We start from the raw sequence: 57671 nt of genomic DNA on the forward strand, positions 1-57671 counted from the left end.
GCCCGTAATTTCAAACTATTAATCAGGTTTACACCTGTCATGAATTTCTCATTGTGAATATTCCAACCCACTGCCATGGAAGGGAAGAGTCCGTATTTGGAAGTATTCGCACCAAATACAGAAGACCCGTCACGTCTGGCTGTTAGTGTTAGTAAATAGCGGCTGTCATAGGAATAATTGATCCGGCCCATCTGGGAAAGGTTGGATTTTCCATCCTGAAAAGAGCCGGCTGTTTGTGTAGCTCCGGCACCCAGATTGTAAAAAGACAACTGATCGTTTATAAATCCGGTAGCAGAAGCACTGTTCGAGTAATACAATTTTTCCTGTGCACTGTACAAGGCGGTCAGATCCAGATGATGCTGTTCCCAATCACGGGAATAGGAGAGTATATTTTCAATAATCCAGTATTTGGATTCTGAATTGAACGCATTTGCTGTACCCAACTGATTATTGATACTTCTACCTTCATAACCACCTGTTCTGGATGTATTGTACGTATAGGATGCATTGATCCGATATTTTAATCCTTTTACAAAACCCGGACTAACTTCCGCATACGCATTACCGGTAAGGTTATTATTTCGTTCAATGCGATCAGTGGTAGTGCCCAATAAGGGATTCAGATAAAGCAATTCCGGACTCATGGGGAAAAGCGTATACTGGCCATTGGCGTCAAATAGTTGACCATACGGACTCATATTCGTTGCCAGGTAAAAATTTGCTCTTCCACCATCCGTATTGTTATTATTGAAAAAGAAAGAGGTACCTGCTGTTAACCAGTCGGTAATCCGCACATCCAGATTGGAACGGAGGTTGATCCGCTGGTACTGGTAACCAACCACTGCACCTTTTTGTTTCAGGTATTCCCCGGAGATATAATATTTGGCATCTTTGGTTCCACCGGAAATACTAAGATTATGATCAGTTAGCCTTCCGGTTTGAGATACGGCATCCACCCAATCAGTGGTTTTACCAGCATAGTAATTATTCCGTTCGAAAAGGTTTGGTAAAATACTGGTATCGCTCAATCCATTCTGTGCTTTGTAATCGGCCCATTTTTGAACATAGCGCTCGGGACTGCTGGGATTCAAGGTCTTGATAATATTTTCAACACCGGTGTACACATTGTAATTGATCATTGGCTTTCCTGTTGCCCCACGTTTGGTTGTGATCAGGATTACACCATTCGATCCTCTTACCCCATAAATAGCAACAGCCGATGCGTCTTTCAGAATTTCCATCGATGCGATATCATTCGCATTAATATCATTGGTGCTTGCATCCGGTGCCAGCGGAATTCCATCCAGAACAATCAACGGTGAATTATTGGCGGTTATTGAATTGATCCCCCTCACCTGTACATTGGCTGCACGCCCTGGAACTTGTGATGGAGTACTCACATTTACACCAGCAACAGCACCCTGAATAGCCTGCATCACATTGGTAACAGGTAGTTGGGAAAAACGGCTTTTAGGAACAGAAGCTACTGCACCGGTGATATCGGAGCGTTTTTGGGTACCGTATCCAACTACAATCACCTCATTCATCCTCGCAGATGTTTCATCCGTTTGCAGGGTGATATTGAGTTGCTCCTGGGTTCCGACATCAATGGTCTGGCTGGCAAATCCAATAGAAGAAAATGTGATTTTTGCATTTTCAGGTACCGTAATTTCATATTCACCGGCTGCATTAGTGGAGGTTCCGGTGGCTTTTCCGGATACCGTTATACTAACCCCCGCAAGCGGAATTCCCTTTTCGTCGGTTACTTTACCCCGAAGCCGGATATCCTGCTGGACCAGGTCAACGGGCGAAATAACCACCAATGACTCTCCTACCAGCTTGAATTTCAAGCCGGTATTGAGTAAAATTTTCTCCAGTATATCTTTAACCGGAGTGTCTTTTTCTGCCAATGAAAGTGTTTTGCCTTCCGGCAGCATTCCTTCGCTGTACAGAAATCGCAAATTTCCTTTTCGTTCCAGGATGTTCAAAGTCTGTTTAAAGGAAGCATTTCGTACTTCAATACTTACTTTGGTGTTTTGCGAGAACACGTTAGCAGAGACTTTCAGGCAGGCAAGGAACATAAAAATGAATGTCCATTTGCACATAAGCAATAGTGTTTTGGTAAAACCCGGGTAAGGCGGGTAACCGGTTAACGGTTTTTTCATAAATTCACATCATTAGGTTAAACAATCTGGTTAGTGCAGGCATGCCTGCGTTAATCGATTGAACTTCAAACGGGGAAAGGTTCCAGCTTTTCCCGTTCTTTTTTCAACCGATGGTATACTTAAGGGATTAAGTAGCGGTGTAGTGTGCTGATACTTTTTAAGGGTTATTCAATTAATACCAATCGTTCTTCATTTATCCGGTAGCGAAAAGGCTCAATCAATTGCAAGGCTTCCAAGGCTGCTTCCAATGGCTCCTCTTTAAATATGCCGGTAAATCTTCTTTTTCTGAGCTTATCCGTTCGAATCTCTATTGTTATATTGTACCATCTTTCCAGCCTGGGAACCATTTCTTCAAACAATTCATTTTTAAAAACAAGCATATCGTTTGTCCATGATGTTTCCTGAACAACTGCAACTTCTCCAATAGCTACTTCTTTTATATCCTCCAATATAAGCTTTCTGTCAAATGCTTTAGATTGAAGGGTTCGTCCCGGTTCCTTGGTTTGCTTATTTTCAACAATTGATACTTTTTCAGATGGACGTAATACAATTTTCTGAGCTGGCCTATCCCTAACCGTTAGTTCCACCAGTCCGCGTATAAGCGCAGTTTCGGTTATACTGTCTTTCGGGTATGCCTTCACGTTGAATGCGGTACCAAGTACCCTGATACTTACTTTATCGGTAGTTATAATAAAAGGGCGATCTTTATTGTGTGCCACATCAAAATATGCCTCTCCGGAAAGTTTAACCATTCTTTGCTTCCCTTCGTTCATGTTTTCATCATAACTGAGATGCGTATCACTGTTGAGCCAAACCAGGGTACTGTCTGGTAATGTGATTTTTTTTCTTGCCCCTTTCGCTGTTTCAATTCTTGTAGTACTTGCAATAATCTGTTGATCAGTGCCATTGGATGGGGAATCCTGCCAAAACAGAAAAACAGTGAATCCAGTCAGAATTGCTGCGGCAGCCCAGTAATACAGCTTCCTGTTGCGATCTGCCGGAGCGATAACATATTCCATTTCAACTGCATCCGCTGTTTCCGCAAGCTCCGCCTTTGTAAAATCATCCAGAAAGCGGATTCTATGCGCTTCAAATGCCAACTCAGCTGCCTGATCATCCTCTGATTCAGTAGAGTTTTGCCATACATACTGTAACAATTCCTCCTGATAGGAAATATCCGGAAACATTGCCTGAAGAATTTCAAGTTCTTCCAGTTCTTCCTCACTGGCTTCTCCCGCCATCTTACGGGTCAATAATTGTATTATTCTTTGTTCACTCATGAAGAAGTCCTTGCTGATCCTATTGAAATGACAACAAGAAAAACCAAACTCCCTATAGGCTTGAATACTTTTTTTTAGCGGGTGCTAAGGCCATATTTTAGTTGTACGGCGGAGGTAATTTTCCGTATGGCTGTTACCAATTGGGCATCCACTGTTTTCACGGAAATATCCAGAATGCGGGCCACTTCACTGTAACTGAAGCCATCTTCTTTTACCAGCCGGAATACCAGCCTGCACTTAGGAGGCAGTTCCAGTATCGCAGCTTCCAGCTTTCGTTTCATTTCTCTGGTTACAAAAACCTCATCCGGATTAATTGCAGGTAATGAAACGTCAACATCAATTTGATCCAGACTCAATGATTGGAGACGACGTTCTTTTTTTAAGAAATTGATAGAGAAGTTCCTTGTAATCGTAAAGAGCCATGCCTTCAGGTTCTGTATTTCAAGAATTCCGGCACGTGATCGCCATAGTGTAATAAGCACATCATTGGCAATTTCCTCCGCCCATTGAGGATTTCTTACAATAGACTGTGAAAATTTCCGAATATCCGGATAAAAATGAAGAAATAAACTACGATAGGCAGCTTCGTCTTGCTGTACAGCAACGCGATAGATTAATTGTTGAATATCTGCAACAGGTGTTGGCATAAGCAAGCAGTCGTGACGCAGGAACTAAAATAGTCAATCGGGTTGAATAAACCAAAATATGTGTATTTATGACATTTATTTTAATTTCCACACACGCACATAATCCACTTCCATTCGTCTCGGAAAACTTGTGCCAGATGGATCTCCCCCATTCATTCCTCCAAGAGCAAGGTTCAGCAACATGTAATGGGGTTGTTTAAAGGGATGAAATTCAAATCCGTCCTTATTTTTTAATAATAACAAAGGGGCCTTAATCAGCTGCTGATTATCTACATAGAGTGTTATGTTTTTTTCATCCCAATCCATTCGCCAGGTATGGAATTGAGCGGCCCATTTTTTTCCTCCCAAACTATCAGTAAGGCGGATGGAAGAAAACCATTCCGGTTTTTTGTCAGCACCCAAACAGGCAATGTTGGCCAATAGCTTGCCTTTATAGTATTCCATGATATCAATTTCCCCATTCGCGGGCCAGGGTTTGCTGATACCCAGCGTCCACCAGGCAGGCCATAAGCCGGCACTAATATCGATCCGGGCACGCATTTCAAATCGACCATATAACCAATCTGCTTTAGCTTTTGTAATCAGACAGCTTGAAGTATAATTTATCTCTTTCCGATTTTTCCGCCAGTCATTACTACCTTCTTCATAATTGGGATTCGGTTTTGTTTCCCGATTGGCTTCTATTACCAGCAACCCGTTTTCGCAACGTGCATTCTCCGGTTGGTACCATTGTAATTCATTATTACGTACGAAGCCATATTCATAGCCCCATTTTGTGCTATCAGGAAAACCTGTCGTATTGAATTCATCCGACCAAACAAGCTCGTACTTTTTATAAACAGGTGGTGGTGCAGGCTCAAAACGGATTATTTTTTCCAACCCGTTCCGGAAACGAATCCGAATATTGGAGCCCTTTTCTTCTGCCTTAATTGATTCAACAGGAATCAATTCATCCGGCGTCCAATCTTCCCCGGATTTTTTCCACAACAGTAGTGTTGCGTAAATGACCGGACTTTGTTTGAGGCGGAAATAGTTTCTGGCATTTAGTACCGTGCTTTCTTTTGCTTCCGGATGAACGTTTCGGGTATCTACTGCTGTAATTGAATCCCAGCCGCTCAATGGGATCATTGCCAGCTGATAGTTCCCATTATCAATAATTTTCACCTCAAACCCATGGATTCGACGGGTGGAATTTTTAATTTTTCCATTTATGGCTGGTAATGCATAATGTCCCAGCCGGATTTCAGCAGCAGTTGTACTCAGATTCCGGTCAACCCTCAGAATCCCATTGGGTAATGGCATATCTGCCAGTTGCATTCGAATGGAGGAATCGGTTTCCAGAACCACATCGCGATAATATACTTCCTCCTCAAATTTTTTAAATCTGAATAGCCGGAATGGCTCCCACTGCTGCCGGGCATTTTTAACTATATAATTCATGGCAACAACACCACTCACGCTATCTGCCTGCCAGGGGAAAGCACTGTTATAGGATAATCGATTGTAGTTTTCACTGGCGCGAAAAGGCTCCCGGGCATTAATCGCCTTCACATGGCACCAGGATCTGATCTCTGATGCACCAATACCTGTGTAATCAGTAATCAGGATATTGGAGCCGGGCTGAAATTTATTAACCACCTGTTGGGATTTAAGTTCCTTTTCCCAGGGCCCTTCATTTTCAATGGATGTCCAGAATGGATTGTCAGCTGGCACGAGTAGTCCCAGAAATGCCTTGCCCATCCAATAAGCACTCCCCCGGCAACTATAGGGTTGAACTGCAGGTTCAAATGCTCCATAAAATCCCAATGTTGGTACATGATCTTCCAAAAAATCAGGATGTTGCAAAAACTGCAACAATACGCCGGATGCAATCCGGCGCATCCAGCCATAATTTGTACCCGGCTCCTGAACTAATCCCATCAGGGGAAAGGGAATAACCGAGCCCAGCCGATATGACATACTTCGGCCCCAAAGGATCATTTTACCATCCCGGCTAAACAGGTAAGGATAATTATCCTGAACATCTTTAAAATTGTTGATGAACTGCTGTGCGTAGACAGGGTAATATTGGTTGCCAAATAGATGAGCCCAAAGCGGGCCGTACATCTGAAACGCCCACATACTGTAATAATCATAGGCAGGAGCATCGTTATACCAGCCATATCCCCGATAATGATCCAGCGATTTTTGCAGGTACTCTTCCATCAGGTTTTCGTTAATCGAATACCCTCTTGATTTGAAAAAGCTAAATATAAAAATGTTGAAGAATTTCCAGTTGGACGCAACAGTTGGGCCGTCGGCATAACTCAGCATCAGGTTAGCCAGTGCATCCTGTTGCGGCTTCGTAAGAGGATCCCAAAGCTGTTCAGGGGCAGCGAACAAGGAAACGGAAATAGCACCCAATTCCACCAGCGTTTGAGTTGGCCAGTTTATTTCCTTTGTTCTTGGTTTTATGTAAGCCTCACTGGACGGATTGAGTAATCCCAGCAGATGGTAGCGGTAATATTCAGCAATATTGATATTCCGGATTCTAAGCTCAGGTTCTTCTTTCAAGAGGGAGGCTGCAAAAAAAAGTGTTCGGGATAAACCTTCGAGTTTCTCTGTAACATGTTGTGCAGCTTCTCTTGGGTAAGATTTGCCGGCCTGTTTCGGAAAAACCATTGGATCTTCCAGTTTACTGATATGGTGAAAAGCACCATCCAGTAAATAAAGAGCAGCGTCTTTCCAATGCTGCCGTGTCATACCAGTATGCGGACTCCGGTTATAATCCGGATTTTGGAGGTTAAAAACAGTTTGAGCGCTGAGATGTTGCACTATAAAGGAAAACAATAGGAATAAATAGGTACGCATCTTATCAACGGTTTAGGTATCGGTATTGCTCACACGCTGCAAGTAGAAATGCTCCTACACCAAAACCAGCGGTTGAGTTTTTATCGACTATTTGTCCGGGTATGGCCCGCTCTCCAATCGGTTGTACATAACCCACACGGCCATCAGACTGCAGGGCTGTTTGGGTAAGGTAGTTCCAGGATTTGGTTACAACGGGTGCATACGTTGTTGCATCGAGATAGCCATTATTGATCCCCCATAAAAATCCATAAGTAAAAAAGGCTGTTCCACTGGTTTCTGGTCCGGGTGCATGTTCCGGGTCCAATAAACTCCGGGTCCAGTAACCTTCCGGCTGCTGGCAATCTTTAATAGCAAGCGCCATTTTTTTGTAGATTCGGATATACGCTTCCCGATGGGGGTCGTTGGACGGTAAATCTTTCAGCACTTTTGCGAATCCGGCAAAAACCCACCCATCACCTCTCGCCCAGAAATCTTTTTTTCCACTTGAAGTTTTATGTTTGGGGAATACATATTTGGCATCGCGGAAATATAATCCGGATGTTGAATCATACATAATACTATTCGCGTAACTCAAATATTCGTGGAGTTTATCCAGGTATTGCCGGTTTCCCGTTATTGAATATAGTTTTGTCATAACCGGCATCACCATATATAGACCGTCTGCCCACCACCAATAATCATTTTGGGCGGTGCTCATCTGGTATTCCATTACTTCTTTTGTACGGGCTATTTTCTTTTCATCTTTTTCCAGTTTATAGAGGTCAATATAGGTTTGAAAGCAGATCTGCCAATCGCCGAAGAGCACATACTCATCTTTTTCACCATAACTATACCTCCATTCTGCTTTATTGGCTGACCTGGCACCCTTCCATTCATTGTGTTCAGCCCATGCAGTCGAATAATTGCGATAGTTTTCGTTTTTTGTCAGAAAATAAGCTTCCATATTACCCGTATGATAAGCCGCAATATCCCAGAATGCCCATTGCTGGGGAGGATGGTTAGATTGCCAATAACTGTTCACTTTATGAATGATCTCCAAAACTTGCTTTTCCACTACGGAGCTTCCGATTTTTTTCGAAGAACTGCATGCATTTAGCAGTATTGAAAAAATCAGGAAGACGAGTATGTGATTTCTATTCATTGAACTAGTTGATTTAATTATTTAAATACCCTTTTCCATTCCAACACATTAACCAGGGTTGGTTTGACACTGGCGACGCCTTCTCCATCCACCTGGGTAACTTCCTGAACAAAGAGATGTAAAACCTGTTGGTTTTTCCACAATTCTGTGTCATAGGAAGGCTCCCAGGATCCCGCCGAAAACCTGGTTAAGTCTCTTAAATGCCATTTTTGCTTTTTAAGATTAGTACAGATTGCGGCAGACACCCGGTTGCCTCTCTCTTCATCCCGGAACAGAAGTACCACGGCCGTTTTTTTACCAATTTGACCGGCGATTAGTTGTGGTCGGGATATTGGAATACGTTTACTGCCCATGCCACTCAGACTGAAGGGCGTTTTTCTGAAACCGAGATTTTGAATCTGCCATTGGGTGCCTGAATTATATACCAGCTGATACTGAGGTATTGAATCTGATGGAGCTCGCCAGTAGGTTGCGATAAAAGGGTGCCCATCGTCATCGGCAACCATGGAAGTTTGATTGATAAGCTCACTGTTTTGAGGAACGTAGGCAGCAATTTCAGCAGTTCCTGCAGTTATTGGCAGTCTATATTTTTCACCGGTTGATTTTTCCCAGGTTTTACCACCGTCTTTGGATTGTGCATAACAGAGATCGTGATTGGATGCTACATCCGGACTCTCCCGCCAAACCCAGGAAAGGTGAATGGTCCCTTTGGAATCCAGGCATGCCTGCCAATAGGCATTTCGTTGCATTTCACCGTCAATCAGATTGGAATGCAGTTGCTGCCAGCTTTTGATTGCGCTATTGTACCGATTGATCACAAGATTCCCCTTGCCTGAACCACCATTTCTGTAAAAAAACAGCAGGTCACCATCCGGCAGTCGGTAAAATTCCGGATAGGAAACTGCAGCTTCCTCCAGTCCGGTCATGGCTTGTTTTACCCCAAGTTCCAGAGAACCCGGAGCAACTGATCTTGTGTATCTAAGTGGATTATTATGGTGATCCCAAGCCACATGTAGGTAGCCATCGCCATCAACCATGATACTGATGCTATTATGGGCATCCCTGGCATTCCCTTTAAATCCGGTTTTCTTTACCTGCCAGCTGCTGGTATTAAGGGCACGTTTACCAAGTATCAAATCTGCATCGGGACTATAATATGCAATGAATTGAGTATCTCTGTAAGTAACCAGCGAGTTTTTCCGAAATACAGCAGCATTAACAGAATTATTAGCCCAGCCCGAATCCACCTGAATGATTTTTAAAGCAGCACTGGGGACTGTTTTATGACTGCATCCTATAAGGCCGACATATAGCAGTAAAATGAAAAATAAATAGCGCATACTGATCAATAAAGCACAATTTAATCCGGAACCTTATGGGTGATGGGGTACAAAATCATATTTATAATCGAATGATAAGATCTGAACAATTTAGAAATTCCGGATTTTTATGCGATACACATACGATCAGCATTTTATCTTTTATTCTTAGCAATAAATTATGAACCCATTTTTCGGTATCTGCATCCAATGCCGCTGTTGCTTCATCCAATAAAAGAATCGAAGGCTGTCTGTATAAAGCGCGGGCTAATCCTATCAACTGCTTCTGCCCCCCTGAAACAATCAAACCGCCTTCACCAAGATTGGTATTTAACCCCTGCGGAAATGTTTTGAAAAAACCTTCCAGGCCATACTTATTTAAAATTGTCAGAATTTTTTCGGGACAACTATATGCTTCCTCGAATGCAATATTTTCTATAATTGTACCAGCAAGCAATGTTATTTCCTGAGGCACCATGGCTACCAGATTCATCCAGGAAGAGAAGGATAGATTACGCAAATTAAATTCATTATTTATTCGGATTACTCCATCATATTCCTCGTTCAGTTTGCAGATAATATTCAAAAGAGTTGTTTTTCCACTGCCATTTTCACCAATAATGGATATTAGTCCGGTTGCCGGAAAAACAAAATTCATCTCGGCTTCTTTTAATTTTGTCTGATGTATAGCAGGACGAACATGCTCAAAACAAATCGAGGAATAAGAATTAATTTCAATTTCCTGAGTTCTGGCATTCGCATGAGCCAACTGAAATTCAATCAACCGATTGAATGCTATGGAAGCTTCTTTTAATGGTACGGAAAATGCCGCCAGATTTGTCAAAATAGGAAATAATAAAGAAACAAATCCAATAACTGATACAAATTCACCGGTTGATAAATTTCCTGAAATAGCTGAAAGAGCTGCCATATAAATAACAAGCAGCATAACCGGCACAATAACAATTCCCGAATATAATCCCAAACTGGAAATAGCCGAGCCATACTTCTTTTGTGCGTCCTGAAACTGTGCCTGATTAGAAATCATCAGGCTATTTGCCAATTCCTCCTTTTTAAATAATTTATATACTCGAATGGAGGAGATTATGGATATAAATTGTTGTTCGAACCAGGTATTTCTTCTTATAAGGTTTAATTGTAAACTGCTTAATTTATTCGCACGCTGAGCCATCCAAATGATATAAAAAGGACATACCAGTATCATAATCAATCCAATCTTCCATTCATACAAAAACAATAGAACGAAAACTACGCCCAAAAAAAATACATCTATTATGACATTGCTAAAAACGGCAAAGACAACCTGTTGAATTTTTTGAGCATCCCGAAATCGAACGGTAAAATCACCTATCTGATGTTTATCAAAGTAAGTTGTCGGTAACAGCAAAAGCCGGGAGCAAAACCAGGCAAACAGTCGTCTATTAAATAATGCAGTTTGCCGCAAAATAAATTCCATTCGAATTCTTGTTAGCATTTCCTTTCCCAATAAAATAGAAAGAAGTAGAATAAATGCAGTTCTCATTTGCTGAATGGCCTTATCCGGAATATAAGAATCTACAATCCGCTGAACCAACAGCGTTAGCAGGCCATTCGTTGCAGCAATCAAAGCCCCAAATACCAGAATTACGATAAAGGGAAAGAGCAGATCATCTACCATTTCATAGATCCAGCGTAGTTTATGTTTATTGGTAAGTCGAAATGGTATACTATGTTTCCTTGGATAAATATGGATACAAACTCCTGAGTCCCAAAATTTTTTGAGCTGATTTTCCGTAATAATTGACTCGCCGTTAGCGGGATCCATGATTTTATAGTTCCTTCGGGTTTTATTTCTTATGACTTCCGAAAGCACCACATAGTGGGGCAAGCCAGTTTCATTTTTTACCAATAGGACAAGCGGGATTTTGGAAAGGTCCAATTCCTGCAGCTGATTTACCCTGTACCCTTCTGATTGGAATCCTAGTTTACCAGCGCCTTCTTTTAAGCCTCTTAATGTAGTGCCGGTCAGCTGAGTGCCACATAGCTCCCGGGCAAGTTCAACAGGTATTAATCCACCATAGAAAGCAACAATGCTGGTCAAACATGCTGCACCGCAATCATTTGTGCTTTCCTGCCTGACAATCGGATATCTTCTATTTTTTTTCATGCTGGATCATTTGCAGAATGGCTTCTTTGCCTCTATATCCGGTAATCCGGGTTTCTAATTTCCCATTCCGATAAAAAAAATAAGACGGTGTAGAGGGATATCCTAATTGGGCAAACCAGATTTTATGCCGATCATTCAAAAATGTAAACCTATCCAATTTCCCAGCTTTAATTAATTCGCTAAATCCGTATCCGGTACTTTTATCATTAATTGAAATAAGAATGAGATTGGTTCTTTGTAGGTTAAAACTTATCTGTGCAAGATCGCCGACTGCTTTCCTGCAATGTTCGCAACCAGGATCCACCACTATTACTAAACTATTTGCATATCTGTTTTTATCCGGTTCCGGCTTTGACCAGCCCGCACCTAATAAAATAGGAAGATCCCGAATCAATAGCTGTCTTGCATATAGATTATATACAAGAAGGGTTATTCCAAATACAACAAGAAGGAACACCACAATAATTTTAGTTTTTTTCATATGGATGGTATATATAATTGTTGAATAAAACTTACCAACAGGATCCAGGTAATCAAAAAGCTTCCATAAGAATATAGGATAAAACGCATGCCATGTTCAAATTTTACCTGCAATTTCTGCGAGACAAGAAATCCAAGCAACAACATATAAACCACTTCAAACATGTTTATAGACATAAAGGAAAAATGAAGGGGATGATTTTTTTCAAGTGGAAAAATTGCAGCAATTGACAGAGATGTATAATTTGCAATATCATCAAGCGTATGTACCTCTTTAAAAAATACCAGTACGATAGTCCGCAACAATGAAGCCAGTATGAATATGAGCTCGGAAGAAAGCACAATGTAGAAAACTGCTTTAAAATCCAGTTTACGATCCGAGAATATTAGCGTAGCATGAATTATCAAACTTATAAACAGGAGCTTCCCAGCCATAGCCACTGGTATTAAAAAATAAGAAACAGTCCTGCTCTTCGAAAATATCTCAGTTAATTGTCCTTCATTTTCATTTCCTGCCAATTTATTTGTTGCAAATAAAACTTCCTCAGTTATGATATACTGATTGGAAAAAAACAATAAAGACAGGTAAATAATGACTTCAACAGTAAAAATCAGCCATAGATTTATACTGCTCTCCCTTTGCAGGGAGCCGCTAATCCTTTTCATGGTAAAAATATTAATTGATCATGATCCCATTTTCAAGCAATATGGTATCTGTAATTAATCCATCAAGAAGTAGTGGATCATGACAGGTGATTAAAATAGTTGTTCCCTTTTCGAAATGGGATTTCAAATGCTGTTTTAATGAAACTTGTGCGGATTGATCCAGATACGCAAATGGTTCATCCAGAACAAGTAGGGTTGGACTACCCATCATGGCAGCAATTATCCCAACCCGAACCTGATTGCCTGATGAAAGATCCCTTATATAGGTTTTATTATTTAGCATTTCTGGTGTACACAAGTCAGAAAAATACTGATTCAAATAATTTTCAGGTGAAACAAACGATATCTTTCGAATTTTTGCCATTAAATCAAAATATTCGATCGCTGAGAGAAATCCTGGAAGATAGGAGCTTCCAAGGTATACACCGGTAAAGTGCTTCCATGATTCATCTTTGCTTACATCTTTCCCCTCTATTCGGATAATTCCATTTTGCCGGGGGTAGAGGTCAAGCATTGTTTTTAATAAACTTGATTTCCCTGAGCCATTATTCCCAGCAAGATGAGTAATGGATTTATTTTTTACCCGCAAAAAGTCAATTTGCAGCATAAAACGATGTCCAAGTTTGAGTTTCAGATTGGTGCATTCCATCATACAGAATCAGTTAATAAGATTAAGTTTATACTGCCAGTTTTTACTTCGGGAAAGCTGAAGAAGTTTAATTGGTAAAAAAAGCAATGCAATTATTCCCACTACCATAAAGTAAATATTAATCCATGCAGAACCTGAATAGTAAATCTGTAAACCATAAACCACCAGTGGTACACCAAGCAAGAAGAATTCAGAGAGATAATTATAAATAGTGACGCCCGTAAAATTGGCAAACATACCCGCTTTATTTGGATCAATTTTGCGAGCCCCGGCAGTACCTTTAAGTAGTGCGGCTAATGGAATAGTTGGTAACAAATAGAAACAGAATGCCAAAACAAATGGAAGATAACTGGTATTCCAAAAATAGATCAATGGGACTATGCTGCTTATCAATGTCATGAAAATTATTAACAATACCCTTGCACCAAAATAGGCCAGCCAATTTATAGGAGATAGAAAATAAGTTGGCAGAAAATAAAGCTGCCAGGAATAGAACAGTAGTGAGTAAGTCAGGGGCAATACTGCAACCATTGTCATAATCATCAGGTACTTTACTATCTCCAAATCAATATTATTCAGATAAAAAAATATGCAACCGTAAAATAAACAGGCCAGGAAACCCAGAAAAAGCTTTCTTGTCCGCGCATTGCGCAGAAAAAATTTAATCTCTGTTATTAATAAAATCTTTAACTGCATGGCCAGGACATTTTTTCAAATAACAAATATTGGCGGATGTATTGGTAAAATTTAAAAATTATCACACTCAAAAAAAACCACATTAAAAGCACATTAAACCAGAAAAACAGACTTCCCCAATGATCAGACTGTATTTCCTTAAGACTGAGATGACTGGCATATAGGATACCTGATGGAAGTATAAGTAAGAACCATCTAAATACCTGATGATTTACATGCATTCCTTTGAACCAGACAAATGAATAATGACCAACCAGTATGGCACCCAGATGAAGAAATCCAACACTCCAAACCAAAAAAGGATCGAACATAGTCCAGTTAAAATAATAAATGAATATTAGTAAAATCGAGATGATATTAATCCACTCCAGCAAAGACCTAAAAAGAATATACCATGCCAATAGTTTTTTTGTTATTCCCATATGTAACAACTGAAATATAGGGAGATAATTAACTCTGGTGAAAACAAATCGCATAATCATATCAACCAGAAAAATTACACAAGAGCCAAACAACCAGCTTTTTAATCCGGAGTGATTCTTTTGAAAAAAACGAACCAAAACAAAAACCATAAAACTCTGATTTGCCAGAACAAATATTGGAAGGATTAAAGAGAGTAGTCTGTTTCCAGGGGGTTCTCTTAGTACTTTTTGAATGAATTCGAGTTTTAGAAGTTTAACCATATAGGAACAATTTGAGATTAAAAAAGTGAAACAGGTTTCCCTGTTTCACTCATTTTTAAATTATTCTACAGGATTTGAGTGTACTATACAAACCCTTCACATACCCTAAGCCAACTCCTGCAAATGCAAGCGCGCTTCCACCTGTAGCAATAACACCTGCAATTCCAATTGCAGTTCCCACTACTGTAAGTGCAGCAGTTATTCCACAATCCACATCACTGTATCCTCCCTGAAATGAAGCCATTTCACTTTCATTCAACTTCTGCATAATTTTAAAATTTTAAAATGAAGACCACATTAACGCAGCAGCCTATACGCGTTCCGGCAAAGTCTATTCGTAGCTACTGAATAGTCAATCCACACATATCTGTCGATTGCCTGTATAAAAGTAAAAAAGAGATTACTAAATTTATACCCGTGTTTTAACGGTATTTTGGAGATATCTGTCTACTTAAAATGATTCTGCAGAAAATGGAGGGCATTTGAATAAAATAGGCCATCAACCAGTTGTTCAATATCGACTTCTTTCTTTGCAATTCCGGATTCTTTCCAAATTTTCCTGCCTCTTTTTAAGCGGCGATAAATCTCGTATTGAAATTCAGGCATTTCTGTTGCGTTGTTACAACAATCGATCGGGTTGATAAGTCCATCAAAATCAGATCCAATACAGATCTGACCAATCGCTTTATTAAATGGGATTCCGGCCTGTTTTACAATATGCAGAAAATGTATTAATTGATTAAGGAAATAGGAATAATGTATTTCGCTCGTAATAGGTTCCTGCGCCTGTATTTCTTCTCCAGTCTGGGCAGATTCCGGATCACGGATAATGGGAACATTGGAGGGATCGGTATATGGTTGAAAAAATGCCAGAGCTTCTTCTGCTGAAATATATTCATGATCTGTAGGAAATATATTCCATTGATAGCCGATTATTTCTGCCGGATAACCAAGAATTCGCTGATCAAGTGATAGTCCAATTAATCCTCCCGATCGTAGAATATCAATCACTTCTTCATCATATAAATTAATGCTGCTGTGATTGAATGCCGAATTGGAAAGATGTCCTCTTCGTTTTACATGCCTGATTTCCCAGACACCCATCCGTTCAACTGGTTTTTCATACAATTGTGCATATCTGTTTCGGCTACTGATTCCCGTGAAAGCTGCATGCGTACATATTAATGGAATTCCGGGATAGGAATATTTATGCAATTCAATCAATTGTTGTCGGGCAACAAAACTTAGGTGTTTAAGATCAGTTAGGATATTTTGTTTGTATAATTCTTTTACAATTCTTTTGCCTGCCTGCGTTATACCATTCCCTTTCGGATAAAACAGTTCATCTTTAATAAACTGGATTCCAAAGGCATGAGTAAAAAAGGGCATAGCCTGCATATGAGCCAGGTTGATTGCGAAAATTTTTGTCTTATACCTTTGTTGAAAATCAGCCAGGTTCCTGAATAGGCTTTCTTCCGCATCCGGCGCATCCGGATCATCCATAAGGCAATGTATTCCTTCAATCATACAGATTCCATGCACGATGTTAGTTGCATCAGGTTGGTATTCATTGATAGAATTGATAAACCTGAATCGGGCTTTTCCACCTTCACTATCGGAATGTTTCAGAAGGGAATCTATGTTTTTACATAACCAGGAGTAATAAGAAGGGGTATCTCGAATTGAAATTAGCACAGCCGGGTCAAGTGGATTTATTCTTCCATTACTGGCTACTTTTCTTTCAAGTACTCCCCGCGCAATATTTTTTTCGATTGAATACAATACTATTCCAGCGAGGTTTACTCCTGCTTGCTGCAGTTGACTCAGATTTGCCTGAGAGTTAAGCGTATGGTTGAACAGGCTATTGATGCCGATCTGCGTTTCCTGTCCAAATAGTTTACCGATTTTAAGTTTTGCTTCGATTTTACTCCAGGGACTAAGCCTTGCCTCTTCCGGCGCCAGCAGTTCCTTAAGAGAGGGGTGAATATGAAAATCAAAAATCGGCATACCCAAAGATAGGTGTCAGACAGGTGTTAGAACAGTGTTCTAACACCTGTCTGACACCTAATAACGGAAGCGGGCAACAAATCCACCCTGGGCGCGTAGAGAAATTGTAATGCTATTTGTTGAAGAATAACGACCACCACTTTCAATCAGAGAAGTCGCTGAAGAAGGGTCATCCCGTAACAATTTACCTGAATACTCACCCTGCCCAAGAAAATCCAACGGCACAATAAGATTTGCTATCGGCTTTTCTGTTACCGCAACCAGGTACCAATCGCTCCCTTTTCTCCTGGCCATAACTACGACATCTCCAATAGCACTCGGTTCAAGCACCCGGGTTTCATCCCATTCTACCGGTAGGCCCGTTATAAATTCCTGCTGACCAGAGGCCACAATATCCGTCGGGCTTGCAGATAAACACAGAATAGGTGAAGAAAAAAGAAGCGTCGTGGCAATCTGAAAACACCAACTCGCACCAGCCGTCATATCCCGATGATATTTCTGCCGCCAACTGGTATCCAGAGGATTATCCCGACTCAAAATCAACGGAGTATAATCACCCGGACCAACCAGTAAGCGAGTAAATGGCAATACAACAGCCCGCCTGGAATTGGGCCCGTATTCATTTCCCTGAATCCCTTCCCGCGACATTTCATTGGGAAATTGATGCTGCAATCCGGTAGGCTTATTGGCTCCGTGAAAATTTACCATGATCTTATAGCTTGCAGCTTCTTTCAAGGCATCCCGATAAAACCGATTGATTTCCTGGCCCTCATGATTGAAGAAATCAATTTTTACTCCCACAACGCCAACCTCAGCACATCTTCTAAAAAAAGTCTGCATTTTATGAGGCGTATTTATACCCTCAATCCCTTTAAAATCAGGGTAGGCTTTCCATAACCAAACCTTTACTCCCTGTTCAGCAGAATATCTAACCAGATCTTTCATCATGGCCCAACTATCCTTTTCTCCATCCTTCCAGTTGTTCCATCCATCATCTACGAGATTATATGGAATCCCCAATTCACCCGCCCATTTGGAAAATTGTTTCATATCCTCATACCCTACTACATATTTGCTGGCAACATTATAATCAGTTAACCAGCTCCAAACGGAAAGTCCCGGTTTGATCCAGTCAGAAGCCCTTTTAAATAACCCCGGATCAGGGCGAGACGACAAATTTGCCATCAGGTCATTGTTTACCAATTCATTCAAACTACCCGTCATGAGTAACCGCCAGGGACTTTGAACAAGTCCCACCCGGCGGGTATTACCACTAAGCCGGGTTTCAAAACTTCGTCCTCCTTTTGCTGCCAGTGCCATCCCGGCATAATCCTCCAGATCCACTTCCGTCAAAGCTGCATATAATCCATTTCCATAATCAATTACAAGGGGTGGTCCAATAAGCTTTCCAGCTTTCACAGAATCTGAAACCTGCATATGGTACATTCCTTCATAATACTTTATGTCTTCCTGCATCCATAAGCGAGTAGATGAAGGAAATCGAAACCTGGTTTTCTCATCAATACTGACACTATCTGCAACAGTAAAGCGATATCTATAGGCCAAACCATCGTTGTAGATCCGAACCACTAAATCAAATGGTTTTCTGCCTCTTCTTTCCACCCTGTAGGTCTGTTCCCGATACCAGTTGAGCCCCTCAGAATGCGTGCCTCGTGTTTTAAAAGCAGTTCTATAAGTTTTATCACTTCTTTTTTTAACCCTGCTGATAAAAGAACCAAATCCTTCCCCATCAATTATAAAATTGATGGTTGCTTCTTCCAGCACCAATCTGCCGGATTTACTAACAGAATAATAAAGTCCACCCTCCTTTGTAATCAGTGAAAACTGAACCGTTCCATCCGGTGATCGACCTTCCATTACCGGAATCGCCATCGCCATAAAACGCAGCAATAAAAAGCTCAACAACAATCCTATTCTATGTTGCATATCTGTTCATTAATTAGTAAAGAAAAATTCAATCAACCCACCTGCTTTCAAATCCAATTTCATTGTACTATTAACCAGTTCAGGCAGTACTTTTTTTTGGCCGATTACTTCTAACCGAATAGGTTTTTCACGTCGCCATTTCAGATAAAACACCTGATCAACCCCAGCCTTTAAGCTGGCTTTTATTAACTTTCCATTTTTCCAGGTTGCCCCCACTATTCCGCCACCCCGCACACATAAACCATCGAACTCGCCAGTTTTCCAAGTTTTCGGCAATGCTGGCAAAAATTCGATGTATCCATCCTGGCTCTGCACAAGCATTTCTGCTGTTCCTGCACAGGCCGACTGATTGCCATCCAATATGAAAATATTGGAATTGGCACCAGCAATACCGGCAACAGAAAAGGTCAATAAGGCGTCACTGGTAAATTGTTTCAGCATCAGATAAAGACTATTCAGAGCAAGATCACCTTCCTGTAAGCGTGCATAAAAATTGATCATATTCCCCCTGCTCCATTCTACATCTTCCCAGTTTGGAGCAGCCATTCTTTTTTCCATTGTTATTTTGCAGGCGTTGGCCAGTTCAGGTGTTCGATCAATCCCGATCTGTGCATATGGATACAATCCCAATAAATGCGTCGTGTGCCTGTGATTGGGAATCGCTTCTTCATAATCCTCCAACCATTCCTGCAATCCTCCGTTTTTTCCAATTTTCAATGGTGGTAACTGCGCCATTGCTTTTTCAAGCTGATGGACGAAATCAGCATCAATCTGTAAAATCAGGGCAGCTTGTCTGCATGCCTGAAATAATTCCAATACTAAAACCCGATCACAGGTCGGCATCATGGAAAGAGAAAGTGTGCTCCCGGCAAACCTGAAAGCATTTTCAGGAGAAGTGGTTGGTCCTGTCATCAAATAACCTGTACTGACATCCATTACCATATAATCAAGAAAGAAAATTGCATTGTCTTTTAGCAATGGATAAGCGGTGTCGGCCAAAAACTTCAAATCCCGGCTAAACTGATACTGTTCCCACAAATGAAGGACAATCCAGGTGCTGGCAGTTGGAAATAGACCCCAACCCGGCCACTCACCAGGAGCCGTATAACCCCAAACATTGCAAACAGTATGCGCTACCCAACCTTCGGAACCATAAACTTTCCTGGCAGTTTTTTGTCCATAGATTTGCAGGTATTTGATAAAATTAAACAGTGGCTCGTGGCATTCTGCCAGATTGGTAACATTGGCTGCCCAGTAATTTTGCTGCGTATTGATGTCCAGATGATAGTCACAGGTCCAGGGCATATTCGCAGCCAGATTATCGTTCCAAAGCCCCTGTAAATTAGCAGGCAAAGGAGAATTTTCTCTAGAGCAGGCGATCAGCAAATACCGGTTAAACTGGAAAAACAGGGAATAAAAACCAGGATCGGCTTGCTCTTTTTTAACCCAGTCAAGCCGTTCATTGGTGGGTAACAGCCCTGTCTGCGATTGTCCTTCCAGGGTAAATCTTACCCGCCCAAACAACTGCTGATAGTCGATGATATGATCTGCCAAAATACGCCGCCCTCCTTTTTTATCTGCTATCCTCAGATTATTCTGGACCGTAGCTGCCGGATTAGCCTGCTTGTAATTGGTTTGTATATCGATATAAAGTAAAATCTCACTGGCTCCTTTTATCTGCAAAGATTGTGATACGATTTCTACCCGTCCTCCCTGCTGTTTCACTCTGATAGCACCGGCGAATTCCACCCCCCCGTCACTAAATCGGGGAAATGCTTTCACTTTCAATGTTGATTTGGCTTTCCCTTTAAATGCAAGCTCCTCTTTTGATACACTAAAACTAACGGGGCTTAGGCAATCTAATTTTATTCCAACTGAAAGCTGTTTAGCTTTGCTGGCCCTCAATCGGATCACTAACACCTGATCCGGATTGGAACAGAAGTATTCCCTGCTAAAATGAACTCCCTGAAATGAATAATCTACCAAAGCAACTGCATTTTCCAGATTTAAGCAGCGACGATAATCTGAAACAAGAGAAAAATCATGACCAAAATCGAGCAACAGATCACCCAATGGAATATGGGTACCGAAACTATTCGGTTTTCCGGAGAGATATTTATAAGCAAGCGTATTTCCCTCCTGGATTTTGCCTTCAAAGAAAAGCTGGCGTATTTCAGCCAGCTTTTCTTTTCCACAGGCAATCTCCTGATCCGGATCAGGTTGTCCGGCCCAAAGTGTGATTTCATTCAATGCAATACGTTCAGCTGAAGTACCTCCAAATACCATAGCTCCAAGGCGGCCATTTCCAATAGGAACTGATTGCATCCATTCTTCAGCTGCCTGTTTAAACCAAAGTTCCAGTTCAGAATTTCGAGCAGTAATCCATTGGTTCGCTTTTATTTCCTTTGCATGCATTGCCGGAGCAAGTGTAAGTCCCGCTGCCGTTATTCCTGCCGCCTTTACAAACTCTCTCCTGTTAGATATATTTCTAGCTCTCATTCGTATCCGGGGTTTTGAACCAGCTTTCCATTGGAACGCTGTATTTCATTAAAAGGAATTGGAAACCAATACATTTTATCATTCCAGCGACGGTTGATATCAACAAGAAAATCATATTCATATTCCATAACCGATCCATTACGGTAAACATCTACCCCCATAGCTGGTTTATTCAGCGCCTCCGGACCAATTTTCCATCGCCGGATATCAGCTAAGCGATGATCCTCTACAATTAACTCAACCCTTCTTTCCCTTCTATACCGTTGTACCAATTCCTCACCTGATGCTGTAATGGGAAGTAAGTCAACTTTTTGTCGGATTCGATTAATGGCAACCCGGGCAGCCTCTTCATTACCTAGTGCGATTTCACATTCTGCATAATTCAGGTAGAATTCAGATTTTCTAAAATAGATCCAGGGATTTGTTTGACGGTTGTTTCCGAAATTATATGCACCTAATCCTTCTACTGTATATTTCTTGAAATTGTATCCTGTAGCTGATGCGCCATCCGGGTAAAATTTAGCACCCCTCGATTCGCGACCATTTAAGTCGGGATTATTCGGATCATTTCGATCTCGATAATATTCAAGCGGCCGAACTGCTTTAGCAGAATAGGGATCAAAAAACAATGTGCCATTGAAAAGAAAATTAGCATAAAAACGAGGATCCCGATTTTCGTATGGTTGCTGGGGATTATATCCTGATCCCGCTTCAAGCGGCAATTTACCATTCACCAATTCATATTGATCTATCAGATCCTGGGTTGGAACATGCGGACAATAGGAATCAAATCCATTTGGCCAAAACATGGAATTACTTCCGTTATTCCCGTTTTGCGGATTTGTTGGGGTAAAATAGCGTGCAAAAATTATCTCAGATTGATTACGTCCATTAAACGTATTTACATAATCTTCTGCAGTTCCTCTGTCGATAATATCAAAACCGGGAAGTTCTATTACAGCTTTATTGGCATCCCTTGCAGCAATCCATTTTGCCTGATCATTAGATGGATTAAAAAGCGGACTTGCAGCATATAACAGCGTGCGGGCTTTCAGTGCCATAGCAGCTTCTTTGCTGGCTTTTCCTCTGGGTGTAGCATTGAAGGCCGGTAAAATAGAAATTACCGCATCACATTCGGATACGATAAATGAAACTGTTTCATCAATCGTATTCCTGGCAACTTCAAAAGCAGGTGCATCCAACGCAAATGTGCTGGTAATGATTGGAACACCGCCATAAGTTTTCAACAATTCTGCATATTTGAATGCGCGGATAAAACGCATTTCAGCCTCCAGTCGCAACAACACATTCTGTGGAATCGGACTATTAACCAACTGCTCTGTAAAAAGATTTACCCGGCGGATCAGGGCATAGGAATTGGCCCATAATCCGCGGGTGATATTTTCACCATTATCGCGATTGATTTCCGAGGAAGTATAGGCCTGGTGTTCTCCACTGTATTTGGAATAGGAATTATCTGTCATTCCTTCCGTAAGCGTATAATCACTCGAAAAGGAGTGGCCTATTCCAACATAAGTACCATTTACAAAAAGATTTAAAGTTGCTTCATCTTTAAAAACACTTTCGTCACTAAATGCATCAAGTGGTGCTATGTCCAGAATTTTACTGCAGGAAAGACCCATTAGGGTTAGAAAAAGATAAAGAACGAGCCGGAAAGACTGGTTGGTTCTATATATATATTTGTTCATGACTGAATTTGATTAGGTTAAAAACTAAGAAGCAGACCAAAGCTGAGAATCTTTGTTTGCGGGAACTGCCATCCAAACTGGTTTACACTTTCAGGATCACCCAAACCATCTTTTTTCAATTTGTCGAAAGTGAGCAAATTGTACCCATTGACAAATACCCGTGCTGATTCGAAACCAACTCTGTTCAACATTGATTTTGGAATGGAATATCCAAGCTCGATAGTTTTGAGTCGCAGAAAAGAAACATCTCTTACAAACAAATCGTTTCCGGAATTGGACCGTCCTATACGGGGAAGATCTGCCTCCGTATTTTCAGGCGTCCAGGCGTTTTTAAGATAATAGGCCGGTGCATTATTATCCGGGCCAAAAATGTAATTAAAGAATTGAACAGCTCTGGCCTGTCCCATGAATTGGGCACTAAAATCAAATCCTTTCCATTCCGCTCCCAGGTTAAAACCATATTGAATTTGTGGCGTAGCATTACGTTCGAGCGGAAAGCGGTCATCGCTGTTTAATCTTCCATCTTTATTGACATCCTCATAAATCAGATCTCCGATTCGTTTGCCATCAAGTCCTGGAAATTTAGTCAGGTCTTCAGCATTCCTGTATACACCAATTACCTTGTAAAGTAGTTGTGTTCCAATTGGTCTGCCTGTCATACCCTGATAATCTTCCGCAGGTGGAACTTCATCATAGAAAACGATTTTATTTTTTGCAAATGTGAAGTTTCCACCGATCGTCCATTTTAATTCACCAATTCTATTGGAATAGGAAACCTGTCCGTCAAATCCGGCATTGTCAACAATACCAATATTTTCATTTGGTACCTGAAGGCCGGTGTATGTTGGAATAGAGGCATTTCTACGTGCAAGAATATCTGTTGTTCGACTTCTGAAATAATCAATGGTGAAAGAAAGTTTATTATTAAAAAGGCCAAGATCAATACCAATATCCGTACTTCTTTTTTTCTCCCAGGTTATATTGGGGTTAGCTGCCACTCTGGGATTAAGGGAAGTTACATCCTGTCCGCCAAATACATATCCGGAACCAAATCCAAACAGATTCAGGTATTGGTACTGAGCCACCCGGTCATTACCCAGTATACCATAGGAAGCACGTAGTTTAAGGTGATTAATCGCTCTGATTTCCTGCATGAATTTTTCGCGGGAAATGACCCAGCCAACGGAACCTCCCGGGAATTGGCCAAAACGCTTACCCGGCGGAAATATCTGAGATCCGTTAATGCCCATATAGAGTTGTGCCAGGTATTTATTATCGTAGGAATAAGAAACACGCCCAAGATAATTCTGGCGGGCTCCCTGGGTTGCGCTGCCATCGTTGCTCTGGTTATCTTTGATGGGCGAACCGGCAAAAAGTTGATCGATAACTGGAGAAACAAAACCAACTCTGGAGGCACCCAGATAATCGGATTTGGTTTGGTTCTGTTCATAGGAAACAAATGCATCTACATGGTGTTTACCAAAACTGCGAATGTAGTTGATCTTTCCATTCAGTGTCACAGATTGGTTTCTTGTATTATTACTGGATAAGGAAGGTCCATTTGGACGTACACGCGGAACAGGAGCACCGTTTTCTTCCACATAATAGGTCCAGGGTTGTTGCCATACCTTGTTGAAGCTTTGGAAATAATCAAATGCAGCGAATCCATCCAATGACAAACCGGGTACACCGGGAATTTTATACGCAGCTTTCAGTGTTGCGGCTATCACATTATTTTCAGTCCGATTATAGGAAGCGGATTGCATCATGGCTAGTGGGTTGTTATTGCCACGTCCGGGTGCCGGATAATCGCCGAATATTGTTGCAGGCAACAATGGACTTCCAAGAACAGCCTGACCGAAAATATCGCTTTCTCCAATACCCGGAAAATTGCGTTGTTCGCGTCTTCCGGCCAAATCAAAACCAACTGTAAAGTTGGGAGAGATGGTAGCATCAATATTGGAACGAAAATTATACTGCTGATACTTTGATTTATCGTCGTTTTTCAGAATAGTCCCCTGCGAACCTAATCCTACAGAAAGGAAATAACGCACAGCATCATTACCGCCGCTTACATTGAGGCTTTGGCGATTTTGTGAGAATTTGTTTTTATAAACTGCTTTTAACCAGTCGGTACTGGGCAATGTTCCGTTTTCATACGCTTGAACCTGGTCGGGTGAATAGGTTGGAGTGCGTCCATTCTGAAGATCAAGATCATTTAACCCTTTTACATAAGTAGCAGCATCGGATAAGTCAAGGAAGCGGGTTGGACTAGCGAAACCATGATTGAGGGAATACCTGACCAATGGTTTGCCTTTACTACCTCTTTTGGTTGTTATCAGGATTACACCATTGGCAGATTGCGCCCCATAAATAGCCGCAGATGCATCTTTGAGAACAGTAATTGTTTCAATTTCGTTAGGATCGAGCCTTGATATGCCATCGCGATTAGCAACCCCATCCACCACAATTAGTGCCGCAGTATTGCCGATTGTACTGATTCCTCTTATAAAAACGGAAGCTTCGTCGGAACCGGGTCTTGAACTTCGTTGGTTTACAATCAAACCAGGTACTCGACCGGCCAGTGAGTTGGAAACAGAAAATGATTGAGATTGTATAATTTCTTCATTGGAAACCTGAGATACGGCTGTAGTGAGGGCTTTTTTCTTTTGGGTACCATATCCCACCACATACACTTCTTCTATACTGTTAAGTTTGGGTTTTATAGTAAAATTGAAACTTCCCCCTGTGCGAATGGGTGTTTCAATTGTTTCGTATCCAACATAACTTATGATCAGCACACCTCCTTTATCTGGCAACTGAAGGGAGAACTGTCCATTTTCATTGGTAGTTGTACCAATTTCAGTTCCTTTTACAGAAACCGAAACACCCGCCAGTCCTTTATTATTTTCATCCAAAATGGTTCCATTGATTGGAATTGGAGGAGCTGGCAATTCTTCATTGATCCTAATTGTCTCATTAGGAAGCTCCTTAAGTTTGATTACAATGGTTTTTCCGACTATGGAATAGGTCAGGGGTTTATTTATGAAACAGAGATCCAATGCTGTTTCCAAAGTGGCATTTGTTACCTGAACCGAAACAGAACCAGCCTGTTTGATCCAATTTTCGTCGAAGAAAAAAACATAGCCCGTCTGTTTTTTGATCGTTTTAAAGATCCTGGTGATAGGCACATCTTTTTCATTCAGCGTAACTTTTTGAGCATACCCGTTGGCTGAAACCTGCAGACAGGCAGCCAATAGCAGGAGGGTAGTCAGCTTCATAATAACCAGCGTTTTGATTAATTTTTCCCGTCCTCCAAATCGACGGGAAAACAGACAAGTTTGCATACTTTTACTTGAGTTTTGGGTTAAACAATTTCAGTTCCGAGAAAAATTGAAGTCATGGGTAACCCAACTTACCGCCGCTCTGACTCTCACCTCAGAGCGGTTTTTTTTAGTTACCCATCAGCTGGTTAGCCAAACCAGGTTATTTTACGGCTGTACAATAATGGTTTTTTTGTCGATTGTAAAATTTATGCTGGATTCCTCCAATATTTTTAATACTTGTGACAGATTTGTATTTCGGGATATTTCCCCACCGAAACTTCGTTTTGGAATGGTTCCTTTATAAACGATTTCTACATCATACCACCGGGCTATTTGTCTCATAATCGATTCTAAATCTGAATTGGCAAATGAAAAAAATCCGTTTTTCCAGGCCATGACCTGTTCGGTATCCACGTCTTTTTTGATTTTAATTGGCGTTGTTTCTCCCTTACTGATTTGAGCTTGTTGACCCGGTTGAAGCATAGCCTGTAGCTGGTATTTCCTTATTTTAACTGAGCCTTCAAGAAGAGTTGTCTGAATGGTCTTTTCATTATTGTAGGATTGGATATTAAAACTTGTACCCAGCACTTCCACCGAAGCTCCATTGGCGATATCTACGATAAATGGTTTTGTTTGATCTTTTTTTATTTCAAAATACACTTCACCGGTAATACTAACCTTTCGGTGATCTTTATGAAAAGCGGCGGGAAAGCTGATGGAACTGGCAGCATTGAGCCAAACAAGACTTCCATCGGGCAATTGAAGTTTATACTGACCACCATGTGGCGTACTTAGGGTATTTATACCTGTTAGTTCATCCGAACCTGCATTGAGAGGTGAATAGATAACATGGTCATTCTTTTTGATGATAGCTGTATTCCCCTGTCTGGCAAGCTGACCATTTACCGCTGAGTCGAGCAGAATGGTTTGACCATTACCCAATTGCAGGTACGCCATATTACTTCCGGGTTTGATATCAGAAACTGGTTCAGCGGTTTGAGCAACTATCTTATCGGATTTTTTTGGCAGTAACCAGACAGTACTGCCTACACCAATAACCAAAACGACAGAAGCTGCAATTTTCAGCCATTGATTTTTCCAGATTTTACGGGGTTGTTCTGAATTTGATTTGATATCAGTTAACAGACGGCTTATCATGTGTTGACTGAGTTTTTGGGATACAGTCTGCTTATCAGTTTGTTTGTCGATGACCTTCTGGATTTCCGGAGTTTGCAATAACTCTTCGAATGCTGGCTGGTTTTCTTTGATCCACTGGATAAGCAGGGGTAATTGGTAGGATGGCAATTCATTCTCAATGAATTGGATCAGCCAATCGCTATAAGGAGCATATTTAGCAGGTGTTGAAGGCATAGGCAATGGCAGCAATCAGAAGGCTACCATAGTAGGACGGGAAAATTCAAATTCGGGGGGTGCTTAATCGAAATATTTTTTTAAAAGCAGCAGCAATGTGACCAGATCGGTTCGTTTATGCAGGAATCCGCGAAGAGATGACAGGGCATTGGCCATATGTTCCTTTACAGTTTGAGGTGAAATACCCAGCTCTTCGGCAACCTGATTATAAGTTTTTCCCTGTCGTCGGCATAGTTCAAACACTTTTCTTCTTTGTGGGGATAAGGTACTGAGCGCTTCTTCCGCCAGGGCGTCCAGTTTTTGTAGCTCCTGTTTTGAATTGGGAGAGTGTTCAAGTTCCTGTTCATACTGATACAGCAGGTTTTCCTGTAATTTTCGATCTTTTGCTAGCTGGCGATAAAAATCGATCACTTTATTATGACAGGACCGGAGGAGATAGGACTTAAATTGATGTTGAATGGAAATTTTGCTTCGATCTTCCCAAAGTTTCATGAATACGTCATGTAAAATATCCTCTGTTATTGTTGGAATTTTTACCTGAGAAAATACATATCCATAAGCCTGTTGATGGTATCTGTTATAAAGCTCAGCGAATGCCACTTGCTCTCCCTCCTGCATTGCAAGCAATACCGTTTGATCGGTATGGGACTCGTAGGGGTTCATGTGGCAGTTGTTCGGTTAATCGCAGTTAAAGATGAAAGGTAACATTTAATCGAGGTTTCTGCTTCCTGAAAAATAACATTTCTCACCTGTTAGGTGTCAGACAGGTGTTAGAACACTATCCTAACACCTATCTGACACGTATTCGGTTTGCAGTATATGTAATGACTGACTCACGCGACCGAAATTCGTATTTCAGAACAACTCCAGGCACCGCCGAAAACATGGGCTCTGCTATTTTGTAAGCATCATGCCCTAGCTGATTGGTATAATAAACCACCATTCGCTGATTATTTTCTCCTACCAACACAGCTCGTTTGCACTTATATCCCGCAATCGTCTGTGTTTGGGCTTCTTTCTGAAAATCCGCACCTTCCCAGGAACTGAAGGATTTTCGCCACTCGGCCAGCGAAATAGAATAAGAATTCTGATCTTTTGAAGACTCTTTAATAATGATGCCTGAATAATTTCCATTCCTCTTATAAAACCAGGCCGATTCCGTGCGCAACAAACTAACCTGACGTACCCTTATTGTATCACTATTAATAAAAACAACTTTAGATGAGCCATTAAATAATTCTGCAGTTGACTTATTCCTTTTTTTGGACTGAATCTGTACCTCATATGAAATTACCAGTGAACTGCAGGTGTCGCAGGACGGGAGCATATCAACCTGTCCCATAAATAGTAGCAGCACCTTCAATATCGTTAACATAATCCGTATTTATTTTTTGTCTCCATCAATAAAGGATGCCAGATCAACCGGGTTTAATGGATTGGAAATTCGTAAGTCTGAAAATTGTTCACGCTCTTTTTCGCGAAGCCCTTCCAATTTTCGAAGAATCCGTTTGGCTCTTCGTTTCAATTCACCCTGACGATTCTGTTGCATACTCAAACGGATCAGTCTTGCGGTATATGGACTTATTCGAATGATGGAGAATTCATCGATAGAAATAAAATCAGCTGCACTATCATCAACCGGATTCTGTTCACTCAACTTATACATTACATAGCTGTATAAAATATCTGATTCAAACAGGGTAGCCGGAATAGAATTGATTGTAATGTTTTTTATGGGTCCAACTGAATGCTTTCTGTTTATAGGCTTTTTAACGGAATCCAGTGTCTGAACAGAATCTGTGAATTCGTTTACAGAGGAAATAATTGGAGTTGCTGTGTATTGCTTGGAATCTTTTGATATCGGCTTTCTTTCGGTAATAAAAAATATAAACAACGCAGCTGACAGAGAAGAAACCAGCAGCACCCGTGCTAAGTTCTTTTTTATCCGTCCCGATGAAGCTGAAACTGCAAATTTATTTTGAATGTTGTTTGTAACATAATCCGGTGGAAGAATTTCAATATCAATTAACCGGGAAAACTCGAAGGTTTCTTTGTCATCATAAGATCCCATGCTGTGTTTTATATTGAATTCATTCAAAATCCGATCCGACAGGTCGGTTGGAGCTTCCAGCCAAAACTCCCTTAACTGATAAAACCGTTGGTCACTTGGTCCCATTTTGAAATTGAATGGTTTTTTTCATTAATTGTCTGGCTCTGAACAATTGCGATCTGCTGCCCTCTTCGGTAATTGAAAGTATTTCTGCTATCTCCTTGTGGCTATACCCTTCTACCAACGATAAGTTAATGATCGTTCTCGCAAAATCAGGCAATTGTTGAATCACTTTAAACAAATCATCCAGTGAAAGTTTATCATAAATTGAATCACTGATGGCTACATTCAGGTCGGCTTCAATTGGAATTACTGGAATGATTTTTTTCTTGATATTGTCGATACATATGCCAATAAATACCTTTCTTGCCCAACCCTCGAAGGATCCATCACCTCTGAAATAGGATAAATTATTGATCAATTTGATAAACCCATCCTGGTACCAGTCATTGGCATCGGTTTTGTTTCCGGCATATCGCAAACAGATACTATACATTTTTCCGGATATGGCTTCATATAATTGCTTGAAAGCTTCTTCATCACCACCGGCAGCCGCCTTAGCCAGATCGGTAAAGTTAAGTTTATTACGTTGGTTTCTTTCCATCCAGGGAATTGAAATTATTTATTTAGGGATCTGGTCTTCAACAACCCAGGCAGGATTTAACAGCAAGAATTTACGATAGGATTTAGAGCCATTTACTGAAACGGGTGCAAAGGTGCTGCTATTCAGAAAAAGAAAAAAATGGTTTTCTTAAAACGTGCAATGCCGAAAATTCGTCCTGGTGGAATCAAGGATTATTTTATTCGATGGTAAAACGAATCTACATCAATTACCGTCTTATTTCGGTAAGAGCACCAAACATGAATCAGGCAACAGGCAACCAGACAGAATTACTTATAAGAAAAGATTTTTCCAGTTATTTGGAACTTTATGAAGAACACAATGAAAATCTGCTCATCTATGCATTTCTTGTATTAAGAGATGAAACCAGAGCTAAAATTGCAGTGCGAACTGCGTTTGTGAAGCTATGGCAACAACCGGATAGATTCCTGCAGGATCGCACTGCATATTCCGTACTTTTTAGTGAAGTAAAAGTGATGACCTATTTATTGAAGTCGACAGAAAGTTAAAAGAACGAAATTATCGGAACATCAATCAGTCTGATAAAAATTCAACAAGTCATCTCCTCCGGGTAATTGTATTTTTTTAATGTACTTCATCCCAATTTTTTCAAGCACCCGGATGGATGCTAAATTATCATTGGTTGTAATACCGCATAACTGTTTTATACCAAGCTGGCTTGTTGCGTATTGTTTTGTTGCAAGAGCAGCTTCAGAAATATATCCTTTGCCTTCGAAGGCGGGTAATAAAGCAAACCCAATATCCGGAAATGGTAGAGTTTCCCGATTAATTATACCACATAATCCAATTATGGTATCATCTGGTAATTCAACCCGATAAAGTCCGTACCCATTTATTTCATAGCTTTTTAACGGCCCATTTATCAGATAATCTTTAGCTTCTTCCAAAGAATAGACATTCCTGTCACCGATATATTTTAACCATCCGGGTGTATTAAGCAACTCCAGTATGAATGGGGCATCCTTTATCTGAAGCGGAAGTAGTTTGAGTCGATCTGTATTTATCATTTTGGCAAAAAGTACACCATGAAAAAATCAGTACCAAATTGAGATTTTACTGTAAACTGGAACCAGTCCGTTAACAATAAAAGTGTAAGCATAACCACAGTTTGTTTGAACACTGTTCTAACACCTGTCTGACACTTAAAGGGTTAACTCCACCCTGCCACCGGCTTTTGAACGCAGGGTTAACCAGCCGGCATCCGACAGGTCGGCATCACAGGATTTCTGTTGTTTGATTTTCCAGTTACCGGCACCTAGTTTTACTCTTGCCTCTCCATCTTTTTCCGCCCTTACGATAAGTCTTACCAGCTTGCCGCCGGATCGTTCGGCATCTACCAAAAACGCTCCCCGAGCCCGAAAACCGCTGAAACTGCAGGTTAACCACTCCTCCGGAACTGCAGGAAAAAGCTCAATAAAACCGGCCTGACTTTGCAATAACATATCCTGTAACCCGGCTGCATAAGCGAAATTTCCTTCCAGTGTAAACGGACGATACGTAAAACTCGAATACCCCTTCCCGCTTTGATCCCCATTCACATGAAAGCTATTGATCGAACAAAAAGCGGTAGCAAACGTTTTTAACGCATCCGCAGCCCCCTTCCCATCCTTTGCCCAGGCCTTCAAATTTGCCAGCCATGAATAGGAGTATCCACACCACTGATCAGGTCCAACCCGATCCAGATCTGCAATCGTCTGGCGGATCAGCTGCTGTGCTGCAGTTCCATCCTCCCATTTTATCAATCCCAGCGGATGAATCGCCAACAAGTGAGAAAAATGACGATGGCTTTTAGTATAGGGTAATGTCCGGGAAAACTGCAGCCCCTTTTCAGTAGTGACTGCATAATCAGGGAAACTTCGCCCAATGGAATCCCAATGCTCTGCTGCTGCCCCATATTCAGCCGATCCGGATTCAATTTTTTGTAGTTCACCCGCCATGCCAGCAGCAGTTTTTATGGCAAACTTCATTAATGCCAGATCATAATTGCTGGTTTGCCGGAACCAGGCGGAAAGAGCATTATCATTGATCTCCGGACTTGAACTGATGGGCAGATGACGCTCTCCTTTTTCATTGATTACCGTAATCGCTTCGATAAATCGGGCAACATCCCTAAGCCATGGATAAGCACGGGAACGAAGAAATTCAATATCCCTTCCATATTCCCACTGCAGATAATAATGATGGGCCAGCCATGCACTAACAGTAGGGGATAAACTATATTGAATCCATCCTCCCATTTCAGTTCCATCCAGTGTTGTTACACCGGGAACCGCCAATCCATCCACCCCAAAGTACAGTTTGGTATAGCGTTGAAAATTTGTTTTGTTTTCATCCAGATGATTGAGGTAACCCATTGCTTCATCCAGGTGATTCGCTGTGTAAGATGGCCAATAACTTAATTGCGTATTCAGATCATGGTGATAATCACCTTTCCATGGTGGAATCCTTCCATTGTCTGCCGTCCATACCGCCTGCAAAGAAATTGGTGGTGCGTTTTCGCGGGCTGCGGATCCGAATTTGTACTGTTCCAAATACCATTGTTTCTCTATAACTGTGTCGGGTACCCGAAGCATGGACCTGGACCAGAAATTTTTCCACCAGTTCAGATGAGTTTCCAGGGCCTTTACATAACCAGCTTTTAATAAAGAATCAGCCAATTGGAACGGGGTTGATCCCTTCTCCGGTTCGCTTCGATAGCCTTTCTGTTTACTGTCGGGATGAACCGTCTCAATTGCCCACACCCCTTCCATTCCCCGTCTTCCCTTCCGCTTCCAAGTCACATAAATTCGATAGCGAAATCCACCCCAGCCTTCCTGCTCGTACAGGACACTGTTTTGTTTTTTTGACACAACACCCTGCGGATAACCCAGGCGCGCTAAATCATCCCCTCCTACAGGGTCGCCTGCATTCGAAACTGCTCCCTGGTAGCGGGGAGCCACTAATTCAGGTTCAAAATCTGGTCCAACATGTTCAAATTGGAAATAACCAACCGGTAATCTGGCATGCACAAAACTCCTCAACTTCGCACCGGATGCCCATTTAATAGTGGATTCCGCTCGCACTATATCCAACTCTGCCGAATTTGAAACACCGAGTGCAGTAGTACTAAATTCCAATGCTCCACCTGGAATTTTGGTGGGTGCCGGCTCCCGGTCATACGGGTGATCAAAATATTTCTGCACAGGCGCATAATCCTGTTGCACTACCTGCTCAAAAACCCATTGGTAGCTGAACTCTTTGCGATGCAACCCTTTCATCGGTCGCTGATCCCAGAGATCGGCCCGGTCCAGTGAAATGCGCAAGCGATCCTCTTTCTGCCAGATTAAGGCCCCAATCAGACCATTTCCCAAAGGAATCGCTTCATCCCACCTCCGATTAAGAGAATCAAATTTCAGGTTATGTTGTTTTCCTGGTTGGGCCTGAGCAGCCATGACAACCAAAACCTGCGCTGCCATCAACCATAACAACTGTACATTTTTACGCATCTGCAATCGATTAAATAATACCAAATCTATTTCCATTCCTGCCTGTCGTTTACCTCAATTTTATCCTTTTAGACGTCAGACAGGTGTTAGAACGCTGTTCTAACACCTGTCTGACGTCTAAAAGCCGTAACTTAAGCACGCAAAATCATTCCTGAATTATGTCAAGCCAACAGAGAAACTCACGGCGACGTTTCCTGCGAAACGCAGTCGGAACCATTGCCGCTTTTACAATCGTTCCCCGTCATGTATTAGGACGCGGATATTTAGCACCAAGTGACACCCTCACCAAAGGGGTTATCGGAGTAGGCGCCATGGGGCGTGGTCATTTTGAATATGCCGGAACCCGCACCGTCGCCGTTTGCGATGTAGATACCCGCCATATCCAGCTTGCACTGCAAGCACTGGGAGGCGGAAACGGTGTTAAAACCTTTCGTGATTACCGCGAACTCATCAACCTGCCGGAAGTAGATATTGTACATATCGCCACGCCGCCGCACTGGCATGGTATCATGGCAGCCGATGCAGCCAAGGCCGGAAAAGATATTTGGTGTGAAAAGCCAATGACCCGCACCATCGGTGAAGGAAAACGGGTGGTGGAAGCCGTGCAACAACACGGCCGGATTTTCCGACTCAATACCTGGTTCCGGTTCAGCGACAATTTCTACGGAATGAATACCACCGTAAAACCAATCAAAAAACTGGTGGACTCCGGACTCCTCGGATGGCCCCTCAAAGTAACCGTCAGTCGCCATACCGGATTCGACTGGAAATTTTACTGGGTTGGGAAAACCGATCTGCCGGTTGAACCGGTTCCACAGGAACTGGATTATGAAATGTGGCTGGGTCCCGCACCATTTAAACCTTATAGCTCACATCGTGTTCATACCACTTTCCGCGGATACTGGGATTATGATGGAGGCGGCCTGGGTGATATGGGTCAACACTACCTCGATCCCATTCAATATTTCCTGGGAAAGGACAACGACTCTCCCATTCACGTATCAGTAGATGCCCCTCAACAACACGACGACGCTGTTGGAATATGGAATAAGATTACCTATACCTATGCAGATGGTTGCCAGATTATACTGGATGGCGATGGCTCTATGACAGATGCCGCCTATATCGAAGGTCCAAAAGGAAAACTCTACAAAGGATTTCAGTGTACCATACCGGATATTGAACGCAAACTGGCAGAATTCCCAGATCCTTCACCAGTTATCACAGATTTTGTGGAAGCTGTAAAAGACCGCAAAAAATTTGCCCTTAACGAAGAAAATGGTCATCGCTCCTGTACGATAATTAATATGGGGAAAATAGCCTTGCAACTTGGAAGATCCTTATCGTTCGATCCTCTTCAACAGGTTTTTCTCAATGATGAGGGAGCGAACCGTTTACTCAATCCGCCTATGCGCGGACCCTGGTCAATCTAATTCATTCATTCCGACAAGATCAATATGAAATATACCGTTCTTTCCTTATTACTGGCTGGTTCGCTAACGCATGCGACCACCAATGTACTAGCTCAATCCGATCAGAACAGAACAATTCCAACCAAAATTGCTGACCTCCTGGCAAAAGCACCTGCTGCTGATTCAGCAGAACTTATTGCCAATGCGATGTCGGTGGCAGACCTTGGCGAAAGTGGTCTGATCGAATTAATAAAACAACTCAATGGAGGAGGTGATAAAAGCCGTCAGCACTTTGCATTATCCGGATTCAGCTTCTATGCCACCCAAACTGGTAGGGAAAACTGGCGTTCCATGGCTACTAACGCATACGGACAAGCGCTCTCACAGGTTAATGACCCTGTTACAAAACAATTTCTGGTTACACAATTGGAACTTGTTGGTAAAAATGATGCTATTCCCTTCCTGCAGCCATTACTGACTGATGATCAGCTTGTGGATGCAGCCAGCCGGGCACTGGCCATCATACATACGGAGGAATCACTGGCAACTTTAAGCGAAGCATTAAATACGGCAGAGGGAAAAAGCAAACTGGCGCTGGTTCAGGCACTCGGACATGCTAACTACCAACCCGCTGCTCCGGCTATTCTTGCTATTGCAAAGGAAGCAGACGGACCACTGAAAAATGCAGCCTATTATACACTTGCTTCCATTGGCACTCCGGCAGCTGAAACAATGCTGGCTACAGCTGCCAAACAGGCAGGCTATCGTTTTGAAAATAGTGAAGCAACTGCTGCCTATCTGCAATTATTGGGATCGCAAACCAGCAACAAAGCAGGGGCTGTTAAAAAAGCAACCGCTTTAATGAACAGTTTACAACAACCTAATCAGATTTCAACCAGAATTGCCTTATTAAATCTGATCAGTAGACTTCAGGGAGATGCTGCAATTCCAACCCTGATGGCAGCTTTAAAAGATAAAAATATTCAATTTAGACAGGCAGCATTACAATTTGCCGCACCCAATTTAAGTAATGAAACAGCGGCATCCTGGTTAAAAAATGCCGCCAGTCTTTCGCCGGTTGCTAAAGCAGAATTGGTAAATGCTTTTGCGGCAAAGGATATTAAAGCTGCAACACCTCTGGCCCTGCAACTGCTTGAATCGAAAGATGCAACTATCCGAAAAAGCATTATGAATTCCGCTGTTCAATTAGCCGGGGATAAAGTATTGCCTATCCTGGGAGTTTATTTGAAAACAGCGTCCAGTGAAGAAGCAGCAGCCATCTCAAAAGCCATGCTGATCGCAAGTCCCAATGCAGCAGTCGAAACTGCTGCAGCTGTACTTCCTTCAGCAAATGCTGCAGGAAAGATTGCCGCCATGCAGATTTTGGGTGAAAGAGCCGCATCAGCAAAGGTACCCTTGGTACTGCCCTATTTGAGTAGTGAAGACAAAACAATTAAAGAAACTGCAGCCCGCTCACTGACGCAGATGGTTATTCCGGAACAACTCGAAAGTCTGTTCCCTTTATTGGCAAACGGACCTTCAGATGCAGATCTTAAAAACAGGCAGGATATCGTAATCAGTGCTTTAAGCGGGATCAAAAATCCAACCTTACTTACTAAACAATTATTGAATGTATACCGTTCCCTGCCTGCCGAAAAACAATCCAACTATTATAGGGTAATGGCTTCTCTTGGAGGCGATAGCTTTCAACAGGAGGTATTGGGTGGATTTAAAACTGCCAATGCAGCATCCCGACTAAAAATGGTATCAGCTCTTGGTGGCTGGAAAAATGGGGAAGCATTGAATTCAGTTTTCAAACTGAGTTCCGAAAATCAATCACCCGATCTTAACAGTGCTTTGGTTTCAGCTTTTATTCAGCAGGTAAGGAACAGTAATCAATCTGGAGAGAACAAATACCTGATGATTCGTGAACTTCTTCCAAAAGCAGATAAACGTCATCAAACAACACTGATTAATGAATTAGGTAAAATAAGCACCTATCCCTCTTTGTTATATACTGCCAGTTTTTTAAATGACGCATCACTTAAAAATGCCGCGGCCAATGCGGTTATGAATGCATGTTTGAATAACCCGCAGTTAAAGGGTGCAAAGGTTCACCAAATTTTAGAGAACGCTATTACGGCCGTATCTGGAAATGAAAGCGACTATCTCAAAGCTGCAGTAAAGAAACATCTTGCGAGCCTTCCGAAGGAAGGAGATTTTCAACCTCTTTTCAATGGGCATGATTTGAGCGGATGGAAAGGTCTGGTAGGCAATCCCATCTCCCGTTCAAAAATGGATTCTCAGACATTGGCTCGTGAACAGGAAAAAGCTGATATAAAAATGCGGGAGGGCTGGTCTGTAAAAGATGGATTGCTTGTTTTCAATGGACATGGAGATAACCTTTGCACAAATAAAAATTACCGCGATTTTGAACTATTTGTAGATTGGAAAATTACCAAAGACGGTGATGCCGGAATTTATCTCAGAGGTACCCCACAGGTTCAGGTTTGGGATACTTCCCGTCGGGATGTAGGTGCACAGGTAGGATCCGGAGGATTGTACAATAACCAGAAAAACCCAAGCAAACCATTGCTGGTAGCTGATAATGCTATTGGCGAATGGAATCAGTTCCGCATATTGATGGAAGGCGATATGGTAACGGTTTATCTGAATGGAAAACTGGTCGTAGACAAAGTGCCATTGGAAAATTACTGGGATCGCAATCTTCCTCTTTTCAAAGAAGAACAGATTGAATTACAGGCACATGGTACTTATGTGGCTTATCGCGATATCTACCTGCGTGAGATAAAAACTCCTGAACCAACCGAATTAAGTGAAGCCGAGAAAAATGCAGGCTTTAAAGTGTTGTTTGATGGCAGCAGTCTGCATGAATGGGTTGGAAATAAATCAGCCTATATAATTGAAGATGGCAATCTTGCCGTTTATCCGAAAAGAGGAGGCAACGGTAACCTGTATACGAAAGATCAGTATTCAGATTTTGTTTATCGATTTGAGTTCAAACTTACACCTGGTGCCAATAATGGAGTAGGGTTACGCGCGCCATTGGAGGGTGATGCAGCTTATGAGGGAATGGAAGTACAGATACTGGATAATGATGCTGACATCTATAAGAATCTGCAGGTTTACCAGTACCATGGATCCGTATATGGTGTAATCGCAGCAAAAAGAGGTTACTTGAAGCCGGTTGGAGAATGGAATGAGGAGGAAATTGAACTGATTGGAAATAAAATCAAAGTTACCCTGAACGGTACTGTTATACTGGAAGGAGATCTGGCAGCTGCATCTGCAAACGGAACGGTAGATAAAAGGAACCATCCCGGATTGAAACGGACAAGCGGACATATCGGATTCCTCGGTCATGGAGACACCCTCTTCTTCCGGAATATCCGGATTAAGGATTTAAGTGTGAAAGAAGAGCCGGTTAAAGCACCCAAAAAACGGGCGAAAAAAAGAAAGAAAAATTAACTAGTAGGAGCCGGTTGATCCGGCTCTTTTTTATCCGCTTACCCGATCTGCCTCATCCACTTTATTGGTGCGGCGGGGTATTGCTTTACTTTGATTGCCAAATCTCCAGGTGAAAGCCAAATTTATTACCCGTGTATCCCGCTGCAAACGAAAATACTCTGTAGCCTGGTTGAATATGGTAAAGCCTTCCATATTCTGTGTATAGAAGATATCCCTCGCCGTTAGTTTCAGGTTTCCTTTGTTTTTTAGTACCTGTTTTGAAATGCCAATACCTGCCTGTCCGGTTGGCTCTACCACTTCCTGAATATCTGCCTGACTTCTGCTGATCCAATAACCCGATGCTTCCATTGCCCAGCCTTTACCAAGCCTGAACTGGTTATTGATTGAAACATTTATCTGCGTGATACTGGCTTCCAATGATTTCCAAATAAACCCTTTCAGTTTTTTATGCTGCAGATCTGCCTGGCTAGTGAAGCTCCAGAAAGGCAGGAGCTGCTCACTGAAAGAGATCGATAGTCCAAGTATTTTTCTTCTGCCAAGATTACCTTCCGAATAAAAAAATGTACCGGCACTGTCTGATAAAAAAATCTGCGAAAAATAATCACGGGTATCACTATACGATATACTGGTATTTAGCAGATTTTTGTAACGGTGCGACAACTCAATGCTATAGGTGAATTGTGGCTTCATTAAGGGATTCCCTTTCTGGTAGGTATATTTGTTAATGATGAATACAAACGGATTGAGCTGCTGATAGGGCGGGCGATCAATCCGTTTATTCATTGTCAAACTAAGCTCATTACTTGAATCAAGCTCCACAGTTACCTGCAAACCGGGAAACAAACTTCCATACTGATTCGAAAAAGCGGAATCCTTGATAACGGCATTGCCTAACTGGTGCGCATCAAAGGAAGTGTGTTCGTATCTCAATCCCAGCTGGTACCACCAGCGATTGATTTTTCGCTCCAGACTGGCATAGGCCGCGCAAATCTGTTCATCATACAGGAAATGATTGCTCTTTCCCGGGTCTTCTTCCCAACCGCCACCCTGGTTGATGGTATAAGATGCTTTATTGTTGGTGGACGTAACTGCCCATTTTATACCAGTTTCGAGTATATATTGTTTGGGTAGTGTGATCTGGTGGTCTGATTTGAAAGAAAGGATCCTGATCTTGCTGGGTAATACTCCAAGAAAGGATTCCGTATAAGGGTTGTCATCACTACGAATATTCTGAAAACCCTGGCTGCCATCAATCTGATAGCCCAGCCAGTCGAGATTTGCGGAAAGTTCCTGTTTGGAAGAAAACTGGTGCCGAAGATTCAGGTTCACCGACCCATTTTTCCAATCGGTACTATTTGAATTTCGGGTGTGAATGAGGGAATCAGTTGTACTGCCGGATGATTTCCAACTCGCTTCACCTCTCCCGGTTCCGTTGCGATCAAGTTTTGTACCTGCCAATGCGATCCCCAGGGAGGTTTTTTTATTCAAGGAATAATCCATTCCGGTGCGCAATGTGTGATTTTTTGCGGTCGACTCAATATAGGTGGGTTGCTCCAGGGTAGAAAGCAGGGTTTTATCATCATCCGCATAATAGCTCCGGAAAGCATACATATCCAGCAGGTTCTGGTTGACCGTACTACTGTAATTTCCAAACAGATTGATTTTCCCGCTATGATAATTGAGCGAAAGCGCATTGTTGGATTTGGGATAGATGCCCTGGCCGCCGGATAAACTAAGGTTTCCATTAAACCCTCTCTGCCGGGTTTTCTTCAGCCGGATATTTATGATGCCACCATTTCCAGCCGCATCATAGCGGGCAGGCGGATTATCAATCAATTCAATCGTTTCAATATCATTACTACTCATACCCTGTAACAGGGCATTGAGTTCTGTACCGGTCAGATAGCTGGGTTTGTTATCAATCATTACCAGTACCTGATCGCGTCCCTTAAGACTAATGTTCCCATCTTTATCAAGCGTAATACCGGGAGATCGTTCCAACACTTCCAACGCAGTGGTCCCGGCATTATTGATGCTGGCGTCCACCCGGATAATGGTTCTGTCAGAGAGGAACTGTACCGGTGGTTTTTTGGCCGTGACGGTAATAGTGCTTAATTGTCCGGATGGCTGGAGTGTTACAGTGAGAACCTGCGCACCCAAACTTGTGTTGTTTGCCGGAATAGTGAGCGACTGGCAGGCAGGTTCATAATTCACCCGGCTAAAACAAAGCAGGTATTCTCCCGGTACAAGTTCAGGTAAGGGAAGTTTACCGGTGGAATCACTGACGGCACTTAAAATCCGGCTGGAATCTGCTTTCAGCAGGATCCGGACACTTACAAAATCGAGTGGTTCCTGTTTATGATTGAACACCTTTATTTGGATAGGTGGATGCACAGGAATGGCGGGTTGCGCTTTCGATAACAGTGAAAGCAACATGAAAATAAAGATGAGTAAAGCAGCCGGTTTCATATCTCTTCAAAATTATTCGCTCTTTTCATTGCCCAACGGGAAATGGGTTGAACGGTACCCGGCCGCCAAAACCTCTTTCCAGCCGCTAATAATGTGTTAACTGTATGCACGCACATACCGTAACCCTGCTCTAAACCGTTTATACAGGAACCCATACCCTGTACCATGAAAAGTATAGTCTTTTACAGTACTCTTATCAGCCTGGTTTTTATGGCCTGCAGTTCCCCTAAAACAGCCAGCAAACCCCTTCCAAAAGAGACCGACTACACAGTGCAATCACTTGAAATTCAAGACACTGTTGCATTGTCAATGGTTGAACAACCCCAAACTGAACAGGGCAGTTATATCCTTAAACCGGGATTTTATGCGGCCGAATTCAAATCTTATTGCCTCCAGCCCGGAACCCCTGATCCTACGCCAAGGGATGCTTATTTTCAGGCACCGGTCAATCATCCCCGAAAAGAGATTATCGAAGCTATTTTAAAGAATTCTCAAACCGTTAATGATCTGGATCAGCGTAATATTCAGTTGTTGTTATGGGGGGTGGTTAGCCGAACCGAATTCAGCAAACTGCCCACGCCTGTTCAGTATACCGGCCGTAGATTACTCAATTCGAAACAGCTTTTTGAACTCAATGGCGGGGTTATAGGGATCGTAAAAACGGTAGCGGCTGTAATGCCATCAGGTGGAGCCCTTGGTGATATCCAGCAAGTTTTCAATACCGGTGTAAATTCTTATGAAGCCTACGAGCAAATAGCAGTACCCCGCACTTTATCACAAATGCGCAAGCCGGAATTCAAACTCAATCAATGGTACCGACACGAGCAGGGATTTTATGTTCGCTATTATCCCGATGGATATAAGAAAACCAACATTCAGGTCTATGTGCCGGAAACCACGGCTGATGGTGAAAACCTGATTAATTATATTCTGTTTGATCCAACCAGCATTTCCATTGCACCGGCCAATACTAATGCACAGCGCCTGGGAATCGGGGCTCCGGTGGTTATTGATATCATCCGTACCGTTATTAAGGTGATCGACCTGGATAAGCCCACCCGACCCGCTAAAAAGGAAACGCCAAAACACCCGAAAGCGTAAAAGGTGTCAGACACCAGTTCCAACATGTATCTGACACCTCTCTAACACTGTTCTAACACCTGTCTGACACTTAAAGCCGGAAGGAAAGCCCCCCCATCACCCAGCGACCCGGCATAACGGAGCCCAGCAGGTCCTGATAGGAGACATTGAACATATTGTCGACCTGTACAAAGACCCGCAACCGCTGCTGCCAAACCGCCGCCTGGAATTTCCCATTCAACAGAAAATAATCCGGTTCCAAAACTGCACCGATTCCCGCAGCCTGCTGTGCCAACCGGTACTTGTACAATGCACCCACACTCACAACAAAACGTCCAAATTGATACTGCGCATTTAAATTTGTCAGCCAACGTGAATGGGAAGATAAATACAAAGAGGGGGTGGACTCAGTTCCTTTCGATTCAATCCAGGTAAGACCGGCACTCAGCCATATCTCCTTATGTTCTCCAAATTTTTGCTGTAACTGTCCATCCAATTCCACCCCCCGCGTATTCACACGGGCAATATTCTTAGCCAATGCATATGCCCCCGTTGGCGATAAATTCTCTTTTCGCGGCATCTCCGCATACGGCGTATTCGTCCAATCAATCAACTGCTCATGAAACCGCTGAAAATAAGTTGCAGACAGCTTAAAACGGTTGCTGAAAAAATAATCAGTCCCCATTTCATACGACCAGGACCGTTCCGGATTCAAATCCGGATTCCCAATCCGCCCACCTGTAACCAGGGCTCTGTTATAGTTATTAAACCGTTCCGTAAAGTCCGCATCCCGAATTGTTTTGCCACCACTGGCCCGCAATTGCCAATCACCGGCGCGATAGGAAACATTCAACTGCGGTATCCATTCCCAATTCGACCGCTCATTCCACTCCAATCTCAAAGCCGGGCTCACCAACCAATTCTCTCCCAATTGCTTATTCAACACAAGAAATGCTCCGCCTTGTAAAACCGTATGATTACCCCGGTCATTAGAAGCGATTTTTTTACTGATCAACTGCATCCCTGCAGTTAAACCCGTTTTCTCATTCAGTTGAATTTCATCCCGAACCTGCGCCTGTATCAATTCACTTACACTCCGATTTGCCACGGAACTTTTATTAAATGCGAATTCATCCACCAGGTGTTTATAACCAAGATCCATCACCAGCCGATCACGCTTGCCCACACGCTGCAACTGCAATTGTGTCCACCAGCTTTTGATTTTTTCCGATGCCGTATCTGACGCAAACGTGGTGTAAAAATTCTGTGCACCAAAATCACGGTGATCAAAAGCCGCACGGGCACTGAGTTTCCAGCGATCGCTCAACCAATGACCTGCGGAAAGCGAAACCGTATTATTATGAAAAAAACCTCTTGTCCCTCTTTGCGGTTGTCCATCCGCGTTATTAGATAAAATCCCTGCACTAAATGCCATTCGGCCTTTCCGTACAAATGCTCCGGCTTGCAAAGAGGCGTATCTATATTCTCCCAAAGCGCCCTGCGCCTGAACAGCAACCGAATCTGCTGCATCCGATCGGCTTGCATAGGTTCGTGTTATGATATGAATCACACCACCCACCGCTTCCGAACCGTAAATGGCAGAACCCGCGCCCTTCAAAATTTCAATGCGGTCAATTTCCGACGGAGCCAGCGGGATATAACCGGAAAAATGCCCTGTATTGGGATCATTCAATCGCACCCCATCCAGCAATACCAGCACTTGTTGGAAACTTCCTCCCCTCAAAACAATATCACCCTGGCTGCCTGCGGGTCCGCGCATCTGCATTTCCACTCCCGGCAGGAACCGCAATAACTCATCCACCGACTGTACCGGCAATTCAAGAAATCGATCACCTTTAATTATAAAAACATTCCTACCCGATCTTGAGGTTTGGATCGGATTAACAGACGCTGTTACAGTAACAGGATCCAATTCCGAACCCTTATCCTGTGAAACAGCTGGTATATTAACGAGTGAAAGTGCAAAAGACACAGCCACCATCCGACGGAAGAAAAGAGTAAATTCAGTCTTGTGATTCATTTGTTCTTACCAATTTGCCGGCAAATCTAGTATCTTGCCGGTCCATCCAACTGTACCAGTTTTGATATTATGGCTAGTCCGGTTTCCATTTCATTCGAAAGCATTATCCAGGTTGATCGCAGTTCTTCTACCCCGGTCTACCTGCAGATTGCACATCAGCTAATCAATGGAATTCAACGACGTTACCTTACTGCCGGCACGCAATTACCCGGAAGTCGGTTACTGGGACAAGTATTGCACGTTCACCGAAATACTATCATAATGGCTTATGAGGAGCTGGATGCTCAGGGATGGGTTGAGACCCTTCCCAATAAAGGCACTTTTATCATAGGCGAGCCCAATCAACGACCCATAAAAATTCGCGGAGCTCAACCTGATCAGCTTATCCAGTACCCATCCCAAACAGGTTTTGTTTTTAAAAAATCAAACCTGTTGGATAACCCCTTTGAATTCAGCAAATCACGATTACATCTGAACGATGGAAATCCGGATATGCGACTAACTCAGCTCGAACAATTATCCCGTCAATACAGCGCCAGCCTGAAAAGAAAAATAAACCGGCGACAACTGGGATATTATAATCAGGAAGGCAATCTTTTCTTTCGGAAACAGCTCGCCAATTACCTGAATCTTTCGAGGGGATTACATATCTCGCCTGCAAATATCCTGCTTACCCGCAGCACTGAAATGAGTGTTTACATAACTGCCAGTCTCCTGCTCAATGCAAGCGATACTGTTGTAGTGGGCTCACCCAGTTATTTTGCCATGAACATGATATTTCAGCAAACCGGTGCGAAAATTAAAACCGTACCTGTAGACCAGGATGGTATTGATGTGGAAGCAGTAAAGCGCCTCTGTGAAAAACAAAAAATCCGTCTTCTCTATATTACACCTCACCACCACTATCCAACAACTGTAACCCTCAGCTCTCAGCGCCGGCTGGACTTATTGCAACTTGCTGCAGAATTCGGATTTATCATATTAGAAGATGATTACGATTACGATTTTCATTATGATAAACGCCCGGTATTACCGCTTGCAAGCGCTGACACCAATGGTATGGTAGTTTATAGTGGGACGTTTGGAAAATCACTCGCTCCGGGATTCCGTACCGGTTTTATCGTAGCACCTGAAAATCTGATAACTGAATTACGGAAGCACCTGCAGGTGCTGGATCGGCAGGGAGATCCGCTCCTGGAACAGGTTTTAGGGGAGCTGATTGAAGAAGGTGAAATTCATCGCGCCATAAAAAAATCAGTACAGGTATATGAAGTACGTCGCAATAAAATGGTCGGATTATTAATTGAAAATTTTGCAGACTGTGTTCAATTTGAAACACCACCAGGCGGACTCGCTATCTGGCTGGAATGGCGAAACAATGTAAATTTATACCAACTGAGCAAGTTTTGCGAAACACATGAATTATTCATACCCAGAACATTACTCTACCAACAAAAAAACCTGACTGCCATGCGAATTGGATTTGGAAATTTGAATGAAAGCGAAATGGAGGAAGCTGTTACTATTTTGAAAGCCGGTTTACAAAATACCAACAATCATTAATTTATGCTTTCGCCAAAACAGCTTTTTCTAATCGATGCAATTGGTGCAGCAACCACCACCTTCTGTTTATCCATATTTCCCTTCATCTGGCCACAAATCTTTGGACTGCCTGTACCTGTAACAAACGCTCTTTCAATTCCTGCGGCAGTTTTTATGGTTTATTCATTTCTTTGCTTTTCCTATTTTCCAACCCGTTTATGGAAGCGACTTCTCCTCGGAATTGCTCTTGCCAATCTCAGTTATTGCTTGGTGATTTTATTAGTGATAATAAAACACTCCGAATCCCTTGTGCCAATTGGTTGGATTTATTTTATAGGAGAACTACTTATTATTATCGGGTTAGTGTTTTATGAATTAAAATCAATTAATCCCAAATGATTTTTCCTTAAGTCAATAATTGTAAATTTTAGAACCCTAAAAACACTTCTATATTTTGGCTCAGTTAAACTCAACAGACGCTTTTTATGATTGTCAGCCGGAACCAAATAAATCCTGCTTTCTGGCTTTAAAAGCCATCATTATTCAGAGTGCTGCTGAAATTTCAGAAACTACAAAATACGGAATGCCCTGTTTCTGCATTGGTAAAAAACCGATCCTTTATTTATGGACAGATAAGAAAACAGGTCATCCCTACATTTTGTTTGTTGACGGACGAATATTGGATTACCCCTACTTAATAACGGGTAATCGTTCAAGGATGAAAACTTTACCTGTTGATCCAAATAAAAACATACCCATAAGTTTAATAAAAAAAATACTGCGAGAAGTCATTGAATACCAGAAAGCTGACTAACACTGTTCTAACATGTGTCTGACACTTCTCTAACAACGTTCTAATACCTGTCTGACACCTAAAGGGAGGAAAAAAACTCCGGAAAGGTTTTTTCTGTTGGGAGCTGGAGTTTTTTGCGCAGTCGGTATCGGCTGATTTCCACCCCGCGCAAGGAAATATTCATTAGCTGAGCAATTTCCTTGGATGACATATTTAGTTGCAAATAAGCACATAACTTCAGATCGGTACTCGTCAGCTGCGGATAGAGTCCTTTGATTTTTTTGAGGAAATCATCGTTGATTTCATCAAATCGCGCGGCAAACCGATCCCAGTTTTCATTGTTCCGCTCAATATCGTTTACAAGCTGCAGCGCTTTCTTCAAGCTATTATCATTGTCACTGGATTTATAGAGTTTCTGCAATTCTTCCTTTACCCGGGCAAGCGCATCCGTCCGCTCTACTAAGTGAAGTGCAGCATCCGCCAGCTCTTTGTTTTTATACCGAACTTCATGCTCCAGTTTTTCATTCTGTAATTGAATAATCGCTTTCTCACTTTGTTCTATTTCCAACTGGTGAAGAATCTCCAATTGTCGTTGTTTTTCTTCAAATTTCAATCGCTGCTGATGTAGCTTGTATCGCTGCCAGCGTACAATTGCCGCAATCAGTAAAATACCCAGACCTGTGTATAACAGGTATGCATACATACTTTTGTACCAGGGTGGTGAAACAGAAAATTTATACGCAATATGTTCAGATTCCCGTCCCAGATTGGTTCTGGCCTTCACTTTGAAAATATAATCCCCACTTGTCAGGTTGGTATAATCTTTCTCCGTTCGAATAGACCATTCGCTCCAGTCTGCATCAAATCCTTCCAGCATATAGCTGTATTCAATTGTATTTGGCAACCCATAATAGGGAGAACTGAATTCAAACCGAAAGGAACTAAACTGACTATGTAATCGCGGTTCCGTCCAATTACCAAAACCTGCATACAAGATACTATCGGACCGGCCAATTGCACGCACCTGCCCTAATTGAACCGTTAGTGGTGATCGGTTTGCGCGATATTTCTCCAGATTAAAATGAATCAATCCTTTTTCAGAAGCAATAAAAATATTCCTTGAATCATACGGATACACCTGCTCAAATCCGGATAAAACCTGTCCCGTTAACTCCGGAAAAAACACCGGCGCCGAAAACCCTTCTCCCCGCTCCTTTCCCCCATCTCGCCTTCCCCCTCCTCTCATCACCGCACCCATACGTTTTCCACTAACAAACCACACATTTCCTTCAGTATCCTCTTTCAGGTAACGGAGTTCCATCTCCCCCAGAACAGATCCCAAAAATGCTGATTTTTTAAACCGGCCGGATGACTTATCAAATTCAAAGGCACCTTTCTCTGTGGCAAACAGAACCCTGTTTTGCACCCGAAAAACATGATTCCCCAAATCAGAGGGCAGGCCATCTTTTGAAGTATACAAACGCGTCTCATAACGGGTGCGATCACCTGATATTTCAATTTTATAAATTCCCCTGTAGGGATGAGATGCCCAAATGCCGCCATCATTATCGATCGCCAGAAACCGAAGTGACTCATACAGTCCGGTCAGGTTGCCTTCATTTATAAATTTGCCATCAGAAAAGCGTAAACGCTTTAAGCCGGTATAATTTCCAACCAGAATTTCTTCAGAAGGCAAGACGGCTGAAAGTGGCTGAAAGATCCAGGCTGGCTCCAATGCAATTCGCTCAGCCAGTTCCGGTTTCAATATATAGGTGCCATTATTATGTGCCATCAGGATTTGCTTATTCACTTCATCCAGCCTCCATACCTGCCCGGAACTACCCGGAATTAATCGAAAGCTTCCTCTCGAAAAACTCAGATCGCTCATTCCCGGATCAAGTTGAACTTCAAACGCCCCATCAGAACTTCCAAGAAAAAGCCGGTCCTTCAGAATTCTGGCTCCAAATCCCGCCAATTCATTTTCAACATTAGGATGTATGTATTTTACTGCAGCATTATAGGCAATGAAACTTATCCCATTATTCAATCCTGTCCACAGATTTCCATCTCTGTCCAATAATGCACTTAATATATTATTGTTCTGTAAGCCCTCTTTTCTACCCAATTGCTGTATTCTCTTCCCTTGAAAATCAAGTACGAAAGCACCCGAGGATCCGGTTCCCACCATAAACTCCCGTTCATTCAACGACACTACGGCATTAATATCGGAGGGGAAAAAGGTCTTTGGAAATGCCTGCGCCTCCCGGATACTATCTTTTACCAGCCAGAATCCCCCATCCCGTACTGTCAGCATCAGAATGGAATCGGCGCCGGCAGGTAACATTCCATTTATCGGCTTGTACTGAAGAAGCTTATTTCCAACCACCGGTTGCCATTGGCTCTCCCGCCATTCAAATAAGCCTTGTACCACATCCTGAGCAAACAGGCGATTACCCATTTTCTTTAACCAGACCCATTCTGATCTTGCCTTAAAGACTCTGGCCTGTCCGTTGTTCCATTCTATAATCCGGTCGAGTGCCCGAAAAAATATGGCGGACCCAACTACCTCAATATCCCAGATATCAGCAATGCTTCGCTGATCAGCAGGTAGCCTGGATACCAGGGAAGTATAGGTTAAAAAACCCTGTTTACCAGGGGCAAAATAACCCAGTTCTCCCTGACCGCCTGCATAAATCCGTCCCCCTTCATCCACTGCAAGTGAACGCATAATCGTCTTGTTTGGCAGGGCATAATCCTTCCAAAATGTTCCATCATAGGTCAATAATCCTTCATTATTGGCAAAATACAGGCGACCTGAACTGTCCTGTTTGATATCCCAGGTTTGCGTACCCCCATGAAAATCCGTCTTGGTATAGTTGATGATACGTGGCAGACCAATGGTATTTTGCGACTGTAGTCCAGCCGAACATAACAAGCCTCCAAGCAGCCATCCAAGTTTCATACTTTAAACTTACGAATTTGCTATGATGTAGTGATGATGTAGTCGATTTCTATTGATTATCAACGATATAATTGCGAAAGATGTAGTCGTGTTGTAGAGGTTTCCTTGCTTACGGGTGGCAGGATTACTAGCTTTATCTCCCCGCGAAAAAAATTCCGGGTTCTAACTAAAATTTGCTTGCATATGAAAAACGTGCTGCGACGAGTATTGCTACTCTGGGTCGGCCTGCTATGGGCAGTGATCGGCTTCTCTCAAACCAAACCCATAACCGGAAGAGTAACCGACGACAAAGGAAATCCGGTTCAAAACGCTTCCATCCTGGTAAAAGGAACTACACAGGGAACAAGCACCGATGAAAATGGGAATTTTAAACTCGAGGTGCCCGCCACTGCAACCACCTTAACAGTATCCTCGCTCAATTTTACAGAACAGGATGTCACCATCAGTGGATCTGTGCTAAGTATTACACTTCAATCGGCATCCGGACAAATGGATGAAGTGGTTGTAGTAGGATATGGTACGCAGAAAGTAACCAAGATTTCTGGTGCCATCGCCACTGTAAAAGAAAAGGAAATTGAAAAACTCCGTCCGGTCAGGGCTGAAGATGCGATCCAGGGTCGTGCTTCAGGCGTTACCGTTGTTTCACCCGGATCACCCGGCGCTAAACCAACTGTATTAATCCGCGGGATTCCTTCCTATACCGGAACCGATCCGGTTGTAATTGTAGATGGATCCATCCAAACCCTGGATGACCTCAACTCAATTCCTGCGGCCGATATTGAATCGATCAATATCCTGAAAGACGCTGCTACCACTTCTATTTATGGCGTAAAAGGAGGAAATGGAGTTATTCTGGTTACCACAAAATCCGGACGCCGTAATCAGAAAACAGAATTTTCTTACGGTGGTAATTATGGTGTTCAGGAAGTGTTCAGTAAAATCGGTGTACTCAACGCTACTGAATATGGAGCCATGGTAAATGAAGGCTCCGTTGCTAGTGGAGGTGACCTGATTTTCCCAGATTTGAGTATTCTCGGTAAAGGCACCGACTGGCAGGATCAGATCTTTAAAAACGCACCCATCCAATCCCACGCGCTTACTGCCCGTGGTGGTTCAGAAAAAATGACCTATTTCCTTTCCGGTTCTTTTTTGAATCAGGATGGTATTGTTGGGGGCGGCGATAAATCCTTCTTCCGCAGGATGAATGCCACATCGAATATCACCTACAACCTCAGCTCCAAACTCAAGTTTACCGCCAACACCAGTTTTGTTAATATCCGTGGTTCCGGAATTGCGGAAAATTCCATCAATGGGGTAATTTCCAACGCCCTGAACTTCGATCCCACCACGCCAATTTACAATACCAATCCCAATGTATATGGGAAATATGCAACCAGCCCGAATATCTTATCCGAAATATTCAACCCATTAACACAACTGGCTGATACCTATAACAAATCCAATACCAACAAGCTTTATGGAAAGTTGGAGTTGACGTATACACCCATTAAGAATCTAAACCTGACATCGCGTTACGGTTATACCTATACGAATGTGGTGGGAAAGAGTTTTAATCCGCTTTCCTATTACGGAGCAGGACATATCAACTCAACGCTCAATGCGGATGGCACTCCAAGAACCGGGGCGCATAACAGCGTTTCGGAATACAAAAATACCTACTACAATTATACCTGGGAAAATTTCGCCAGTTATGCATTTAACCTGAACGATGTGCACAGTTTTGACGCGGTAGTTGGTATGTCAGTTGCAAAAGTTACCGGAAATGGGTTGGATGCATCCCGTCAGGATGTGCCTTTTAACTCCTGGGAATTTGCTGATATTTCTTCCGCAACCGGACTGGCTACAAATAATGGATTGGGTGCCGGAAGTTTTCAGTATGAGCGTCGTAACCTGTCCTATTTCGGACGGATTAATTACGATTACGATAATAAATACCTGGCCAGTTTCACTGCACGCCGGGATGGCTCATACGCTTTTGGTCCGGCAAATAAATTCGCGAACTTCTATGCGGGATCACTTGGCTGGATTGTTAGCAACGAAGATTTCTTCAACAGCAATCTGATCAATCATTTGAAAATCCGTGGAAGTTATGGCGCAACCGGAAATGAGAATGTAAGTCCCCAGTTTCAGCGGATCTCGAATGTTGTATATGCCTACAACCTGGGACAAAACGCCGGTTATACCTTTGGTGAAAATGCAACTTCAATAGGTTCCACCATCTCTTCTTTCCGCAATGATGCGCTCGGTTGGGAAAAACAGGTACAGCAGAACTATGGATTTGATATCGCTATCCTGAATAACAAACTGAGTTTAACCGCTGATTATTATCAAAAAAATATAAGTGGCTTGCTGTTTACTCCAACGCTCTCTCTTTATTTGGGAACTGCTGCTTTACCTACTGCAAATATTGGAACCACCCGCACAAGTGGAGTTGATCTAAACCTGAATTACACAGAAACCTTTGGTAAAAATTTCAAGCTGAATACCTATTTAAATTTCACTACTGCCAAAAATGAAGTAACCGAAACAAATAATGGATTGATCGCCGGCGGTAACTACGGAATTCCCGGTCAGCAGGTTACCAGATTTGAAAAAGGGTATACGCCAGGTTATTTCTTTGGATATAAAACCAATGGATTGTTTCAGAACCAGGCAGAAATTGCTGCCAGCTCTGCTCAACCCGGAGCACAACCGGGTGATATCCGTTTCATGGATATGAACAAAGACGGCACCATCAATGCAGATGACCGTACCCAAATTGGGGATCCATTCCCTGAATTCACCATGGGATGGGGTCTCAATCTCGAATACAAAGGATTTGATTTCACCACCTTTGTTTATGCCTCAGTAGGGAATGATATCTACCGCGCTTATGAGAGAAATCTTGCCATGACCAACAAGTACCGTGGTGTTTTGGGCCGCTGGACAGGCGAAGGTTCAACAAATGATGCACGCTATCCCCGTTATTCCTTTGTGGATGGCAATAATAATATCCGCGCATCTGACCGATATGTGGAAGATGGTTCCTTCGTAAAAATTAAAGACCTGCAACTGGGTTATACAGTGAATTCTGAATGGATGAAACGAATTAAAGTCAGCCGGATCAGAATTTATGCACAGGTAAAAAATGCACTGACGTTTACTAAATATTCAGGATATGATCCTGAAATCTCAGGGGGCATTTTTGATACGGGCATTGATCGCGGAGTTTATCCCCAGGCCCGTACCTGGTCAGCCGGAATTGATGTGAAATTCTAACCACAAAAAGAACACAATGAAAAATCGTATATACATAGCAGTTGGAATGGCACTGTTAATCGCCAGTCCCTCCTGCACAAAATTTATTGATTACAGTCCGCGGGAAGATTATCAGATCACCGCCGATGATTATTTTAAAACAGCCGATGATTATCAGAAAATGCTGATTGGCGTCTACTCGCCATTGCAATGGCTTTGGGCAGTTCCTGTTATTGGCGATGTTGCTTCTGACAACTCGGTATCCGGCGGCGAAAATGCTACCGATGTATTGGGCCTGCAGCAGATTGATGATTATACTACCATTTCCGTAAACAGTTATATGACGGAAGTATGGAAAACCTGTTTTGAAGGAATCAATCGCGCCAATTATCTGGAAGAGAATAAAGACAAATTAGAGTTTGCCGGGAAAGATCAGGTCTATGCACAGGCCTATTTTCTCCGTGCGTATTATTATTTCGAGCTGGTTCGTTTTTTTGGTGATGTTCCGTTGTTTACCGAGCGTCGTTTAGGCGTTGGTGATAGTAAAACTTTGGGTCGCACTCCTAAAGCTGAGGTATATGCGCAAATCGAAACGGATTTAAGAACAGCCATTGCTTCCCTTCCAACTACTGTAAATGAACCAGGCCGTGTAACAAAATATGCAGCACAGGCATTGCTGGGAAAAGTTTTGTTATACCAGGGAAATGATGCCAATCCGGGTAAGTTTGATGAAGCTGCCACTGTATTGGAAGAAGTGGTAAATGGGCCATTTAGCCTGGTAGCAAATTTTGGAAATATCTTTCTTGCAAGTGGTGAAAATGGACCCGAATCTGTTTTCGAAATTCAATATAGCAATAACAACCCTTTTTATGACTGGAGCAATCCGGGAAGAGGGCAGGGGAATTTTGCGGTTCAGCACAATGGAATTCGGAACCTAACCGGTGGTAGTCCGTATGCACAGGGCTGGAGTGTAAATCTTCCAACACAGGATCTTGCCAACGCATTTGATGAAGAGGATACAAGAAAAGCAATTACAATTCTTGATATCGAAGCCTATAGCGCAGCTAATCCACAGTACAATATCACCTACCTGGTTGCTCCTTACAAGAATACCGGATTGTATAACCAAAAATACCACCCGCGTAAAGGAGAAACATCCGGACAGATAGAACTGAATTACATGAACAATAATCGGGTAATTCGATTTGCTGATGTGTTATTGATGGCGGCAGAAGCCAACAATCGCAAGGCATCACCCAATACTGCCAAAGCGCAGGACTATCTGAATCGTGTTCGCCAGCGTGCATTTGGTGATCAGGAGCATAATATAACTGCCACCGGTGCAGCACTTACTCAGGCAATCTGGGACGAACGCCGCCTTGAACTGGCCATGGAAGGCGATCGGTTTTTTGATTTGGTTCGAACTGGTCGGGCAGCCTCAGAAATCCAGGGATTTGTAACAGGCAAACATGAACTCTTCCCAATTCCACAGGAAGAAATTGATGTGTCTGAATTACCTCAAAATCCTGGTTATTAATTGATCATCTGTAAAACTGAATCATGAAACGAATACTAATATTTGGACTTTCCTTAGGACTGCTTTGGAGTGGTTGTAAGAAAGAAAGTTTCGACGATACGGAATTTGCCGAAAATGTATCGGCACCAGATAAACTAAGTGCGATGTTCGACATCACACAGGATAATACCGGTAAGGTGACCATCTATCCCAATGGAGAAGGTATGGCCTATTACCTGGTTCATTTCGGAGATGGAACACAGCAACCACAGAAAGTAACACCCGGACAAAAAGTTGAACACACTTACTCAGAAGGGAATTATAGTGTGAGACTATTGGGCATTGGAGTAAATGGATTAACGACAGAAACTTCTCAGGCACTCACGGTGAGTTTTAAGGCGCCTGAAAATCTGGATTTTACGGCAGCCATTGATCCATCCAATCCTTTTCGCGTAAACGTTAGCGCCAGTGCCGATTTTGAAACGGTATTCCGTGTTTATTTTGGAGAAGACGACGAGGAAGAACCTGTATCACTCCTCGAAGGAAGTTCAGTTGGCCATTCTTATGCGCAAACCGGAACCTATACAATTCGGGTGGTAGCACTAAGTGGGGGTCAGGCAACAACAGAACTGACCAAAGAAATAACTATCGTGAATCCATTGCTTTTGCCATTGGATTTTGAAAGTACCACACTTGATTACGCCTGGGGCAATTTTGGTGGTGGTGTAGCATCCGTAATTAATAACCCACAGGTAAATCCGGGCAATCCTTCTTCCAAAGTTGGACAGATGATCAAATATGCGCCTGAACCCTGGGGAGGAGCTGTGATCAGTCTTAGTCAGCCGATTGATTTTAGTGCGAATAAAATTTTCCGGATGAAAGTATTCTCTCCGCGTGCAGGAGCTACTGTATTGCTGAAAGTGGAGAATATATCAGATGGTGGAATTTTCTATGAGCTGCAACAGCCAATTACAAAAGCAAATGAGTGGGAAGATCTCGTATTTGATTTCAGCGCCATCAATACAGGCAATACGTATCAGAAAGTAGTATTAATCTTTGATCTGGGAACCCCTGGTGATGGATCATCAAATTTCACCTTCCTTTTTGATGATATTCGTTTGGTTAATAGTTTGCCGCCAACCGATTCGCAAATATCTCTTCCTGTCACCTTTGATTCGGAGAATGTGGATTATACCATGACCAATTTCGGCGGTAATATTACCGAGGACGCCCTTGATCCCGCCAATGCAGGAAATAATGTGAAGAAAACCACCAAACCCAATGGAGCCGAAGTTTGGGCTGGAACAACGATTGGTACGCCAAACGGTTTTGCACAAAAGATTCCATTTACAGCAGGTGCTACGAAAATGAGTGTGCGGGTATATTCACCGGCAGCCGGTATTCCGATACTGTTAAAAGTAGAAAATCACACTGCTGCGAATATTTCTGTTGAAACACTAAGCACCACTACAGTTGCCAATGCATGGGAAACACTGGAATTTGATTTCACCAATCATTCGGACGGCACGCCAGCCTTGAATTTAAGCGCTGTCTATGACAAAGCATCCATCTTTTTTGATTTTGGAACTGGTGGAACCGGCAAAGTCTTTTATTGGGATGATGTACAGATGGCTGGATCTGGAGGTACGCCGGATGTATTGGGATTGCCACTAAATTTTGAATCTGCGACACTGGATTATGCATTTGTAAATTTTGATGGCGGACAGGTAACCATTCTGGATAATCCGGTAAGCGGTACAGGTAATTCCAGTGCAAAAGTTGGACGTATGGTAAAAAATGCCGGACAGCCCTGGGGAGGTGCATTCCTTTCATTAGATGCACCAATTGATTTCTCTGTGAAAAAAACCTTCACAATGAAAGTTTATTCTCCGCGCGTAGGTGCTAAAGTATTATTGAAAGTGGAAAACCAGACAGATGGAGGTATTGCATTTGAGCAGGAACTAACAACCACTAAATCTGGAGAATGGGAAACCCTGAGTTTCAATTATTCTGCCATCAATACAGCCAATAGCTATCAGAAGATTGTGTTGATTTTTGATCTGGGTACTCCTGGTGACGGATCAGCGAATTTCACCTGGTATTTTGATGATATCACATTAAACTAAAGATCATGACTATGCGAAAATATATGTATGGTGCTATAATCAGTATTGCATTATCCGCTGGTTTGGCAGCCTGTCAGAAAACAGATTATTCTTTTGGAGAGATAAAAGCACCAACAGAATTGGAACTGGCCATTGCTGTTGAAGGTGCTGATGCAACCAATCCGGATGGGAATGGATCAGGTTTTGTACAAATTGATGCAACTGCCTCCAATGCCATTACCTACAAAATTGATTTTGGAGATGGTACTACAAGGATGGTGCCTGGAGGCAAAGTCCGATACAAATACGGAACGCCCGGTACGCAGGAATATATCATCACGGTAAATGCAATTGGCACAGCCGGGGTGGTTTCAACCATCAGTAAAAAAGTAGCAGTGAATGTTATATTCGAAATTCCAGCTGATATCCTGAGTGCATTGACCGGAACCGGAAATAAAGTCTGGGTTACAGATAATATGGCACCCGGACATATTGGTGTTGGTCCGGTAGCAGAATTTTCACCCATCTGGTACCAGGCAGCGCCGGATGAAAAAGCATCTGTTGGTTGTTTCTATGATGATGAAATCACCTTTAGCAGAGATGCAAATAACCGGGTAAGCATGACAGTTGACAACAAAGGGGCCAGTTTCATTCAGGGTGCGTCCGTTGCATCCTACGGATTTAGCGGTCCGGAAGATTGTTATGCATTGGATATGTCAGGAGTAAAAGCACTTACTTTCAGCGATGCCACATCGGGTGCAGGAGAAGCTATATCAACTCAAATTCAGTTTACTGTTCCAGGAAATGGTGCAATCAATTTTGCAACGGGTGCAAATACGTATGAAATTTTATCGATTACAGAAAGCACCATTCATCTGCGTAATATCGGAGTGGATGGAAATGCCTGGTATCAAAAATTAAAAGTAAAACCTTAACACGATGCGAACCATTATGAATACACTATTATTAGCAACCTATCTTTTGGTAGCAACCAGTTGCTCCAAAGATGACGAATCAACGCCAGCCAATGGGCTGCCAGCAAAGCTTACCATTTCTGCAGATATCACAACGGATGGCAGCGGGCTGGTGAAATTCAAAGCCAGTGCACAGAATGCCAGTTCTTATTTTTTTGAATTCGGAAATGGAATAACACAAACGGATGAA

The 57671-nt window shown here is 42.5% G+C and carries 38 protein-coding genes (2 of these 38 running past the window's edge); 11 read left to right on the top strand and 27 right to left on the bottom strand.

The window, feature by feature from the left end; all coding sequences use genetic code 11:
* The 22 genes from B2746_RS19050 to B2746_RS19155 all read right to left on the bottom strand — a co-directional run.
* Positions 1 to 2165 carry the 5' portion of a SusC/RagA family TonB-linked outer membrane protein gene (locus B2746_RS19050; protein ID WP_290797555.1) on the bottom strand. Its footprint begins 1129 nt before the window's first position, so 2165 of the gene's 3294 nt are visible here — the first part of the coding sequence; the start codon lies at positions 2163 to 2165; its stop codon lies beyond the left edge, outside the window.
* 164 nt (positions 2166 to 2329) lie between these two features.
* Entirely contained in the window at positions 2330 to 3445 is a 1116-nt protein-coding gene (locus tag B2746_RS19055) for a FecR family protein (RefSeq protein WP_290797557.1), read from the bottom strand.
* A gap of 74 nt (positions 3446 to 3519) precedes the next feature.
* Positions 3520 to 4092: an RNA polymerase sigma factor gene (locus tag B2746_RS19060; protein ID WP_290797559.1), complete on the bottom strand. Its 573-nt coding sequence runs from the start codon at positions 4090 to 4092 to the stop codon at positions 3520 to 3522.
* Between the two features lie 75 nt (positions 4093 to 4167).
* Positions 4168 to 6942, bottom strand: coding sequence for a DUF2264 domain-containing protein (locus B2746_RS19065; RefSeq protein WP_290797562.1), 2775 nt, complete (start codon positions 6940 to 6942; stop codon positions 4168 to 4170).
* A gap of 4 nt (positions 6943 to 6946) precedes the next feature.
* Positions 6947 to 8083 carry a glycoside hydrolase family 88 protein gene (locus B2746_RS19070; protein WP_290797565.1) on the bottom strand — a complete coding sequence of 379 codons (1137 nt, stop codon included), beginning with the start codon at positions 8081 to 8083 and terminating at the stop codon, positions 6947 to 6949.
* A 17-nt stretch (positions 8084 to 8100) separates the two neighbouring features.
* A complete protein-coding gene (locus tag B2746_RS19075) occupies positions 8101 to 9423 on the bottom strand; it encodes a BNR repeat-containing protein (protein ID WP_290797568.1) in 1323 nt (440 codons plus the stop codon).
* A 61-nt stretch (positions 9424 to 9484) separates the two neighbouring features.
* The gene (locus B2746_RS19080) at positions 9485 to 11569 is read right to left on the bottom strand and encodes a peptidase domain-containing ABC transporter (RefSeq protein ID WP_290797571.1); all 2085 of its coding nucleotides are present in this window, start codon (positions 11567 to 11569) and stop codon (positions 9485 to 9487) included.
* On the bottom strand, positions 11556 to 12050 hold the full coding sequence (locus B2746_RS19085; protein WP_290797583.1) for a thioredoxin family protein: 495 nt from the start codon (positions 12048 to 12050) through the stop codon (positions 11556 to 11558). The genes B2746_RS19080 and B2746_RS19085 overlap by 14 nt, the downstream gene beginning before the upstream one ends.
* A complete protein-coding gene (locus tag B2746_RS19090; protein WP_290797587.1) occupies positions 12047 to 12715 on the bottom strand; it encodes a hypothetical protein in 669 nt (222 codons plus the stop codon). The genes B2746_RS19085 and B2746_RS19090 overlap by 4 nt, the downstream gene beginning before the upstream one ends.
* A 10-nt stretch (positions 12716 to 12725) precedes the next feature.
* The gene (locus tag B2746_RS19095) at positions 12726 to 13367 is read right to left on the bottom strand and encodes an ATP-binding cassette domain-containing protein (protein ID WP_290797589.1); all 642 of its coding nucleotides are present in this window, start codon (positions 13365 to 13367) and stop codon (positions 12726 to 12728) included.
* A gap of 6 nt (positions 13368 to 13373) precedes the next feature.
* Complete coding sequence (locus B2746_RS19100; protein WP_290797592.1) at positions 13374 to 14060, bottom strand: DUF5687 family protein; 687 nt, start codon at positions 14058 to 14060, stop codon at positions 13374 to 13376.
* Positions 14061 to 14798: 738 nt separating this feature from the next.
* On the bottom strand, positions 14799 to 15011 hold the full coding sequence (locus tag B2746_RS19105; protein WP_290797595.1) for a hypothetical protein: 213 nt from the start codon (positions 15009 to 15011) through the stop codon (positions 14799 to 14801).
* Positions 15012 to 15190: 179 nt separating this feature from the next.
* Positions 15191 to 16750, bottom strand: a complete 1560-nt coding sequence (locus B2746_RS19110; RefSeq protein ID WP_290797598.1) for a membrane dipeptidase — start codon at positions 16748 to 16750, stop codon at positions 15191 to 15193.
* A gap of 57 nt (positions 16751 to 16807) precedes the next feature.
* Positions 16808 to 18697 carry a glycoside hydrolase family 97 protein gene (locus tag B2746_RS19115; protein WP_290797601.1) on the bottom strand — a complete coding sequence of 630 codons (1890 nt, stop codon included), beginning with the start codon at positions 18695 to 18697 and terminating at the stop codon, positions 16808 to 16810.
* Between the two features lie 9 nt (positions 18698 to 18706).
* Complete coding sequence (locus B2746_RS19120) at positions 18707 to 21196, bottom strand: glycoside hydrolase family 95 protein (protein ID WP_290797604.1); 2490 nt, start codon at positions 21194 to 21196, stop codon at positions 18707 to 18709.
* Positions 21193 to 22905, bottom strand: coding sequence for a RagB/SusD family nutrient uptake outer membrane protein (locus B2746_RS19125; protein ID WP_290797607.1), 1713 nt, complete (start codon positions 22903 to 22905; stop codon positions 21193 to 21195). Before B2746_RS19125 ends, B2746_RS19120 begins: the two co-directional genes overlap by 4 nt.
* Positions 22906 to 22922: 17 nt before the next feature.
* Complete coding sequence (locus tag B2746_RS19130; protein WP_290797611.1) at positions 22923 to 26252, bottom strand: TonB-dependent receptor; 3330 nt, start codon at positions 26250 to 26252, stop codon at positions 22923 to 22925.
* 144 nt (positions 26253 to 26396) lie between these two features.
* Complete coding sequence (locus B2746_RS19135) at positions 26397 to 27602, bottom strand: FecR family protein (RefSeq protein WP_290797614.1); 1206 nt, start codon at positions 27600 to 27602, stop codon at positions 26397 to 26399.
* Between the two features lie 63 nt (positions 27603 to 27665).
* On the bottom strand, positions 27666 to 28265 hold the full coding sequence (locus tag B2746_RS19140; RefSeq protein WP_290797619.1) for an RNA polymerase sigma factor: 600 nt from the start codon (positions 28263 to 28265) through the stop codon (positions 27666 to 27668).
* A 127-nt stretch (positions 28266 to 28392) separates the two neighbouring features.
* Positions 28393 to 28977 carry a hypothetical protein gene (locus tag B2746_RS19145; protein WP_290797623.1) on the bottom strand — a complete coding sequence of 195 codons (585 nt, stop codon included), beginning with the start codon at positions 28975 to 28977 and terminating at the stop codon, positions 28393 to 28395.
* Positions 28978 to 28986: 9 nt separating this feature from the next.
* Complete coding sequence (locus B2746_RS19150; RefSeq protein WP_290797626.1) at positions 28987 to 29778, bottom strand: hypothetical protein; 792 nt, start codon at positions 29776 to 29778, stop codon at positions 28987 to 28989.
* Positions 29765 to 30316 (bottom strand): RNA polymerase sigma factor, encoded by a 552-nt coding sequence (locus B2746_RS19155; protein ID WP_290797629.1) that lies wholly within the window; start codon positions 30314 to 30316, stop codon positions 29765 to 29767. Before B2746_RS19155 ends, B2746_RS19150 begins: the two co-directional genes overlap by 14 nt.
* 203 nt (positions 30317 to 30519) lie before the next feature.
* Between B2746_RS19155 and B2746_RS19160 the strand changes: the two genes are divergently transcribed.
* On the top strand, positions 30520 to 30843 hold the full coding sequence (locus tag B2746_RS19160) for a hypothetical protein (protein WP_290797632.1): 324 nt from the start codon (positions 30520 to 30522) through the stop codon (positions 30841 to 30843).
* A 21-nt stretch (positions 30844 to 30864) separates the two neighbouring features.
* Here the strand turns inward: B2746_RS19160 and B2746_RS19165 are convergent, their stop codons facing one another.
* Together B2746_RS19165 and B2746_RS19170 are read right to left on the bottom strand one after the other, a co-directional pair.
* A complete protein-coding gene (locus B2746_RS19165) occupies positions 30865 to 31362 on the bottom strand; it encodes a GNAT family N-acetyltransferase (RefSeq protein ID WP_290797633.1) in 498 nt (165 codons plus the stop codon).
* Between the two features lie 135 nt (positions 31363 to 31497).
* The gene (locus tag B2746_RS19170) at positions 31498 to 33876 is read right to left on the bottom strand and encodes a glycosyl hydrolase family 95 catalytic domain-containing protein (RefSeq protein WP_290797636.1); all 2379 of its coding nucleotides are present in this window, start codon (positions 33874 to 33876) and stop codon (positions 31498 to 31500) included.
* 122 nt (positions 33877 to 33998) lie between these two features.
* Here B2746_RS19170 and B2746_RS19175 point away from each other — a divergent pair, with 122 nt between their 5' ends.
* Both B2746_RS19175 and B2746_RS19180 read left to right on the top strand, forming a co-directional pair.
* Positions 33999 to 35273 carry a Gfo/Idh/MocA family oxidoreductase gene (locus B2746_RS19175; protein ID WP_290797641.1) on the top strand — a complete coding sequence of 425 codons (1275 nt, stop codon included), beginning with the start codon at positions 33999 to 34001 and terminating at the stop codon, positions 35271 to 35273.
* A 24-nt stretch (positions 35274 to 35297) separates the two neighbouring features.
* Positions 35298 to 38741, top strand: coding sequence for a family 16 glycoside hydrolase (locus tag B2746_RS19180; RefSeq protein ID WP_290797645.1), 3444 nt, complete (start codon positions 35298 to 35300; stop codon positions 38739 to 38741).
* A gap of 30 nt (positions 38742 to 38771) precedes the next feature.
* On the opposite strand, the gene B2746_RS19185 is transcribed toward B2746_RS19180, so the two are convergent.
* Positions 38772 to 41210, bottom strand: coding sequence for an outer membrane beta-barrel protein (locus tag B2746_RS19185; RefSeq protein ID WP_290797648.1), 2439 nt, complete (start codon positions 41208 to 41210; stop codon positions 38772 to 38774).
* 165 nt (positions 41211 to 41375) lie between these two features.
* Between B2746_RS19185 and B2746_RS19190 the strand changes: the two genes are divergently transcribed.
* Complete coding sequence (locus tag B2746_RS19190) at positions 41376 to 42311, top strand: hypothetical protein (protein ID WP_290797651.1); 936 nt, start codon at positions 41376 to 41378, stop codon at positions 42309 to 42311.
* Between the two features lie 70 nt (positions 42312 to 42381).
* Here the strand turns inward: B2746_RS19190 and B2746_RS19195 are convergent, their stop codons facing one another.
* Positions 42382 to 44331 (bottom strand): TonB-dependent receptor plug domain-containing protein, encoded by a 1950-nt coding sequence (locus B2746_RS19195; protein ID WP_290797653.1) that lies wholly within the window; start codon positions 44329 to 44331, stop codon positions 42382 to 42384.
* 69 nt (positions 44332 to 44400) lie between these two features.
* Here B2746_RS19195 and B2746_RS19200 point away from each other — a divergent pair, with 69 nt between their 5' ends.
* Complete coding sequence (locus B2746_RS19200; protein WP_290797655.1) at positions 44401 to 45894, top strand: PLP-dependent aminotransferase family protein; 1494 nt, start codon at positions 44401 to 44403, stop codon at positions 45892 to 45894.
* 433 nt (positions 45895 to 46327) lie between these two features.
* Positions 46328 to 46687 (top strand): DUF1801 domain-containing protein, encoded by a 360-nt coding sequence (locus tag B2746_RS22855; protein WP_414655286.1) that lies wholly within the window; start codon positions 46328 to 46330, stop codon positions 46685 to 46687.
* A gap of 58 nt (positions 46688 to 46745) precedes the next feature.
* Here B2746_RS22855 and B2746_RS19205 read toward each other — a convergent pair whose 3' ends face one another.
* Entirely contained in the window at positions 46746 to 49628 is a 2883-nt protein-coding gene (locus tag B2746_RS19205; protein WP_290797658.1) for a triple tyrosine motif-containing protein, read from the bottom strand.
* 183 nt (positions 49629 to 49811) lie between these two features.
* Between B2746_RS19205 and B2746_RS19210 the strand changes: the two genes are divergently transcribed.
* The 5 genes in view from B2746_RS19210 to B2746_RS19230 are tightly spaced (at most 23 nt apart) and all read left to right on the top strand, a layout consistent with a single transcriptional unit that may run on beyond the window.
* Complete coding sequence (locus tag B2746_RS19210; RefSeq protein WP_290797661.1) at positions 49812 to 52907, top strand: SusC/RagA family TonB-linked outer membrane protein; 3096 nt, start codon at positions 49812 to 49814, stop codon at positions 52905 to 52907.
* A 16-nt stretch (positions 52908 to 52923) separates the two neighbouring features.
* Complete coding sequence (locus B2746_RS19215) at positions 52924 to 54423, top strand: RagB/SusD family nutrient uptake outer membrane protein (protein ID WP_290797665.1); 1500 nt, start codon at positions 52924 to 52926, stop codon at positions 54421 to 54423.
* Between the two features lie 23 nt (positions 54424 to 54446).
* Positions 54447 to 56528: a hypothetical protein gene (locus tag B2746_RS19220; protein WP_290797668.1), complete on the top strand. Its 2082-nt coding sequence runs from the start codon at positions 54447 to 54449 to the stop codon at positions 56526 to 56528.
* Between the two features lie 5 nt (positions 56529 to 56533).
* Complete coding sequence (locus B2746_RS19225; RefSeq protein WP_290797670.1) at positions 56534 to 57442, top strand: PKD domain-containing protein; 909 nt, start codon at positions 56534 to 56536, stop codon at positions 57440 to 57442.
* Positions 57443 to 57446: 4 nt separating this feature from the next.
* Positions 57447 to 57671 carry the start of a family 16 glycosylhydrolase gene (locus tag B2746_RS19230; protein WP_290797672.1) on the top strand. 822 nt of this gene lie beyond the right edge of the window, so 225 of the gene's 1047 nt are visible here — the first part of the coding sequence; it begins with the start codon at positions 57447 to 57449; its stop codon lies off the right edge, out of view.

Origin of the sequence: Flavihumibacter sp. UBA7668, from assembly GCF_002483205.1 — a bacterium.
GTDB lineage: Bacteria > Bacteroidota > Bacteroidia > Chitinophagales > Chitinophagaceae > Flavihumibacter.

Excerpts from the sequence above, each read along its gene's own strand:
- B2746_RS19200 (WP_290797655.1), top strand. The coding sequence starts at position 44,401 with ATGGCTAGTCCGGTTTCCATTTCATTCGAAAGCATTATCCAGGTTGAT.
- B2746_RS19170 (WP_290797636.1), bottom strand. The coding sequence starts at position 33,876 with ATGGAAATAGATTTGGTATTATTTAATCGATTGCAGATGCGTAAAAAT.
- B2746_RS19140 (WP_290797619.1), bottom strand. The coding sequence starts at position 28,265 with ATGAACCCCTACGAGTCCCATACCGATCAAACGGTATTGCTTGCAATG.
- B2746_RS19185 (WP_290797648.1), bottom strand. The coding sequence starts at position 41,210 with ATGAAACCGGCTGCTTTACTCATCTTTATTTTCATGTTGCTTTCACTG.
- B2746_RS19180 (WP_290797645.1), top strand. The coding sequence starts at position 35,298 with ATGAAATATACCGTTCTTTCCTTATTACTGGCTGGTTCGCTAACGCAT.
- B2746_RS19095 (WP_290797589.1), bottom strand. The coding sequence starts at position 13,367 with ATGATGGAATGCACCAATCTGAAACTCAAACTTGGACATCGTTTTATG.
- B2746_RS19130 (WP_290797611.1), bottom strand. The coding sequence starts at position 26,252 with ATGCAAACTTGTCTGTTTTCCCGTCGATTTGGAGGACGGGAAAAATTA.
- B2746_RS19070 (WP_290797565.1), bottom strand. The coding sequence starts at position 8,083 with ATGAATAGAAATCACATACTCGTCTTCCTGATTTTTTCAATACTGCTA.
- B2746_RS19155 (WP_290797629.1), bottom strand. The coding sequence starts at position 30,316 with ATGGAAAGAAACCAACGTAATAAACTTAACTTTACCGATCTGGCTAAG.
- B2746_RS19190 (WP_290797651.1), top strand. The coding sequence starts at position 41,376 with ATGAAAAGTATAGTCTTTTACAGTACTCTTATCAGCCTGGTTTTTATG.
- B2746_RS19090 (WP_290797587.1), bottom strand. The coding sequence starts at position 12,715 with ATGAAAAGGATTAGCGGCTCCCTGCAAAGGGAGAGCAGTATAAATCTA.
- B2746_RS19150 (WP_290797626.1), bottom strand. The coding sequence starts at position 29,778 with ATGGGACCAAGTGACCAACGGTTTTATCAGTTAAGGGAGTTTTGGCTG.
- B2746_RS19120 (WP_290797604.1), bottom strand. The coding sequence starts at position 21,196 with ATGAGAGCTAGAAATATATCTAACAGGAGAGAGTTTGTAAAGGCGGCA.
- B2746_RS19075 (WP_290797568.1), bottom strand. The coding sequence starts at position 9,423 with ATGCGCTATTTATTTTTCATTTTACTGCTATATGTCGGCCTTATAGGA.
- B2746_RS19115 (WP_290797601.1), bottom strand. The coding sequence starts at position 18,697 with ATGCAACATAGAATAGGATTGTTGTTGAGCTTTTTATTGCTGCGTTTT.
- B2746_RS19055 (WP_290797557.1), bottom strand. The coding sequence starts at position 3,445 with ATGAGTGAACAAAGAATAATACAATTATTGACCCGTAAGATGGCGGGA.
- B2746_RS19100 (WP_290797592.1), bottom strand. The coding sequence starts at position 14,060 with ATGCAGTTAAAGATTTTATTAATAACAGAGATTAAATTTTTTCTGCGC.
- B2746_RS19085 (WP_290797583.1), bottom strand. The coding sequence starts at position 12,050 with ATGAAAAAAACTAAAATTATTGTGGTGTTCCTTCTTGTTGTATTTGGA.
- B2746_RS19210 (WP_290797661.1), top strand. The coding sequence starts at position 49,812 with ATGAAAAACGTGCTGCGACGAGTATTGCTACTCTGGGTCGGCCTGCTA.
- B2746_RS19205 (WP_290797658.1), bottom strand. The coding sequence starts at position 49,628 with ATGAAACTTGGATGGCTGCTTGGAGGCTTGTTATGTTCGGCTGGACTA.
- B2746_RS19065 (WP_290797562.1), bottom strand. The coding sequence starts at position 6,942 with ATGCGTACCTATTTATTCCTATTGTTTTCCTTTATAGTGCAACATCTC.
- B2746_RS19060 (WP_290797559.1), bottom strand. The coding sequence starts at position 4,092 with ATGCCAACACCTGTTGCAGATATTCAACAATTAATCTATCGCGTTGCT.
- B2746_RS19125 (WP_290797607.1), bottom strand. The coding sequence starts at position 22,905 with ATGAACAAATATATATATAGAACCAACCAGTCTTTCCGGCTCGTTCTT.
- B2746_RS19145 (WP_290797623.1), bottom strand. The coding sequence starts at position 28,977 with ATGTTAACGATATTGAAGGTGCTGCTACTATTTATGGGACAGGTTGAT.
- B2746_RS19215 (WP_290797665.1), top strand. The coding sequence starts at position 52,924 with ATGAAAAATCGTATATACATAGCAGTTGGAATGGCACTGTTAATCGCC.
- B2746_RS19110 (WP_290797598.1), bottom strand. The coding sequence starts at position 16,750 with ATGCCGATTTTTGATTTTCATATTCACCCCTCTCTTAAGGAACTGCTG.
- B2746_RS19135 (WP_290797614.1), bottom strand. The coding sequence starts at position 27,602 with ATGCCTTCAACACCTGCTAAATATGCTCCTTATAGCGATTGGCTGATC.
- B2746_RS19165 (WP_290797633.1), bottom strand. The coding sequence starts at position 31,362 with ATGATAAATACAGATCGACTCAAACTACTTCCGCTTCAGATAAAGGAT.
- B2746_RS19160 (WP_290797632.1), top strand. The coding sequence starts at position 30,520 with ATGGTAAAACGAATCTACATCAATTACCGTCTTATTTCGGTAAGAGCA.
- B2746_RS19105 (WP_290797595.1), bottom strand. The coding sequence starts at position 15,011 with ATGCAGAAGTTGAATGAAAGTGAAATGGCTTCATTTCAGGGAGGATAC.
- B2746_RS19225 (WP_290797670.1), top strand. The coding sequence starts at position 56,534 with ATGACTATGCGAAAATATATGTATGGTGCTATAATCAGTATTGCATTA.
- B2746_RS19220 (WP_290797668.1), top strand. The coding sequence starts at position 54,447 with ATGAAACGAATACTAATATTTGGACTTTCCTTAGGACTGCTTTGGAGT.
- B2746_RS19195 (WP_290797653.1), bottom strand. The coding sequence starts at position 44,331 with ATGAATCACAAGACTGAATTTACTCTTTTCTTCCGTCGGATGGTGGCT.
- B2746_RS19175 (WP_290797641.1), top strand. The coding sequence starts at position 33,999 with ATGTCAAGCCAACAGAGAAACTCACGGCGACGTTTCCTGCGAAACGCA.
- B2746_RS19080 (WP_290797571.1), bottom strand. The coding sequence starts at position 11,569 with ATGAAAAAAAATAGAAGATATCCGATTGTCAGGCAGGAAAGCACAAAT.